Raw genomic sequence first — 42,443 nt, 5'->3', positions numbered from 1 at the left:
CCGCCTCGGCCCCCGCCCCCTCCCCGGGACCCGTCCCCGTCTCGGCCCCCGCCCCCGCTCCCGCCTCCGTCCTCCGTCCGCCGTCCGCCGTCCGCCGTCCTGACGTTGTCGTACCGCGCCGTTACGCTCGGTCCATGGCTCTGACTACGTCCGCCGAAACGCCGCTTCCCGTCGGCGAGGTCTCCCGGATGATCGGGGGCTGGATCGACCGGCTCGGGGCCGTCTGGGTTGAGGGGCAGATCACGCAGCTGTCGCGGCGCCCCGGTGCCGGGGTCGTCTTCCTGACGCTGCGGGACCCCTCGTACGACGTCTCGATCGGCGTCACCTGCTACCGGCAGGTCTTCGACGCGGTCGCGGACCTCGTGTCGGAGGGGGCCCGGGTCGTCGTGCACGCCAAGCCCGAGTGGTACGCGCCGCGCGGGCAGCTGTCGCTGAGGGCCGCCGAGATCAAGCCGGTCGGGATCGGGGAGCTGCTCGCCCGGCTCGAACAGCTGAAGCGGACCCTGGCCGCCGAGGGGCTGTTCGCGCCCGGGCGGAAGAAGCGGCTGCCGTTCCTGCCGCGCCGGATCGGCCTCGTCTGCGGCCGCGCGTCGGCGGCCGAGCGGGACGTCCTGGAGAACGCGCGCCGCCGCTGGCCCGCCGTCGCCTTCGAGGTGCGGAACGTCGCGGTGCAGGGCGTGAAGGCCGTCCCGCAGGTCGTCCGGGCGGTCCGGGAGCTGGACGCGGACGAGGACGTGGACGTGATCGTCGTGGCCCGGGGCGGCGGAAGCGTCGAGGACCTGCTGCCGTTCTCGGACGAGCAGCTCGTCCGGGCCGTGGCCGACTGCCGTACGCCGGTGGTCTCCGCGATCGGGCACGAGCCGGACTCGCCCCTGCTCGACCTGGTGGCCGACCTGCGCGCCTCGACGCCGACGGACGCGGCCAAGAAGGTCGTCCCGGACGTCGGCGAGGAGCTGGAGCGGGTGCGCGGCCTGCGCGACCGGGCGCTGCGGACCGTGCAGGGGCTCCTGGACCGGGAGGAACGCGGCCTGGCGCACGCGCTCGCGCGGCCCGTCATGGAGCAGCCGCTGCGGATGGTCGAGGTGCGCGAGGACGAGGTGTCCGCGCTGCTCGCCCGCAGCCGGCGGGTCCTCGGCCACCTGCTCGACCGGGCCAACTCGGAGCTCTCGCACACGCGGGCGCGGGTCCGCGCGCTGTCGCCCGCCGCGACCCTGGAGCGCGGGTACGCGGTGCTCCAGCGGGCCGACGGCACGGTGGTCCGCTCTCCCGGCGAGGTCGCCGGGGACGAGGAGCTGCGGGCCCGGGTCGCGGAGGGCGAGTTCGCGGTGCGGCGCGTGGCCGACTCCGGCTGAGCGGCCCGAGGGCCCAAAGGTCCAAAGGCCCGAAGACCAGAAGACCAGAAGGCCCGAGGGCTTGGGGACTTGGGGCCCCGAGGGCCCCTGCAGATCACCACATCGACGGAAGGACGGACAATGGCAGCGGGTACGGGTACGGGTACGGGCGCGGACGAGGCGGCCCTCGGGTACGAGCAGGCGCGGGACGAGCTGATCGAGGTCGTCCGGCGGCTCGAAGCGGGCGGGACCACCCTGGAGGAATCCCTCGCGCTCTGGGAGCGCGGCGAGGAGCTGGCGAAGGTCTGCCGCCTCCGCCTGGAGGGCGCCCGGGCCCGCCTGGACGCCGCGCTCGCGGCGGACGCGGACGGAGAGGGCGGGGACGAAGGTGGCGACGGGCACGACGGGGAGTGAGCCCCGGGGCACTCCCGCCCTGGCGTAGACTCACGAGTGAAGCGGATCACTATCCGGATAGGGTAGTTGAAGTTTCACCAATCACGGGCGTACTGTCGAGGACATCGCTTGAACGTCGTACGAGCAACCCCACCTTGTGCAGTTTTGTGCAGTCCGGAAGGTACGCAGCATGTCTCTCGCCCTTGACCCCGCCGCCCAGGACCTCCTCTTCCGCGAGGCCCGCACCGCCAACACGTTCACCGACGAGCCGGTGACCGACGAGCAGGTCCAGGCGATCTACGACCTGGTGAAGTACGGCCCCACCGCCTTCAACCAGACCCCGCTGCGCATCACCCTGGTCCGCTCCCCCGAGGCCCGCGAGCGCCTGGTCAAGCACATGGCCGAGGGCAACCGGCCGAAGACCGCCGCCGCCCCGCTCGTCGCGATCCTCTCCGCGGACAACGAGTTCCACGAGGAGCTGCCGGCCCTGCTCCCGCACTTCCCGCAGGCCAAGGACATGTTCTTCGCCGAGCGCCCGGTCCGCGAGCAGTCCGCCCTGCTGAACGCCGCCCTCCAGGCCGCCTACTTCATCGTCGGCGTCCGCGCCGCCGGCCTGGCCGCCGGCCCGATGACCGGCCTGGACTTCGCCGGCGTGCAGAAGGAGTTCCTCGACGCCGACCACACCCCGCTGATGGTCGTCAACATCGGCAAGCCGGGCGAGGAGGCCTGGTTCCCGCGCTCCCCGCGCCTCTCCTTCGACGAGGTCGTCACCACCGTCTGAGACGCCCGGGGCCGGTGACCACGGTCCGCACGACCACGGCAAGGGCCCCGCACTCCACGAGTGCGGGGCCCTTCCCGCGTCCGTACGCCCTCGCGTACCCCTCAGACCTTCTGCGACGACCGCAGCGAGCCCGCCATCTCCGCAAGGCGCTCGAAGGAGGCCGTACCGGTCACCACGGTCGTCGCGCCGCCCTCCGTCCGGACGAGCGCGTCGTACTTCGGGCCCTCCCAGCGCTGCCACACCAGACCGCCCACCGTCTGGGTCTTCCCGGTGGCCTTCGCGCCCTGGGACACCTTGGGGGCGAACTTGCCGGGCTCCGCCGTCGACTGGTGGACCGCCACGTACTGGGTGTCCGGGGAGAGGAAGCCGAGCTGCCAGGCGTCGGCGTTCTCGCGCTTGTACGAGACGACCGTGGCCTTCCAGCCCTCGCCGAGGTCCTGGGGGGCCAGCACCGGGTACGGCGCCGCCCGCTGGGCCGTCAGGAGCTCGACCCGGTAGTCCTTCGCCTTCACCGGGTCCGCGTGCTCGTCGTGCGGGATGAAGAGATACATCACGCCCGCGGCGACCATGATCACACCGAGGGACTGGAACATCCCGCGTACCGTCTGCCTGCCTCGCATACCTGCCACGCCCCCCATGGTCGCATCACGGTCCCGCGCTCATACGTGGGCCCCCCTGCTCAATCTGTCGACCTGACGATAGAGTCGCAGCACCCTCGTATTCTCCGGCAGTCGCCGTACAGATTTCCGGCCGTCGCCGTACAGAAAGGTGCGCAACGATGACCGAGCACACCCTCCCGCCCGAACTGGAGGTCTCTCCCGAGGCCCCCGACCGCAACCTCGCCCTCGAACTGGTGCGCGTCACCGAGGCGGCCGCCATGGCCGCGGGCCGCTGGGTCGGCCGGGGCGACAAGATCGGCGCGGACCGCGCGGCGGTCAACGCCATGCGGACCCTGATCTCCACCGTCTCGATGGACGGCGTCGTCGTCATCGGCGAGGGCGAGAAGGACGAAGCGCCGATGCTCTTCAACGGCGAGCGGGTCGGCGACGGGACCGGCGCCGAGGTCGACATCGCGGTCGACCCGATCGACGGCACCACGCTCAACGCCAAGGGCATGCCGAACGCGATCGCCGTCCTGGCCGCCGCCGACCGCGGCACCATGTTCGACCCGTCCGCGGTCTTCTACATGGACAAGCTGGTCACCGGCCCCGAGGCCGCCGACTTCGTCGACATCAACGCCCCCGTCTCGGTCAACATCCGCCGGGTCGCCAAGGCGAAGAACTCCTCGCCCGAGGACATTACGGTCGTCATCCTGGACCGCCCCCGCCACGAGGGCATCGTCAAGGAGATCCGCGAGACCGGGGCCCGGATCAAGTTCATCTCGGACGGCGACGTCGCCGGTTCGATCATGGCCGTCCGCGAGGGCACCGGCGTCGACATGCTCATGGGCATCGGCGGCACCCCCGAGGGCATCATCTCCGCCTGTGCGATCAAGTGCCTCGGCGGCGTGATCCAGGGCAAGCTGTGGCCGAAGGACGACGCCGAGCGGCAGAAGGCGATCGACGCGGGCCACGACCTGGACCGGGTGCTCTCCACGGACGACCTGGTCAGCGGCGACAACGTCTTCTTCGTCGCGACCGGCATCACCGACGGCGAGCTGCTGCGCGGGGTGCGCTACCGCGCCGAGACGGCGACCACGCAGTCCCTGGTCATGCGCTCGAAGTCCGGCACGATCCGCCAGATCGACTCCACGCACCGGCTCTCGAAGCTGCGCGCGTACAGCAAGATCGACTTCGACCGCGCCAAGTAGGACGGGGCGGGCGCCCGCCCGCCGGACGGTACGAAGAGGGGCGCCCCCATGTGCGGTGGGGGCGCCCCTTCCCGTACGGGCCGGCGGAGGTCTCCGCGCCCGGACCCGGCACCCTTCCGGCCCAGGCGTCCCGGCTCCGCTCTCCGCGTCAGCCCGCCTTGGCGATCCGGTCCGCCGCGGCCGCCTTCCTCAGCTCCACCTCGCGCCGCCGGCGCCGGGCGAGGACCACGCGGCGCTCCGCCGCCGTGAGCCCGCCCCACACCCCGTACGGCTCGGGCTGGAGCAGTGCGTGCTCGCGGCACTCGACCATCACGGGGCAGCGCGCGCAGACCCGCTTGGCGGCCTCCTCGCGGGCGAGGCGCGCGGCCGTCGGCTCCTTGGAGGGGGCGAAGAAGAGTCCTGCCTCGTCGCGGCGACACACCGCTTCCGCGTGCCACGGACCGCCCTCGTCCTCGCGGGCCGGGGTACGGGAAGGAGGGACGGCGACGGCCTGGAGGGGCTGATGCGGCAGTTGCAGCACGGTCTACTCCTGACGACTGACGACGGCTTCGCGAGCGAGAGGCGATGCCACGAGCCTTACCCGCTGTGCGCGCGCCTATGCACTGGGTGCCGCGCCGTTCCGCACTGCGGATGCCCCGCGACGCATTCCGGTCACCCGCCGACCCCCGTCGTCGGCGTGTCTCCGGCGCGTCGTCGGCGCGTCGTCAGTGGCCGAGGTGCTTGCGCATCTTGTCCTGGAGGTCCGTGATCCACTTGCCGCGCTTGGGCCGCGCCTCGACGTTGCCGAAGACCGAGTAGCCGTTGATGACGACGACCGGGGCCTGCGGGTCGACGCCCTCCAGGGTCACGACCTCGAAGTTGCCGAAGATGCCGCTGCCGTTGCCGCGCAGGCTGATGTTCTCCGGGACCCGCACCTCGACGTTGCCGAAGATGGAGGTGGCGTTGATCGTGGTCAGGCGCTGGGCGAAGATCGCCTCGGTCAGGTCGATCTCGATGTTCCCGAAGAGCGCGAAGGCGTTCGTCCTGCGGCTGACCCGCCAGCGGCCCTTGCGGGTGGTGCTGGAGAAGACCGCCACCAGGTTGTCCGGGGTCCCCTCCTGGTCGTCGGGGCCGTACGAGTAGGCCGGCTCGGGCTCCGGCCGGGAGGACCGGGCGGCCGGCAGGTCGCGGACGATCGGCTCCAGCTCCCCGACCGTCTTGGCCCGGTAGACCGCGTCGATCCGGTCCGAGTGCTCCTCGGCGTCGAGCCGCCCCTCGGCCAGGGCGTCCCTGAGGATGTCGGCGATCCGGTCCCGGTCCGCGTCCGAGGCCCGCAGCGCGCCCCGCGGATCGGCGAAGGCGGGCGCCGCGGGGGCGGGCTCGGCGGGGGCGGCCGACCGCTGCGGCTGCGGCTGCTTCTCGGGTTCGGGCTGCTTTTCGAGGTCCACGGAGCCAGCCTAGCGAAACGCGATAGATCGCGACCAGGGGGCGGGGCCGGGTCCTGTGGACGGAGCCGGACCGGATCGGTCCGCGCCCAAGTGAGCCCTACCTCACAGGATCGGCGGAACGGGGGCGTTCTACGCTGGAGGGCGCGTTGCCAACGGAGGCGGCGCCGCCGCCCGCCGAGTGAGGAATGACCGCCGTCATGCCAGAGTTTTCGTACTCCGATCTGCTCCCCCTGGGAGAGGACACCACGCCCTACCGCCTGGTGACCGCCGAAGGCGTCTCCACCTTCGAGGCCGACGGGCGTACGTTCCTCAAGGTCGAGCCCGAGGCGCTGCGGCGGCTGGCCGCCGAGGCGATCCACGACATCCAGCACTTCCTGCGCCCGGCCCACCTGGCCCAGCTGCGCCGGATCATCGACGACCCGGAGGCGTCGGGCAACGACAAGTTCGTCGCGCTCGACCTGCTCAAGAACGCGAACATCGCCGCCGCCGGCGTCCTGCCGATGTGCCAGGACACCGGCACCGCGATCGTCATGGGCAAGCGCGGCCAGAACGTGCTGACCTCCGGCCGCGACGAGGAGGCCCTGTCGAAGGGCGTCTACGACGCGTACACCAAGCTCAACCTGCGGTACTCGCAGATGGCCCCGGTCACCATGTGGGAGGAGAAGAACACCGGCTCGAACCTGCCCGCGCAGATCGAGCTGTACGCGACCGACGGCGGCGCGTACAAGTTCCTCTTCATGGCCAAGGGCGGCGGCTCCGCCAACAAGTCCTTCCTCTACCAGGAGACCAAGGCGGTCCTCAACGAGGCCTCCATGATGAAGTTCCTGGAGGAGAAGATCCGCTCGCTCGGCACGGCCGCCTGCCCGCCGTACCACCTGGCGATCGTCGTCGGCGGCACCAGCGCCGAGTTCGCCCTGAAGACCGCGAAGTACGCCTCCGCGCACTACCTGGACGAGCTGCCGACCGAGGGCTCGGCCGAGACCGGCCACGGCTTCCGCGACAAGGAGCTGGAGGAGAAGGTCTTCGAGCTGACGCAGAAGATCGGGATCGGCGCCCAGTTCGGCGGCAAGTACTTCTGCCACGACGTGCGCGTGGTGCGCCTGCCGCGCCACGGCGCCTCGCTGCCCGTCGCCATCGCCGTCTCCTGCTCGGCCGACCGCCAGGCCGTCGCGAAGATCACCGCCGAGGGCGTCTTCCTGGAGCAGCTGGAGACGGACCCGGCGCGGTTCCTGCCCGACACCACCGACGAGCACCTCGACGAGGCCTCCGACGTCGTGCGGATCGACCTCAACCGGCCGATGGACGAGATCCTCGCCGAGCTGACCAGGCACCCGGTCAAGACCCGCCTCTCGCTGACCGGTCCGCTGGTCGTGGCGCGCGACATCGCGCACGCCAAGATCAAGGAGCGCCTGGACGCGGGCGAGGAGATGCCGCAGTACCTGAAGGACCACCCGGTGTACTACGCGGGTCCGGCGAAGACCCCCGAGGGGTACGCCTCCGGCTCCTTCGGCCCGACGACGGCCGGCCGCATGGACTCGTACGTGGCGCAGTTCCAGGCGGCGGGCGGCTCGAAGGTCATGCTGGCCAAGGGCAACCGCTCCCAGCAGGTGACGGACGCGTGCGGCGCGCACGGCGGCTTCTACCTCGGCTCGATCGGCGGCCCGGCGGCGCGGCTGGCGCAGGACTGCATCAAGAAGGTCGAGGTCGTCGAGTACGAGGAGCTCGGCATGGAGGCGGTCTGGAAGATCGAGGTCGAGGACTTCCCGGCGTTCATCGTCGTGGACGACAAGGGCAACGACTTCTTCACTTCACAGGAACCCGCTCAGCCGACCTTCACCACCATCCCGGTGCGGGGTCCCGGCCTCGCCTGAGACGCCCCCTGAGCCCCACAGAGCCCCCGGCCCGCGCCGGGGGCTCTCCCCTTGCCCGCGACCGCCCGCGACGCCCGGCAGGCCCTGCCGAGGACCCCGCCGACCGGGAGCCACGGCCCTGGTCTACCCGACTACGCGAATATTCGCGTGACCGCGTAGACCCTCGGCGCGCACGTCCGTACCGTCATCCCCGAGGGCCCCAACAGGGGCCAGGCACAAGGGGGTTTCAGCATGGCGCGCGAGGAACTGACCCGGCTCACCGGCAACGGAAACGGCAACTGCGGGAAGGATGACTGCCCGAACGTCTACCGGACCGAATCCGGTTCGTTCGTCGTCCAGGGCGACGTATCCAATGCCTTCACGCCGCCGGACGGCGAAGGGCTTGTTGAGATCCCCGAGCACATTCTGAGGGAGGCCGTTCGTGCTCTTGGCTGGTGAATCATGGGCAGCCCGATTCGAGGGCTTTCAGCGGGAAGCGTGGCGCCTCGAAACCCTCCCCCAATACCTCATGCCGCAAGAGGTCGAGGAAATCGAAGCGTGGCGCAACGGCGCCCGTGTGGACCCTCACACGGTGTCGAACGAATACACCGAGAGGCTTCGCCGGCAGGCGGCCGAGGGGCGGGTGCAGGGCCGCGTACACATCGTCACGCGGCCACTCTCCGAGTATCTGCGATTCGAGTTCCACCAGTACTACGCGGCACATTCGCTGGCTGGGGAACGCATCCGAATCCTTGACGTGACCGAGCGCACGAACCCGCTGGCGGGCGTTCAAGACTTCTGGATGTTCGACCGCACCGAGGTGGTTCTCATGAACTACCAGACGGATGGGCGACAGATCAGCCGCGAGGTATACGAGGGGGACATCTACCCGTTCATCGAGTACCAGCGGATCGCCGTAGAGGAATCGGTACCCTTCGAGGAGTACGTGAAGGGCCTTGACGTTTGAGCCCGAGAGACTAGGTCAGTCCCGATCAGACCTAGCAGAAGCACTACGCAGCGCGCGGAAGCGGGCCGGGAAGACACAAACCTGGCTCGCCCACCGCTGCAACATGTCACAAACCAAGGTCAGCAACATCGAAAGCGGCAAGCTCACTCCTGCCATGGTCGATATAGAGCTGATCCTGGAGGCCCTTGAAGCAACAGGTTCTGAGGCCGAAAAGCTCCTTTCACTGGCCCGTACGGCAAATACCGAGTGGCAGGACCATTGGTCCTCCCGCCGCAAGGGCTTGGACAAGAAGCAGAATGAGCTAGCGAGACTTGAAGCTGCCTCGACCGAGTTTCGGTTCTTCCTGCTCTCCATGATTACCGGACTCTTGGCCACACCCGAATACGTGCGCGCCAGTATTGCCGACGTTCCCGGGGATCAGTCGAAGACTATTGCGAGAAAGCTAGAGCGCCAACAGGTTCTCTACAACTCTACAAAGTCGTTCACGTTCATCCTTACCGAGCAAGCGGCTAGGTGGCCACTGCTCCCACCCATGGCTATGGCCATGCAGATGGACCGACTGATCTCCGTCTCTCGACTCCCGAATGTCCGACTCGGCGTGATCCCCTTGGATGGCCACATACCAGAGCGACCGCTCAATACGTTCACTGTCTATGACAGACGACTCGCCACGGTGGAAACGGGAACGGGCGCGTTGATCCTGCGGGATCACCGTGACGTGACTGCGTATCGGGATGACTTCAGCCGGTACGAGGAATACGCACTCTTCGGAGAAGATTGCAGGGCCCTTCTCGCCGAGTGGTCGGCCGCGTTTACCCGACCACGCCAATAATCCTCGCGCTCTCCCGCCGCCCTTCGGCACCCTGACACGACAGTCATGGAGTCGAGGGGCGATCGATGCTTGAACACAAGCCGCACGCTGAATCAGGAAACGGACTGGCCACCCTCAGCGGATTGGAGCCGGTTGCAGTCGAGGGGTGCATGACGTGTGCCGCTCTTGCGCGCTCCCGTGAACTCGCCCGGGAAGCGCGCGTGTCCCAGGCCGTGGCAGGCGCGAACCGCGAGATCGGCAATCACCCTCACCAGTCCGTGAAGCCGGGAAGCGCGCTCCCCCTCGCCACCGTGTGGGGGGTGATCCGGTGAGTCAGCAGACGTTCCCGGAACCGCCGATCGATCTGCCCATAGACGGATGGCTGTACGAAGCGCACCCCGTTTCGGGGTGCCGTGAATGCGCCGCCGCCATGCGGGAGTTGAGCCAGGCGAAGCAGGCCGGCGACGCCTCACGGCGCTTTGAAGCGTCCCGCCGCGTCCGCTCCCACCCCCACCGGGGGGAGAAGTGAAAAGGGCCCCTCAGAGTCCGAAGAAGAGGGCCGGACGGACCGGTTACACCCATGACGGGCCGCCGACGATGATCGAGTTTCTGAACTCGATCTCAACCGTTTGCGGAGTGTGCTTCGGACAGCGTCAGATCTATTGCCCGGACTGCTGCGGCTTTCGAGGCTGTACCGAGTGCCGATTCACGTACATGGTTCCGTGCCCGGAGTGCGCGGGCGGAGACAAGGAACCCATCCAATGGTGACCTTAAGCAAACAAGGAAGACTCGAACCTTCTGGTCTCTCGGGACCTTCGTCTTCATCGTCCTTGCCGTCTGGGCCCTGGCGGTCGCCCTCGGCATTTCGGGGTTGGTCGAGTGACCTACCGATGCACGGAGACCACAGAGCCGACACAGGCGGTTATGTTCCTCGCCCTGGCCGTCCGGAACTATTACCCGGGCACCACCTGGGCAGCCAACGGCGGCTTTCAGTGCCTGGTCGAGGACGTCGAACACGCCTTTCATGCGGCGTTCCTGCGGTCCGGCTCCGGCGCGAACACGGACGTGTTCCTGTGCTGGGACTCCCAGGGCAGTGGCTCATGGATGTCGAATGCTGCCTGAAGACCAGGACGCCCAAGGGGTCGTCCTGCACGATCTATCGGGACCATCCGGGCCGGTGTGAGTGGGCCTACGTTGACCCCCGCAAGATCGCGGAACAGGCGATGGCCGACCAGTGGCTACGCGACCTTTACGGCCGCCACGGCGCCCCGATGCCCGAGGGGCCTTGAGACTCCCGTCCCCTGCCTGAACTCTCCTCGCGCCGATGGGGAGTTCGTCGGTGAGGCAGGGGGCGGGGCACCACCGGTGCGGGGACCGTATCCCCGATCTTCGAGAAGGGAAGTACACCGTGAGCCTCCCCGAATTCGAGTTCGTCAAGACGGCCGCGTGCCGTGACGCCCGCGTGAACAACTGCCCCGAGGTGGCCGTGAACGTGCCGGGGATCGTCGCCTTGCGCGACAGCAACCGCCCCGAGACCATCGTCACCATGACCGCCGCCGACTGGTTGGCGCTCACGGCGGCCGTGAAGGCCGGAGAGTACGACCTGAGCGTCTGAGAGAAGGTCCCGTGCCAAGTTGCCCCAGGTGCGCCGCCCAGTGCCTCACAGACCCGGAAAGCGGGTTGCCCTGGTGCCCGCGCTGCGGGACACACTCCGGCCTCACCGAGCCGAACTGTCGGGGCCTGTGGTGGTGGCGTGACGCGGCGACCAGGACGCCGCACAGGCCGCGCCAGCACTGAGCGCGGGACCTCCCCAATCGGCCCCGTCCGTCTGTCGTTCCCCCGTGGCAGATGGGCGGGGCTTCTTCGCGTCCTACCCGGAAATACGAAAAGGCCCCCGCATCCCTTTCGGGAGCGGGGGCATAAGCGCAGCCGGCCTAGCTGGACGCAGCGCGAATCACCTGCACGGAAGAAGGCTCAGCAATGGCCACACCGGCCATTCGAATGGTCAAGCAAAACCCGACTTGGTCGCTCTCGAAGCGAGCATCCTCGCTGATTCGAATAGTGGGGTTTCGGCGCACACCGACCATGACGCGTGAACCGTCGGCAACGATCGCAGTATTCGGCGGGAGGAATGCACTCGGCAGGATAGGCAGACCCCAAGCCGTCGAGGCGGCGGAATCCGTAGGCGCTCCACCCTGGTAGGTGCCGGACCCGGAACTCTTCTCCTTGCGAAGCGAGGCAGCGGCATCCACCGAAGCCCACACCACGGACGGGGTGCCGTTGATCGACTCGATCCGGGCAACGGCGTCCGCGATCGAGTCATACGTAATGGAAGTCTGTCCGGCGCCAAGAGTCGTCGAAACACCCTGAGAGAGAATGCCCTTGATCGGGTTCGTGCCCGAACCGGTGAAAGCATCCTGATCGAACTTGAGAGAGGCGGACCGAATCAGATTTCGACCCACGGTGTCACGCTGAATGATCGCGCTGTCTTCGAGCAGTTCGGAACTGACCCACTGGATGCGGCCAATCTTCTTAGCCTGCAGCTTGACCTGACCCCACACCATGTCGCCTTCAGGAATGGCCTCACCCTCGGCGGCGTGACCAGCATCCCCAGAATCGATGAGCTGAGGAATGCACAGACTCTCCGAAGTGAAGGGGATGATGTTCTCGGCGGGGAGACCTCGGAGAAGAGCAGACTTAGCGGCCATCTCATCAATGTACCGACCAGCAACCTCAACAGGCACCGTGAAACCACCCTCGGCCGGAACACCTACCGAGAGAGCCCGGTACTCACTCTTAGAGGGAACAAGAGCACCCCATGCATTCCCCTCATCCGGAGCACCCGAGAAGGGCATAAAGAGCCCGCCGCTCCGAGCGGCGAGAGAACGAACCTCGGCCTCACGCTCGCCGCGCTCAAGAGCATCGCGCGCCATGGCTTCCAGATCGCGAGCTTCAATGTCGAGCTTTTCGATGTGCTGCCGCTTCTCGGTCTCACTCATCGCATAGTTACGTTCGACCGAGCGCATCGCTTCAATGAGCCTCTTTCATCCTGAATAGCTGCAGGTCAGCAGGGTGTGGACGGCCTGGACGATGGTGCCGATGCGGCGGGTGGAGCATCTGGCTCGTCGGAGGATCCGCCAGGACTTCAGCTGCGCGAAGGCACGTTCTCCGGGAGCTCTGAGCCGGGCGTGGTCGCGGTTGAACTGCTGGTAGTGCTCAGGTTGTTCGCGGTGGTGGTAGTAGGGGGTGCGGAAGGTGGCGCCGGCGCCCTGGTAGGCGCGGTCGGCGAGGACGAGGATCTGCCGGGTGAGGCAGGCCTGGACGATGCCGTGGGCGCGGGCCGCGGTCAGGTCGTGGGTGCGGCCGGGTGTCGCACGGGAGAACCACAGCGGTGTGCCATCAGGGCGGGCGATGACCTGGACATTCATGCCGTGCTTGCGGTGTTTCATCGAGTAGTACGGCTCGTCCGCACCGATCCGGTCGATGGGGATCAGGGTTCCGTCAACGATGACGTGGTCCCCTTCACCGAGGCCGGTGAGGGCTTCATGGAGGCCGGGCGCCCAGCCGGCCAGGACGCCCAGGGTCTCGTCGACGTAGCGCCAGGCGGTGGCCTGGGATATTCCGAAACCGGCTCCGAGCCGCGAGAACGTCTCGTTCTTCCGCAGGTGGATGAGGGTGAGCAGCGCCTGCTTGAAGCAGCCGAGCTTGCGCCAGCGGGTGTTGCGGGCTTGGCGGTGTTCGTGCAGCAGCCAGGCCACGTGCTCGACGAGCTCGTGCGGGACGTTGAGCGTGGCAGGATACGGAACCAACAGGGCCCCTTCGGTCGCCGGTGTGATGAGTGGAATCACCACGCCAACGACCAGGGGCCCTGCCTCGTCACCACACCCGCCGACCAGCCCATTTCACCCTCCAGCACAGGATGAAAGAGGCTCAATGACCTTAGATCGGTCTTCAAGTGCAGCCTTTGCCTGCTGCTCAAACATGCTGACAGTCATGCATTCCTCATCGTTAGGACCGGAAGCGGTCATGAAAAAACCGCCCAAGCCCGAAGGGCAGGACGGTTGGGAGTTAGGCGGTGTTTGGTTGTTTCTCAGATGGCGCGGTCGAGCCGCTGCCTTTCCATGCTGGCTACGTAACGGTCCTTACGCGCAGCCATGCGCGCTACAGACTTACATCGAGAATCACAGTAGCGTCGAGGGCGTCCCGGGCCATAGCTTACGCTGAATTCCTTTGAACAGGACCAGCATCGAAGCGTGACAGTGTTCTTCATGTTTCCCATTCCCTTCGCTCACTGGAGAGAGGACCGATGTTGCCCTGAAGCGAGAGATGGGCCCCTGTGGCCTTTGGAGTCAAACCACAGGGGCTACCACCCTCAGCAACACCGCCCGTGCCGCTCTCCGATCCCGACCTGAAGGGAACCGAAGCTTTCTTTTCTACACCCTAGATAGACCTGTTAATTGCGCGGTTTATCGGCGTGAAACGGTGAGATGCGCGTCACAATCCGGCATCGGCCTGGGCTGAATAACGGTCCCACGGCTTTGGGCTAACCCCCGCGCGTTCGCGTAGAGGGAAGACGGCGGGTGCGGAGAAGGCGCCCGGAATCCTTTCGGATCCCCCCTCCCCGCTGGTCGGGGCATGCCTTGGCGGATCGAAAGTCTCTGTGCGGCGCCGTGAGCGCCGAACGGGAGATGCGGGGCCCTCGGGGCCCTAGGGGCTGATAGCGGCCCAGAGGGGCCGTGCTGTTGCCTTGGCGGTTCGAAAATCCGGGGTCGGCTGTCGCCGGCCTCGGATATCAGGTAGAGAGGAGAAGGGCCGCCGAAGCGGCCCTAGGCTGCTGTGTTCACTCAAGGCACCCTTACTCGGGTGCCTCCTGTCAGTCGTTCTCTCCTCGGCTCTCAGCCTCGGCCAAGGATGACTAAGAACGCTCCGGCGGTAAGGGCCGGAGCGGGCAAGGCTCTGCTACTGAGATCAATAGCCCTGGCTCGACCGCCAGGGCATGGTGTTGGTACCTCTCTGCCTGGCCTCCCGTTGTTCGGCCAGGGGATGACTAAAAGAGATAGAGAGGCAGCGAAGCTATCCGCAGGTCAGAGAAGGATCGGTAATCCCGCCAGGGGTACGCGGTGCCCCGGGCAGGGTTACGCGGCGGTGCGAAGGGAGTGCACCCGACAGGATGCGGAGCCTGCCCCGTTCTTCTGGAAGTGCTGCGGTGGCAGGACCAGGCAGCGGGCCCCGGAGTCGTCCGCGACCAGCCCCAGGGCCTTGGCAGCCGTGACGCCCTTCTGTACGGCCTGTTTGGTCAGCGGAGCACCCTCGGCGCCCAGGATGGACGCTAGGGCCCCCTCGGCGAACTCAGCGTGCCCGAGGCGGTTTCCCCACCCGAGGGCGGCGAAGTAGACCCGGAGTGCCAGGGGGCGCATCAGAGGGTTGCGGGCTTTCGCCCGGCAGTCGAGTTGAGAGACCGCCCCCCAAGGGGCGTTAGGTCCAAAGCCAATCAATCGATTTCCTTCGTTCGTCACTGGGGAAGCCTGTATAAGCCTGAGTCCCTGACGGTTTCAACATGAGCGTTTAAACGCCATGGCTGAAGCCAGCGTTTGAACGCAAGGTCTACCGGTGATCCCCTGGCGGTTTCAAGGAGACCGTTTAAACGCCACCCGAACGGCATGGCCGGAAGAAACAAAAGAGCCCCACCGCGTGGACACGCGGTGGGGCTCTCATAAGTACGCCCGACGCTACTTTCGAGCTACTTTCGCGCAGAGGCAACCCGAGCGGGGAAGGAGTACTCAGAAACGGGTTCCTTCCAGAGGTACCCTTCCGGGATCTGAAGTCCGGTTTCCTCGGCAATCTCTGCAAGCTCAGGCATCTTGCAGGTGACGCGGCGGCTTTCGTCTTCGGCAATTCCCACAGTCACGGTGATTCCGTGACGCTGCAAGAATACGCGCTTCTGCTCATCATCCTTGGCGGCCCATTCCTCGGTATAGGTTCGCCCCGTCTCCTTCCACGTAGGGGCAGCCTCGGCACTCTTAATCTCGTTCCTCAAGCGCTCCACCTTGACGGACTGGGATTCGTGCTGAGTCCAGTACCGCTCGATCTGAACGTCACTCTTGTACCGTCCAGCCCGGTAATCCGTTTCCAGCCTGTCCAGCGTGGCCTCGGATTCGGAAAGCTCGATCTTGGCTTGACTGATGGAGTTCTTCACCCGCTCCATAACCGGCAGCGGCCCGAGAGTCACGTTGACGAACTGGTCAACGGCCTGGTCGAGGTGTTCTCGACGGATACGACTGGGATAGGGGCAGGTCCCCATATTCACGTTGTTGCAACTGTAGTAATGGTGCACTCGGCCACTGGACTTGATCTTCTTGTTCGAGGACATACGGCCGCCGCAGTTCTTGCAAACCGCTACGCCCCCCAGCATCGACCGGGACGGCGTGGCCCGCCGCACTTGACGGTCACTCTTCAAGGTGGCCACAAGCTCGGACCATTCCGTGAAGTCCATCAGGGGATCATCGGTGATCCGCACGTTCTCGCCGTTCTCGTCGACGACGTTTTCACCCTTGTGCGTGTAGATGCCGGCGACCGTGGGATTCATGATGATGGCCCGAATGGCGTTCGCCGTCCAAGAGATTCCCCTCGGCTCTTCCCCCTTCGTGATCCGAAGATGATCCCGCCACGTCGGAACGCCCCGCTTGTTCAGATCATGCGCGATCTTGTAGGCCGTCCAGTCCCCCCGCAGTCGCGTGGTGATTTCCCGGAACAACTCGGCATAGGTTTCGTCCTGGACGAGCTTCTTGCCGCCGTCCTCCTGCCGGTCGAAGTGATATCCGTACGGCTCCACTCCCCCGATCCACACGCCCTTCGCCTTACGTGCGGCCGACCCGGAGAGCGCACGGGCGCGGATGGTGTCCAACTCGCCTTCCGCGAAAGCGGCGATGATCTGGGCGAACATCTTCCCCATGGGGGTGGACATGTCGATGCCCTCGGTCACGGACACGATGGCTTTGCCGTTCTTCTGGCACCACTCGAAGACCTCGGCGAAGTGCCCCGCCTTCCTGCTGAGGCGGTCGAGCTTCCAGACGGCCAATACGTCCCAGTCGTCGGCACGCTCGCTGAACCAGGGACCGAGGCCGGGGCGCTTGAAGGGGTGCATCGCTCCGGACACGTCCAGGTCCTCGGCCCACCCCACTACTCGCCCGTCGACGGCGGGCCCGGTCGCCCAGTGCTCGACGGCGTGACGCTGCTTCTCAGGGCTGGTCGTGTCGTCCTTCAGGATCGACAGTCGGACGGCGCCCAGGACCCTGGGGTTAGAGATCATGCGCAGGATCATATGAGGGTTCACGCTGAATGAACAAGCCGAATGACTTCTTCCAGAACCCGGCCCCGGAGCCGACGTTCACCCACATCCCGGTGCGGGGACGCGGGCGCGTCGCGGTGTCGTCGGGCCGGGGACGCGGGCGCGCCCCGGTGCCGCCGGGTCAGAAAGTCGCTACCGACCGGTAGCCCTCCCGTCGCCCACCCGTCAGTATGGGGCGCGAGCATGACAAGCACTGAGCAGCACCCACCGATCAGTCCGCATTGGTCGACCTCTCGGGAGCCCCCATGCCCTCCACCCCCCTCCGCGGGCGCGCCGCCGCCGGATCCGCCGCCGCGCTCGCGCTCTCCGCGTTCCTCGTCGTCGGGCCCGCGCCCGCCGCGTCCGCCGCCACCGCCTCCGACCCGGACGACCACCTGGTGTCGACCGCCGCCCTCGCCGGCATCGACTACGCCACCTGGCGCCGGGACGTCGCGGCCGTCGTCGCCGAGGCGCGCCCGTACGTCGAGGAGCGCGCGAAGGACGCCGGGCGCGAGAAGCAGGCCCTGGTCCTCGACATCGACAACAGCTCCCTGGAGACGGACTTCCACCCGTTCTGGGAGCTGCCCACGCCGGCCATCGCCGAGGTCCGCGACCTCGTCCGGGACGCCCACGCGCGCGGGGTGGACGTCTTCTTCGTCACCGCACGGCCCGGGATCATCCACTCGCTCACCGACTGGAACCTGAAGAAGGCCGGCTACCCGATCGACGGCCTGTACGTGCGCTCGCTGCCCGACCTGTTCGCCGAGGTCTCCGCGTACAAGACCGAGAAGCGCGCGGAGATCGAGGCCAAGGGCTACACGATCATCGCGAACATCGGGAACAACACCACCGACCTGGTCGGCGGCCACGCCGAGCGCACCTTCAAGCTGCCGGACTACGGCGGCAAGCTCTCCTGAGGATCCCGGGGGCCTCGCGGGGGCCGGGGGCGGCTACCCTGCCGGTCATGAGACTCCCGATACGGCTGCTGGCCCCCGTCCTCCTCGCGGCGGGGCCGCTGCTGACCGGCTGCGGGGGCCCCGAGCCGCTCCCCGAGGTCGCCCCGGCGCCGCGGCCGACGAGCGCGCAGCCGTCGGCCCTCGCGCCGTCGACGGCCCGCCCTTCGAGCGCCGGACCGTCGGGCCCCGCCGTCGCCGCCGCCTCCCTCGGCGGACGGGGGACGGCCTGCCCGCTGCCGGTCTCCTTCTCCCTCCCGAAGGACTGGAAGCCGAACGCGATCGAGAACCCCGAGGACCCGGAGTTCGCGGCACTCACGCGCCAAGGGCCGGCCTTCGCCCGCTGCGAGGTCGATGCCAAGCCCGCCGGCCACGTCGGCTTCCTACGGGTGTGGACGGCGGAGAAGGGGCCCGCGCGGGCGGCGCTCGAAGGGTTCGTGGCGGCGGACGAGAAGGCTTCGGGCGCCTCGTACCGGGAGACGACGGCGGGCGCGCTGCCCGCCGTCGAGGTGACCTACACGGTACGGAGCGAACTCCTCGACGAGGAGAAGGAGGAACGCGCCTTCGCCGTCTCCACACCGAAGGGCGCGGTCGTCGTCCACCTCGGCGGGACGGACACCGCGGAGCACCGCGAGATGCTCCCGGCGTACGAGCTGGCCCGTACGACCCTGAAGGCGCTCTGAGGCACGGCCGCGGCCCCGTCCCTCGCCGGACGGGGCCGCGGCGTTCCCGGCCGGACGCGGGCCGGGGCCTGTCGGCCCGGCCCTGATCCGCCGGACGGGCCCTACGCGAACTTCTGGTTCGCGGAGCCGTCGCAGGCCCGGAGCCTGATCTGCTCCTTCGCCGCGCCCTGGGTGAGGCACATGCCGGTCGCGGCGGCGGGCCGGAGGGTGTCGCCGTTCCGGACGAACTTCTGGTTCGCGCCGCCGTGGCAGTCCCAGAGGACCAGGCCCGTGCCGGCGCGGTACTGGAGGTCGGGCACGTCCAGGCAGCGGTCCTGGGTGAGGCCGGTGTGGACGGTCTGCCGGGCGGAGTCGTACCACCAGGTCTGGTTGCGTCCCTCGTGGCAGTCCCAGCCGAGGACCCGGGTGCCGTTGGCGCTGGTGGCCGCGTCGGCGTCGAGGCAGTCGCCGGTCGCCCCGTTCCTCAGCGGGCGGTAGGCGTCGTCCCAGGCGAGCGGGAAGAGGACGGGCTTCCCGGTCGAGTTCACGTCGGCGCAGCTCGCCTCGCGCAGGCCCGAGGCGTAGAGCTGGGTGAGGCAGGAGGCGAAGGCGGCGTGCCCGCGCGCGTTGGGGTGGAAGGACTGCCGGACCGAGTTCTCGTCCGGGAGGCCGGGCTTGGAGAGGTCGATGTAGAGGCCCCGGGCCCAGGGGTCCTCCGTGCAGACCTCGTGGCCGTGGAAGAGGCGGGAGTTGTCGAGGTAGGTGGCGCCGGTGGAGACGGCGGCCTTCCGCATGCCGCGCTCGAAGGCGGGGACGGCGGTGTTGCGGCCCCAGACGGTGTCGGAGTCGTAGCCCATGCCGCCGCAGACCAGCTTGCCGGGGAAGTTCGGGTTGTCGCGGAAGTCGGGGCCGATCGGGCTCGGGTAGCCCATGAGGACGAGCTTGTAGTCGCCGTCGGCGTATCCGGCGTCGCGCATGACGCCCTTGAGGTCGCGGACGGTCTGCTCGACCTTGGGGACGAGTCCGTCGACGCGGGCCTGCCAGCCGGGGGCGTACTTGGGCTCGCAGGCGCCCTGGCTGAGCAGGTAGCGGGTGACGCAGTCGGTCATGACCGGGCCGAACTGGAGGTCGTCGTTGGCCCCGGCGACGAGCAGGACCATCTTGATGCGGGTGTTGCGGGCCTTGATGGCGAGGCTGTCGCTCTGGACGAGTTCGTCGGCGTACTGCCGGGAGCCGCCGACCTTGATGTTCCCGGTGTGCGCGCCGGAACAGGACACGTTGAACGTGAGGTCCGCGGGGATGCCGGTGCGGTGCACGGCGGCGTCGGGCGAGCGGTGGCACCAGTTGGTGGGGCCGTTGGTGGGGGGTTCGTAGGTGCCGACGCCCTCGCCGGAGATCTCGCTGTCGCCGAGCGAGATCAGGCCGCTCCTGCGCCGGTCGAACGGGCGCTCCTCGGGGCTTCCGTAGATCCTGGTCGCCTCGGCGGCCCGGATGGCCTCCAGGGCGGGGGGCAGGGGTACGGAAGCGGTGGCGGCGGCCGTCGTACCCGTGGCCGTCACTGCCGTGTCGGCCGCACCGGCGGGAGCGGTGGCCGCGATCATCGTTCCGAGGATCGCGGCGGCCGTGGCGACGGCGGCGGCGGACCGGCGGAACCTGTACCTGGTGCGCGTCATTGCGCCTCCTGGAAGTGGGGTTACCCACGGTTTTTACTGGCCGGTACGCGCCTTGGGAATACATCGAACAAGACAAGTGCTCACCTTTTACGGGAGGTTGGAGAAGATGAACGACAGCGAGCGGGCCGGGGACTTCCGGATCGAGCACGACTCCATGGGCGAGGTGCGGGTCCCCGCGCACGCCAAGTGGCGGGCCCAGACCCAGCGGGCCGTGGAGAACTTCCCGGTCTCGGGCCAGCGCCTGGAGCGCGCCCACATCGAGGCCCTGGCCCGGATCAAGGCGGCCGCCGCCAAGGTCAACGCCGGGCTGGGGGTGATCGACGAGGACCGCGCCGAGGCGATCGTCTCGGCGGCGGAGGAGGTCGCGGAGGGGCGCTGGGACGCGCACTTCCCCGTGGACGTCTTCCAGACCGGCTCGGGCACCTCGTCCAACATGAACACCAACGAGGTGATCGCCACCCTCGCCACCGAGCGGCTGCCGGAGGGCCGGGAGGTGCACCCCAACGACCACGTGAACGCCTCGCAGTCGTCCAACGACGTCTTCCCCTCCTCCATCCACATCGCGGCGACCGGCGCCGTCACCCGCGACCTGGTCCCCGCCCTGGAGCACCTGGCCGCCGCCCTGGAGCGAAAATCGGCCGAATTCGCGAAGGTCGTGAAGTCCGGCCGCACGCACCTGATGGACGCCACCCCGGTCACCCTCGGCCAGGAGTTCGGCGGTTACGCGGCCCAGGTGCGGTACGGGATCGAGCGGCTGCGCGCCGCACTCCCCCGGCTCGCCGAACTCCCCCTCGGCGGTACGGCGGTGGGCACCGGGATCAACACCCCGGCCGGGTTCTCGGCGGCCGTCATCGAGGAGGTCGCCCGGACCACCGGACTGCCGCTGACCGAGGCCCGCGACCACTTCGAGGCGCAGGGCGCCCGCGACGGCCTGGTGGAGACGTCCGGGCAGCTCAGGACCATCGCCGTCTCCCTCACCAAGATCGCCAACGATCTGCGCTGGATGGCCAGCGGGCCGCGCACGGGCCTCGCCGAGATCAACCTGCCCGACCTCCAGCCCGGCTCCTCGATCATGCCGGGCAAGGTGAACCCGGTGATCCCCGAGGCGGTCCTGATGGTCGCCGCGCAGGTGACCGGAAACGACACCACGGTGGCGGTGGCGGGCGCGGCCGGGAACTTCGAGCTCAACGTGATGCTGCCGGTGATGGCCAAGAACCTGCTGGAATCCGTACGGCTTCTGGCCAACGCCTCGCGGCTGCTGGCGGACCGCACGGTGGACGGGATCACCGCCAACGCCGAGCGGGCCCGCGAGTACGCCGAGTCCTCGCCGTCCGTGGTCACCCCGCTGAACAGGTACATCGGCTACGAGGAGGCGGCGAAGGTCGCCAAGAAGTCCCTGGCGGAGCGGAAGACCATCCGCGAGGTGGTCCTGGAGTCCGGCTACGTCGAGCGGGGCGACCTCACGGTGGAACAGCTGGACGAGGCCCTGGACGTGCTGCGGATGACGCACCCGTAGGCGGGGCCGTCCGGTTCCGTGACCCGCGTCGCAGCGATGGCGGGAGCGCGCCCCTAAGATCTGCGCATGACAGGATCGGACGCCTCTCAGCACTGGGCGCCGGGGGACCACGTCCTCTGGCGCTACCGCGGCAACGGCACCGGGGCCGTGCACATCTGCCGGCCGGTGACGGTCGTCCAGGACACGCCCGAGCTGCTCGCGGTCTGGATGGCGCCCGGCACCGAGTGCGTCCGGCCCGTGCTCGCCGACGGCACCTCCGTCCACGACGAACCGCTCGCCACCCGCTACACCGCGCCCCGGACCACCGAGCGGGCCCGCTGGGCGGGCAGCGGGGTGCTGAAGCTGGCGCGGCCCGGCGAGCCGTGGTCGGTGTGGCTGTTCTGGGAGCGCGGCTGGCGCTTCCGCAGCTGGTACGTGAACCTGGAGGAGCCGCGGACCCGCTGGTCCGGCGGCGTCGACTCCGAGGACCACTTCCTCGACATCTCCGTCTACCCGGACCGCAGCTGGCTGTGGCGGGACGAGGACGAGTTCGCGCAGGCCCAGCGGTCCGGCCTGATGGGCCCGGAGCAGGCGGCCGGGGTGCGGGAGGCCGGGCGGCGCGCGGTGGAGCGGATCCAGGAGTGGGGGGCGCCGTTCTCGGACGGCTGGGAGCACTGGCGGCCCGATCCGGCCTGGCGGGTCCCGGAACTGCCGGCGGACTGGGATCGCACCCCGGCGCACACCGGTCCGTGAGACCCTTGATGCACCCCCGGGGTTCAAACGTAGGATCGTCCTCCGCACGTCGGAGACGGATCGGACAGCACGTCGGACCTACCGAACAGTACGTCAGCGACCGAACAGCACACTGGACCTGACCGCCAGTCACCCACGAGGGGGAGAGCAGTGCCGGACGTCTGCCCGGGTGTTCCGACCCCCGTCGTCGCCGCGACTCGCGGAGCGTCCGCATCCGCTGCATACGAGGGGTTTATCCCCGCCGAAGGCGCGGCATCGGCGAGAAGAGCGAGTGCATCGCACCACCGGCCCGGACGGACGGAATCCCACGCGTGACGGAGCATCCCACCTCCCACGAAGGCCGGCAGCCCCTGGCTGCCCGGCCGCAGGAACGCGCGCGCCCCCGCCAGGCGGCGGCGGCCGGCCTGCCCGACGTGCCCGCCCAGCCGGGCGGAGCGGCGGTCTCCGGTACGGAGTCCCCGGCGGCTCCCGGCGTGCCCCCGGCGCCCGCCGCGCCCCTCGGGGCCGGCGCCCCGGGCGCCTCCGGCGCCGTGGCCGTCGCCGTCTCCCCGCAGCCGTCCGGCGGCGGGGGCCCCTCGGTGCGGCGGGAGGGCGAGCGGCTGCGGTTCGTCGGGGCGGCGACCCGCCGCATCGCCCGCGGCATCGACCTGGACGAGATCGTGCTCGGCCTGTGCCGGGCGACCGTGCCGACCTTCTCCGACGAGATCCTGGTCTACCTGCGCGATCCGCTGCCGGTGGGCGACGAGCGCCCGGTGGCGCCGTTCGTGCTGCGGCTGCGCCGGACGGACCGGCTGCGGTTAACGGACCCGGAGTCCGAGGAGCTGGTGCTCGTACCGGAGCCTGATCCGACCCCCGCGGCCGAACTCTGCGAGGTGCGGTCCGGAGGAGCGCTGGCCGAGGTGCTGCGCGGGGTGCGGCCGGTCTTCGGCGACTCCGCCGCCGCCCGGGAGGCGCTGACCGAGCTGCTCGGCACCGACCGTCCGCTGCCCGGCGGGCTGCGGGCGATACTGGCTCCGCTGCGCGGCCGGCGCCGGGTGATCGGCGCGGCCGTGTTCCTGCGCCGCCCGGAGCGGGCCGGGTTCGAGCCGAACGACCTGCTCGTGGCGGCGCAGCTGGCCACGCACACGGCGCTCGGCATCGACAAGGCCGTCCTGTACGGCCGGGAGGCGTACATCGCGGACGAGCTCCAGCGGACGATGCTGCCGGACTCGCTGCCGCAGCCGACCGGGGTGCGGCTCGCCTCGCGCTACCTGCCGGCGGCCGAGACGGCCCGGGTGGGCGGCGACTGGTACGACGCGATCCCGCTGCCCGGCAGCCGGGTCGCCCTGGTCGTGGGCGACGTCATGGGCCACTCCATGACCTCGGCGGCGATCATGGGCCAGTTGCGCACCACCGCGCAGACCCTGGCCGGGCTCGACCTGCCGCCGCAGGAGGTCCTGCACCACCTGGACGAGCAGGCGCAGCGGCTCGGCGAGAACCGGATGGCGACCTGCCTGTACGCGGTGTACGACCCGGTCTCGCACCGGATCACGGTGGCGAACGCCGGCCATCCGCCGCCGATACTGCTCCACCTGGGCGGGCGCGCGGAGGTGCTGCGGGTGCCGCCGGGCGCGCCGATCGGGGTGGGCGGGGTGGACTTCGAGGCGGTCGAGCTGGACGCCCCGGCCGGTGCCACGCTGCTGCTGTACACCGACGGTCTGGTGGAGTCGCGGCTGCGGGACGTGTGGACGGGGATCGAGCAGTTGCGGGAGCGCCTGGCGGCGACCGCGCAGCTGACCGGGCCCGACCACTCGCCCCCGCTGGAGGCGCTCTGCGACGACGTCCTGGACATGCTGGGTCCGGGTGACCGGGACGACGACATCGCGCTGCTCGCGGCCCGGTTCGACGGGATCGCGCCGAGCGACGTGGCGTACTGGTTCCTGGATCCGGAGGACGCGGCTCCGGGCCGTGCCCGGCGGCTCGCCCGGCGGGCGCTGGCCCGCTGGGACCTGGAGGAGCTGACGGACTCGGTGGAGCTGCTGATCAGCGAGGTCGTGACGAACGCCGTGCGGTACGCGGAGCGGCCCGTGACGCTGCGGCTGCTCCGTACGGACGTGCTGCGCTGCGAGGTCGGCGACGACTCGCCGCAGCTGCCCCGGCAGCGGCGGGCGCGGGACACGGACGAGGGCGGACGCGGCCTGTTCCTGGTGAACCGGCTGGCCCGGCGCTGGGGGGCGACCCGGCTCTCGGGCGGCAAGGTGGTCTGGTTCGAGCTGGCGACCCGCACCTGAGCGGGGCACGTGCCCGGACGCGCGGAAGGCCGGACCCTCTGAGGGGTCCGGCCTTCCACATGTCTCCGTGCGGCTAGCGCGGTGCCGTCGGGCGGACGGGCCTGCCGGTTCCGTCGCCGCTCGGCTCCGGGTCGGTGCCGCCGCCGTCGGGCGGCTCGATGGAGGGCGGCGGGGACGGCTCGTCGGTCGTCGGCTCCTGGGTGGGCGTCGGCGGGGTGGTGGCCGGGTCGCTCGTCCGGGTCGGCGGGGTGGTGGCGGGCTCGGTCGCCGGCGGGGTCGTGGTGCCCGGCGAGGCCGTGGTCGGCTCGTCCGTGGGCTCCTCGGGGGCCCCGGTGGTGCGGCTGGGGTCCGGCTCGACCGCGTCCGCGCCGTCGGTCTCCAGGTCGAACCGGGCGTCGGAGCCGCCGTTCAGGGCGCGGGTCGTGTAGTCGCCCCAGATCTGGGCGGGGACGCCGCCGCCGTTGGCGCGCCCCTCGTTGATGGTGTTGGTCAGGGTGACCTGGTTGCCCTTGGTGTCCTCGCCGAAGAGGCCGACGGCGGTGACGAGTTCGGGGGTGTAGCCGACGAACCAGGCGGAGCGGTTGTTCTCCGAGGTGCCGGTCTTGCCGGCGGCCGCGTAGTCGCCGGCGGCGCGGGTGCCGGAGCCGCTGCGCACGACGCCGGTCATGGCCTTGGTGACGGTGTCGGCGCTCTCGCGGGAGACGACCTGGCCGCCGATCGCGTTCGCGCCGCGGACCGTGCGGTCCTTGTGCCCGGCGGACTTCACCAGGGTCGGGGTGACCAGCTTGCCGTGGTTGTCGAGGGTGGCGTAGACGCCGGCCATGTCCAGGGTCGAGGCGTTCATGACGCCGAGGGAGATCGCGGGGGCCTCGGGGAAGTCCTCGCCGTCCTTCATGCCGAGGGCGAGGGCGGTCTTCTTCACCTTGGCGGGGCCGACGTCGACGATCATCTGGGCGTAGACCGAGTTGACCGAGCTGTTGGTGGCCTTCTGGACCGTGATGGGACCGTAGTTCCGGTCGTTCTCGTTCTGCGGCTTGAAGGGGATGTCGCTGCCCTCGACGGGGCGCCTGCTGGTGCCGTCGTAGACCGTGCCGAGGCCGATCCGGCGTCCGTCCTGGGTCTCCGAGCGGTTCTCCAGGGCGGAGGCGAGGACGATCGGCTTGAAGGTGGAGGCGGGCTGGTAGTCGCGGCGGGTCGCGTTGGAGATCCAGTGCTCGGTGGCGCCGACGCCGCCGTACATGGCGACGACCGCGCCCGTCTTCGGGTCGACGGAGGTGGCGCCGGCCTGGACGACGGCGTGCTTCTCGTTGCCCTTGCGGTCGAGCTTGGCCTCCAGCTTCCTGTCGACGGCCTTGACGAGGGCCTTCTGCTTCTTCTCGTCGATGTTGAGGGTGACCGTCCAGCCGCCGGCCTTGATGTCCTCCTCGCTGACGCCCCGGCGCATCAGCTCCTGGTTGGCGGCCTCGACGAGGTAGCCGGTCTGGCCCTCCATGCCGGGGAGCGGCTTGGGCTTCTGCGGCACGGGGAACTTCATGCCGGCGCGCTCGGACGGCTGCAGCCAGCCCTCCTCGACCATGTTGTCGAGGACGTAGTTCCAGCGCTGCTCGACGAGCTTGCGGCCGGTGTCGTTCGCGGAGGTCCAGTCGTACTGGTTGGGGGCCTGGAGCAGGGCGGCGAGGTAGGCGCCCTGGGCGGTGGTGAGCCGGGAGGCGTCGACGCCGTAGTACGAGCGGGCGGCGGCCTGGACGCCGTAGGCGCTGCGCCCGTAGTAGCTGGTGTTCATGTACCCGGCGAGGATCTCGTTCTTGCTCATGTTCTGGTCGACCTTGAGGGCGATGACCATTTCCTTGAGCTTGCGGGTCGCCGTCTGGTCCTGGCTCAGGTAGTAGTTCTTGACGTACTGCTGGGTGATGGTCGAGCCGCCCTGCTTGCCCTTGCCGGTGACGGTGGACCAGGCGGCGCGGGTGGTGCCCTTGATGTCGACGCCGTTGTCCTTGTAGAAGGTCTTGTTCTCGGCGGCGACGAACGCCTTCTGGACCTGCTCGGGGATCTTGTCGAGGCCGACGATCTCGCGGTTGATCTCGCCGGTGCGGGCGAGGATCTTGCCGTTGGCGTACTTGTAGATGTTGCTCTGCATCGTCGCCTCGGCGTTGGCCGTCGGCACCGGGACCATGAGGTAGACGACGTACAGGGCGCCCATGCCGAGCAGGCAGCACACGAAGAAGGTGCCCAGGAGCTTCTTCCAGGAGAAGAGGCGGCGTATGCCGCTCTTCCTCGCCTTGCCCGTGTCAGGTCCGCCCATGTGTCCCGTCGCTCCGCTCGTCGTGTGTCCCGGCCCCCGGCGCTCCGGCGCGTGCCGTGCGTGCCGGATCAGCTCAGCAAGCTAACACCGACAGGACGGACATAGGAGACCGATCACGTCTTTTCAGGACGTGAGAATCAGCACCCACGCCCAGAGGAACCGACGCCCGTACGCGGCGAACGGTTGCGCGAAGGGATCATTCCGCTTGTCGGCGACCGCCCGGCCGATCGCTATACATCGCAGGTATACACACCATGTACAGTGACCGGCATGTCCATCGGTCACACCCTTCTCGGGCTCCTGGAGTCCGGTCCGCGCCACGGCTACGACCTCAAGCGCGCCTTCGACGACAGATTCGGCCACGACCGGCCGCTCCACTACGGCCAGGTCTACTCGACCATGTCCCGGCTCCTGAGGAACGGCCTCGTGGTCGTCGACGGCGTCGAGGCGGGCGGCGGCCCCGAGCGGAAGCGGTACGCCATCACCGAGGCCGGCATCACCGATGTCGCCCAGTGGCTCGCCACCCCCGAGAAGCCGGAGCCGTACCTCCAGTCCACCCTCTACACCAAGGTCGTCCTCGCGCTCCTGACCGGACGCGGGGCCGACGGCATCCTCGACGCCCAGCGCTCCGAGCACCTGCGCCTGATGCGCGAGCTCACCCGGCGCAAGAAGGACGGCGACCTCGCCGACCAGCTCATCTGCGACCACGCCCTCTTCCACCTGGAGGCGGACCTGCGCTGGCTGGAACTGACCGCCGCCCGGCTCGACCGGCTCGCCGAGGAGGTCCGCCGGTGACCGCGCGCACCCCGGGGCACCCGGAAGGGACGGCCCGCCGATGACCTCCGCACCGCTCCTGAGGGCCACCGGCCTCGACAAGGCCTACGGGCCGACCCCGGCGCTCGCGGGCGCCGACTTCTCCCTGCGGGCCGGCGAGGTCGTCGCCGTCATGGGCCCCTCCGGCTCCGGCAAGTCCACGCTGCTGCACTGCCTGGCCGGGATCGTCCGCCCCGACGCCGGCACCATCGCCTACGACGGGCGCGACCTCACCGCCCTCTCCGACCGCGAGCGCAGCTCCCTGCGCCGCACCGACTTCGGCTTCGTCTTCCAGTTCGGCCAGCTCGTCCCCGAGCTGACCTGCGCGGAGAACGTGGCCCTCCCGCTGCGCCTCAACGGCGAGAAGCGCAGGGCCGCCGAGGCCAGGGCCGTCGCATGGCTCGCCCGCCTGGAGGTCGACGGCGTCGCGGCCAAGCGCCCCGGGGAGATCTCCGGCGGCCAGGGCCAGCGCGTCGCCGTCGCCCGCGCGCTCGTCACCGCCCCGCGGGTGATCTTCGCCGACGAGCCGACCGGCGCCCTCGACTCCCTCAACGGCGAGCGGGTCATGAGCCTGCTCACTGAGGCCTCCCGGGACACCGGCGCCGCCGTCGTCCTCGTCACCCACGAGGCCAGGGTCGCCGCCTACTCGGACCGCGAGATCGTCGTGCGCGACGGGCGCGTACGGGACGCGGAGTGGGCGGCATGAAGCTCCGCGTCTGGGCCCGCGACCTGGCCCTCGGCGCCCGGTTCGCCGTCTCCGGAGGGCGCCCCGGCCTGCTGCGCACCCTGCTGACCGCGACCGGGGTCGGCTTCGGCGTGGCGCTGCTGCTGCTCGCCGCCTCCCTGCCCCACATGCTCTTTCAGCGGGAGGTGCGGGAGTCGGTCCGCGCCGTCGACGCGAGCCGGGAGGTCACCGGCCCCCGGCCCGACACCTTTCGCTACTTCGACCGGGCCACCACCTACCGGGACAACGTCGTCTCCGCGCTGCTGCTGCAGCCCGACGGCGACGCGCCCCCGCTCCCCCCGGGCGCGACCGCGTTCCCCCGGCCCGGCGAGATGCTGCTCTCCCCCGCGCTCCGCGACCTGCTCGACTCCCCCGAGGGCGCCCTGCTCAGGGAACGGCTCCCCTACGAGGTGGCCGGAACCCTCGGCAAGGACGGGCTCATCGGCCCGGCCGAGCTGCGGTACGTCGCCCACGTCGACTTCCTCGACACCGGCAACCCCGACGGGCGCGGCGAGCGCTTCGGCTGGTCGGTGCCCGAGGAGCCGATGAACGCCTTCCTGATCCTGCTCGTGGTCGTCGCCTGCGTCGTCCTGCTCCTGCCCGTGCTCGTCTTCGTCGCGACCGCCGTCCGCTTCGGCGGCGAGCAGCGCGACCGGCGGCTCGCGGCGCTGCGGCTGGTCGGCGCGGACGCCCCCATGACCCGGCGGATCGCGGCCGGCGAGTCCCTGGCGGGCGCGCTCCTCGGCCTCCTGGTCGGCGCCGGACTCTTCGCGGTGGCCCGGCAGTTCGCCGGCTCCTTCACCATCTGGGACGTCAACGCCTTCCCCTCCGACGTCGTACCGCTGCCCGCCCTCGCCGCCCTCGCCCTCGTGACCGTCCCGGTCGCCTCGGTCGTGGTCACCCTCGTCGCGCTGCGCGGGGTGGCGATCGAACCGCTCGGCGTCGTCCGGGCCTCCGCGCCGCGCCGCCGCCGGCTGTGGTGGCGGCTGCTGCTCCTGGCGGCCGGCGCCGCCCTGCTCGTCCCGCTCATGGGCCGGGTCTCGGTGACCGAGACCAGCATCGACACCGTGCCCGTCGTGACCGGCACCGTCCTCTTCCTGATCGGTCTGACCACGCTGCTCCCGTGGCTGGTCGAGGCCGGGGTGAAACGGCTGCACACGGGCCCGGTGGCCTGGCAGCTGGCCGTCCGCAGGCTCCAGCTGAGCAGCGGCACGGCGGCCCGCGCGGTCAGCGGCATCGTCGTCGCGGCCACCGGCGCCATCGCGCTCCAGATGCTCTTCCAGGCGATGGAGAAGGACTTCACGCTGCCGACCGGCGGGGATTCGTCCCGCGCCCAGATCGCCTTCGGCGTCCACGGGAAGACCTTCGACGAGGCCCGCGCCATCAACGCCCGCTTCGCGCGGACCGAGGGCGTCGCCGAGGCGATGTCCGTCGTCGAGGCGCACGCCTGGCGGCCCGGTCCCCTGGAGAAGGGCAGGGACTCCGCCCCGGCGACGCCGCTCCGGGTCGGCGACTGCGCCTCCCTCCGGGAGTTCGCCGCCCTGCCCGCCTGCCGGGACGGCGACGTCTTCGTCGTCCTCGCGCACGGCGCGCAGGGCGGCCCGGACGACGAGCGGATCACCGCGGTCGCCCGGGCGGGCGCCACGGTCGCCCTGCGCGACCCGCACCCGCCGGAGGACGGGCCGGAGGGGCGGCCCGCGGACGCCCCGCCGCCGCTGTGGAAGCTCCCCGCCGGCACGAAGACCGTGGACTCCCGCCCCGACCCGACGGGCATGTACCAGTACGGCGTCCTCGCCACCCCGTCGGCGGTCGACACGGGCCTGCTCGGCGAGTCCTACGCGCAGAGCGTGATCCGGCTCGACCCGGCCGTGCCCGACGCCGCCGACCGCGCGCGGAACACGGCGGCGGCGATCGACCCGACCGCCTGGGTGAAGGACCTGAAGGACACCGAGGTCGACGCGGCCTTCTCCAGCGTCCGCACCGGCATCCTCGTCGGCTCCACCCTGACGATGCTCCTGGTGGCGGCCTCGCTCCTGGTCACCACCCTGGAACAGCTCAGGGACCGCAAGCGGCTGCTCTCCTCGCTCGTCGCCTTCGGCACCCGCCGCTCGACCCTGAGCTGGTCGGTGCTGTGGCAGACGGCGGTGCCGATCGCCCTCGGCCTCGCGCTCGCCGTGGCGGGCGGGCTCGGCCTCGGGGTCGTCCTGCTGAAGGCGGGCGGGCAACAGGTCCAGGACTGGTGGGTGTTCCTGCCCGTGGTCGGCATCGGCGCCGCCCTGATCGCGCTGGTGACGCTGCTGAGCCTGCCGGCCCTGTGGCGGCTGATGCGCGCGGACGGGCTGCGCACGGAGTAACCCGTCGACCGCACGTACGAAGCCGGTCGCGCGTACGGGTACGGGCGGCGGTTCCTGATGCCGGGGGGTCTCAGGAACCGCCGCCCACCACGCGTACCGGCAGCTCCTCCATCGCTCCCCGCAGCGCCCGCGCCAGCTCCTCGAACTCGGCCTGCCGGGCCGCGCCCGTCCGCATCGCGAGGGCGATCCGGCGCGAGGGGGCCGGTTCGGCGAAGCGGCCCGTCCCCAGGGCGGTGTTGCGGACGGTCTCGACCGTGACGGCGGTGCGCGGCAGCAGGGTCACTCCGAGGCCGCCGGCGACGAGCTGGACCAGGGTGGCGAGGCCGGCCGCGGTGGTGGTGACCTCGGCGCCGTCCGCGCGCCCGGCCTCGCGGCAGATGTCGAGGGCCTGGTCGCGCAGGCAGTGCCCCTCGTCCAGGAGCAGCAGCCGCAGCTCCTTCAGGGCCTCGCGCGGGATGTCGTCCCGTCCGGCCAGCGGGTGCCCGGCCGGGGCGACCAGGACGAAGTCCTCGTCGAAGAGGGGCACTTCGGTGACGCCGGGCACCCCGAGCGGCACGGCGAGCAGGAGCAGGTCGAGCCGTCCGGCGGCGAGCCCTTCCAGGAGCGAGGAGGTCTGCTCCTCGTGGACCTGGAGGTCGAGCTCCGGGTAGCGCCGGTGGACCAGGCGCAGGACGGTCGGCAGCAGATAGGGGGCGACGGTCGGGATCACCCCGAGCCGCAGCGCCCCGGTGAACGGGGCCCGGGCCGCCTCCGCCTCCTCCATCAGCCCGGCCACCGCGTCCAGGACCGTCCGCGCCCGCACCGCGAGCCGCTCCCCGGCGGGCGAGAGCAGCACCTTCCGCGTCGTACGCTCCAGGAGCTGGACACCGAGTGCCTCTTCGAGTGCCGAAACCGCGCCCGAGAGCGCGGGCTGGCTCATGCCGATGGCGGCCGCCGCGTCACGGAAGTGCAGATGCTCGGCGACCGCCGCGAACGCTCTGAGCTGGGAGAGGCTGGGCTGCTTGGTGCGGTGCGGGACGTGCGGAGGGCTGTACGGGGATGCCACTGATAACCACCTTCGATCAACACGACCCACTCTAGCTATTTCACTGATCAATGCACTCCGTGCCATGCTGTGGATCCGTCCAACCCTCATGGAAACCCCTCAAAAAGGGTGTTTCCCTGCTGCAAGGAGAGCGCGTGCTCACTGTCGGTGACCAGTTCCCCACCTACGACCTGACCGCCTGCGTGTCGCTGGAGAGCGGCAAGGAGTTCGAGCAGATCGACCACAAGTCCTACGAGGGCAAGTGGCGCGTGGTGTTCTTCTGGCCGAAGGACTTCACCTTCGTCTGTCCGACCGAGATCGCCGCGTTCGGCAAGCTGAACGACGAGTTCGCGGACCGCGACGCCCAGATCCTCGGCGTCTCCGGCGACTCCGAGTTCGTGCACCACGCCTGGCGCAAGGACCACGACGACCTGCGCGACCTGCCCTTCCCGATGCTCGCGGACTCCAAGCACGAGCTGATGCGGGACTGCGGCGTCGAGGGCGAGGACGGCTTCGCCCAGCGCGCCGTCTTCATCGTGGACCCGAACAACGAGATCCAGTTCACTATGGTGACCGCCGGCTCCGTCGGCCGTAACCCCAAGGAGGTCCTGCGGGTCCTGGACGCCCTGCAGACCGACGAGCTGTGCCCGTGCAACTGGAACAAGGGCGAGACCACGCTCGACCCCGTCAAGCTCCTCTCGGGCGAGTGATCCGACATGGCTCTCGATGAACTCAAGGCCGCCATACCGGACTTCGCCAAGGACCTGAAGCTCAACCTGGGCTCGGTCATCGGCAACAGCGACCTCCCGCAGCAGCAGCTGTGGGGCACCGTCCTCGCCTGCGCGATCGCCTCGCGCTCGCCGAAGGTGCTCAGGGAACTGGAGCCGGAGGCCCGGGAGAACCTGAAGCCCGAGGCGTACCAGGCCGCCAAGTCCGCCGCCGCGATCATGGCGATGAACAACGTCTTCTACCGGACCCGGCACCTCCTGTCGGACCCCGAGTACGGGACGCTGCGCGCCGGTCTGCGGATGAACGTCATCGGCAACCCGGGCGTGGAGAAGGTCGACTTCGAGCTGTGGTCGCTGGCCGTCTCCGCGATCAACGGCTGCGGCCAGTGCCTGGACTCGCACGAGCAGGTCCTGCGCCAGTCCGGTCTCGACCGCGCCACCATCCAGGAGGCCGTCAAGATCGCCGCCGTGATCCAGGCGGTCGGCGTCACCCTCGACGCGGAAGCGGTCCTCGCCGAGCAGGCCTGACCGCGCACCGTACGAGAAGGGCCCCGGGGCTTTCCGCCCCGGGGCCCTTCCGTCACTTCTTGAGCCCGGCCATCAGGGCGAGCAGGTCCTGCGTCATCGGGACCTCGATCCCGGAGAGGTCGATCAGCGGTCCGGACGGGACCGGCTCCCCGTTCGGCCCGTGGCTCTGCCGGTGGATGCCGATCTGGAACTCGGCCTGTCCGTCGAGGACCCGGAGCCGGCCGCCCTCCTCCTCCATGTCGTCGAAGAAGGCCTGCTCACCGATGCCGTCGACCTCCGCGAGGAAGCCGGACTGCCGCGCCCGCGCCTCGAACTCCGGCCCCGGGTCGACCACCTTGTGCAGGGTGTACGTGATGCCGACGGTCTGTTCGGCCTCCGGCGGACCGAAGCCGGCCTCGCACCCCGTCTCGCTGATCGCCGGTTCGTTCACCACGGGCGGGGTGCGGTCCTCCCGCCGCTCGCCCAGGACGCCGGCGAGCGCCGCGAGGCGCGCCGCCCCGCAGAGGTCCTCCACGTGCCGGTACCCGGCGAGGTCCGGCCCCGCCGGCTTCCCCCGCTCGTACGCGTAGAGCCCGGCGCCCCAGACCGCCGAGGCGAGCACCGCGCCGCCGAGCGCCCACGGCCAGGGCCGGCGGGCCCGGGGCGGCCGGGCCTCGGTGAGCACCTCGGGCGGTTCGAAGCCCGTGCCGCCCACCAGCTCCGGTTCCGAGATCACGCGTCCTCCCGCTCGCCCCGCGCCGCGCCCGGGGCCGGCGTCGGGGCCACTTCGTACGCGGTCGCCCCGCGCGGCTCCGGCGTGCTGCGCAGGGCCTGCTCGGTGCTGTACGCGCGCAGGTAGCCGACCGCCGTGTTGGCGACGGCGACCAGCGGGACGGCGACGACGGCGCCGCCGATGCCGGCGGTCAGGCCGCCGGCGGCGACCGCGAGGACGACGGCCAGCGGGTGGACCCGCACCGCGCGGCCGAGGATGAACGGCTGGAGGACGTGGCCCTCGATCTGCTGCACGGCGAGGACGACGACGAGCACCATCAGGGCGGTGAACACCCCGTTGGTGACGAGGGCGACGACGACGGCGAGGGCGCCGGAGACCACGGCGCCGACCAGCGGGATGAAGGCGAAGAGGAAGATGAAGACGGCGAGCGGCACGGCCATCGGCACGTCGAGGAAGTAGAGGCCGATGCCGATGAAGACGGCGTCGATGAGGGCGACGAGGACCGTGCCCCGCACGTAGGCGGTGAGGGTGCGCCAGGCGCGCGGCCCGGCGCCCGCGACGCCCGGCCGGGCCTGGGCGGGCACCAGCCTGAGCGTCCACTCCCAGACCTTCTTCCCGTCGTACAGCAGGAAGAGCGTCGAGAACATGGCGAGGAGGATGCCGGTCATCGTCTCGACGACGACCGTGACGCCCTGGAGGCCGACCTGGGTGATCTGCTCGGCGTTGGCGCCGACGGAGTCGCTGAGGTTCTTGGCGATGCCGTTGATCTGCTGCTCGGTCACGTGGAAGGGGCTGTTGAGGAGCCAGCGCTTGAGCTCCTCGATGCCGTCCTTGACCTGGTCGGACAGGTTGTCGATGTTGTCCATGACCTGCCAGACCACGAACCAGCCGACCAGGCCCATCACGACGAAGCCGGAGACGGCGGTGACGGCGGTGGCGAGGCCGCGGGGCAGGCCCTTGCGGCGCAGCATGGCCACGGTGGGCTGGAGCAGGGCGGTGACGAGGAGCGCGGCGACGAACGCGAGGACGACCAGCTGTACGGAGCTGATCACCTTCATCAGGACCCAGACCGTCCCGGCGAGGACGAGCAGGCGCCAGCCCGCCTCGGCGGCCACGCGCATGCCCCAGGGGATCGCGGCGGCGGGATCGGGGCGGGCGGCGACGGCCGGCGCGTACGAGGGGGGCGCGGGGACGGAGAGGCCGGGTTCCGCGGGCGCGTTCCGCGGCTCGGGAGGGAGGGGTGCGAGGGTGTCCGGGGCGGTCTCGGGCCGTGCGGGGGCGGCCCCGCCGGTTCTCCCGTACGGCTGGTCGGGTTCGTCGTCCCGTTCCGCCTCGGCCCTGCGCTCGTCGAGTCGTCGGCCGACGCGGCTCAGGCCCTCGCCCAGCCGGTTCAGCCACCCTGGCACTCTCGACATGTTCTTCCCTCTTCCCCCGCCCGCTCTTCCCGGTAGCTCCCCGGGTGCCCGTGGATCCCCGAACCTACACGCCCGCGCGCGAAGAGCCCCTCACCGTGGGACGGCGAGGGGCTCCGCGGGGTCGGGAACCGGTACTAGTACCAGTGGTTGTTCTCCCAGAAGGCCCAGGCGTCGCACGGGCTGCCGTAGCGGTCGTTCATGTAGTTGAGGCCCCACTTGATCTGGGTGGCGGGGTTGGTCCGCCAGTCGGCGCCGGCCGAGCTCATCTTGGTGCCGGGCAGGGCCTGGACGAGGCCGTAGGCGCCGGAGGAGGGGTTCGTGGCGCGGTAGTTCCAGCTGGACTCGTGGTCCACGATGGTGCTGAAGCACTGGAACTGGGAGGCCGGGACCATCTGGCGGGCGATCGCCTTGACCTCGGCGATGGTGTAGGAGGCCTGGGCGGTGAAGGACGAGACGTCGCGGGTCGCGGAGCGGCTGGCGCGCTCGGCCTCCTCCTTCGCCTTGCGCTCCTTCTCGGCCTGGGCCTTGGCCTTGGCCTCCGCCTCGGCCTTGACGGCCGCTTCCTTCTTGGCCTCGGCGTCCTTGGCGGCGCGGATGCGGGCCGCTTCCTCCGCGGACTTCTTCGCGGCCGTGTCGGCCGCGGCGGCCTGGACGGAGGCCTGCTCCGCGAGGGACGAGACCTGCACCTGCGCCTGCTCGCCCGCGGGGATGTCCGCGAGCAGCGTGGTGTCGGCGGCGGCGGCCTCGAAGTTGTCGTCGGCGGGCTGCGCGGCGTTGCCCGAGGCGACGCCGACGACGGCGCCGACGGTGGTGACCGCAGTGGCCGAAGCCACCGCGAATCCCCGGACCGAGATCCGGCTCACACGGTTTCCTTCCAGCATCGCCCGCACAGGTGACCACACGGGCGAAATCTTGCCCCTGGCACTGGTCTCCGACGTACGGGGTCACAGGAGACACGGGCCCGTGGTGCTGTGGGCGGCGTACGGCGGCGTCTGTTGAGTTGTGCGGTGCGCTCCCCTGGGGGTGCACGGGTGCCGTACGCGGGGCCTGACGGAAGCAAGACTTTGCCGGACGGCGATGCCGCAAGGCAATTCTGTGTTGCGTGTGAAAGCTCACATCGCGAATGGAGCAGGTGTTTTGGCGGATGTGGCGGACACGGCGGCGCCGCCCGGCTAAGCTCCTGCGCTCTGCCGGGCGGCGCCAACTGCCGTACGCGTACACAAAGGTACGAAACGGTCAGATCTGAACGTCCTCCAGCATCTCCGTCACGAGCGCGGCGATCGGGGAGCGCTCGGAGCGGGTGAGGGTGACGTGGGCGAAGAGCGGATGCCCCTTCAGTTTCTCGACCACGGCGACGACTCCGTCGTACCGGCCCACCCGGAGGTTGTCGCGCTGGGCGACGTCATGGGTGAGCACGACCCGCGAATTCGCCCCGATCCGGGACAGAACGGTCAACAGGACGTTCCGCTCCAGGGACTGGGCCTCGTCCACGATGACGAAGGCGTCGTGGAGGGAGCGGCCCCGGATGTGGGTGAGCGGCAGGACCTCCAGCATCCCCCGGCCGAGCACCTCCTCGACGACCTCGCGGCTCGCGACCGAGGACAGCGTGTCGAAGACGGCTTGTGCCCACGGGCTCATCTTCTCGGCCTCGCTGCCCGGCAGGTAGCCCAGCTCCTGGCCGCCGACCGCGTACAGCGGGCGGAAGACCATCACCTTCTGGTGCTGCCGGCGCTCCAGGACCGCCTCCAGGCCCGCGCAGAGCGCGAGCGCGGACTTGCCGGTGCCGGCCCGGCCGCCCATGGAGATGATGCCGACGTCCGGGTCGAGGAGCAGGTCGAGCGCGATCCGCTGCTCGGCGCTGCGGCCGCGCAGCCCGAAGGCCTCCCGGTCGCCCCGGACGAGCCGCACGTTCCCCTCGGCGGTGACCCGGCCGAGCGCCTTGCCGCGCTCGGACTGGAGCACCAGGCCGGTGTGGACCGGGAGCTCGGCGGCCTCCGGCACGTACAGCGTCTCCTGGTCGTAGAGCAGGTCCACCTGGTCGGCGGAGAGGGCGAGGTCGGACATGCCGGTCCAGCCGTTGGCGTCCGTGATGGCGAGCTCGGCCCGGTACTCCTCGGCGAGGAGCCCGACCGAGGAGGCCTTGATGCGCAGCGGCAGGTCCTTGGAGACGACCGTGACGTCGTACCCCTCGGCCTGGAGGTTCCGCGCGACCGCGAGGATCCGTGAGTCGTTGTCCCCCAACCGGTAGCCGGCGGGCAGCACGCCGGGGTCGGAGTGGTTGAGTTCGACACGCAGGGTGCCGCCCAGGTCCCCGATGGGGAGGGGGGCGTCGAGGCGTCCGTACCGGACCCGGAAGTCGTCGAGCAGGCGCAGGGCCTGCCGGGCGAAGTAGCCGAGCTCCGGATGGTGCCGCTTGGCCTCCAGCTCCGTGACCACGACGATCGGGAGCACCACCTCGTGCTCCTCGAAACGGGACACGGCGTTGGGGTCGGCCAGCAGGACGCTGGTGTCGAGAACATAGGTGCGCCGGTCGGAAAGGCGGCGCTTCGTGCTGGTCACCACGGAAGGACAGACCCCCTCTGAAGACCCTTGCGAGGTCGGGGCGCGACGGAACCGGTGTCGCTGCGGGATGGGACCGGGTTCGGGCCACGGTGCGCGGGCCGAACCACGGCCCTCCACGTCTCCCGTGCGTGTCCCGCACGGTCGTCCTGGTGCAAGGGGCCTCCCGGGTGGCGGTCTCCGTGCCGCTCACTTCACCAGGGATATGCCCTCGAACGAGCTCTGCCATGCCATGGCATATGACGACGTGTTCGTGAACACGAGGTGATCGGTTCCGACCGGGGTGGCGGGAGTGCGTCAGGTCCCGTAGCGCCGGTGCCGGGCGGCGTAGTCGCGCAGCGCCCGCAGGAAGTCGACCTTGCGGAAGGCCGGCCAGTGGACCTCGCAGAAGTAGTACTCGGAGTGGGCGCTCTGCCAGAGCATGAAACCGGAGAGCCGCTGCTCGCCGCTGGTGCGGATCACCAGGTCCGGGTCGGGCTGGCCGCGCGTGTAGAGGTGCTCGGAGATGTGCTCGACGTCGACGATCTCGGCGAGCTCCTCGAAGCTCGTGCCCCGCTCGGCGTGCTCCAGGAGCAGGGAGCGGACCGCGTCGGCGATCTCCTGGCGGCCGCCGTAGCCGACGGCGACGTTCACGAGTATCCCCGTGTTCTCCTGGGTGGCCTCCTGGGCCTCCTTCAGGACGGACTGGGTGCGGGCGGGCAGCAGGTCCATCGTGCCGACGTGGTGGACCCGCCAGCGGCCGTCGGCGGCGAGCGCGCGCACGGCGTTCTCGATGATGCCGAGCAGCGGGACGAGCTGCTCCTCGGGCCGGTTCAGGTTGTCCGTGGAGAGCATCCAGAGCGTGACGACCTCGACGTCGGTCTCGGCGCACCAGCCGAGCAGCTCCTGGATCTTGTCCGCGCCGGCCTTGTGTCCCTGCTCGGGGGTCCCGCCGGACGCCTTGGCCCAGCGCCGGTTCCCGTCGAGGATGACCCCGATGTGCTTGGGCACCTGGGCGTGGTCGAGACGGCCCTCCACCCGGCGTGCGTAGAGCCCGTACACCAGGTCGCGCAGGTTCACCGTTCTTTACCCCTCTGTGCAGCGACGGACCCCAGGCATCGGCGGTCCGCAGGCGGCCACACTACTGCGCGGGGGCTGCGGGCTCCCAGTCCGGGACGGTCACAAGTCCGTGATAAGCAGAGATACGTGACTGATTCCTCCCCGTACCGCGCTTCCGCGGACCGCTACGACACCATGGAGTACCGCCGCACGGGCCGCAGCGGACTCAAGCTCCCGGCGGTCTCCCTCGGCCTCTGGCACAACTTCGGCGACGACCGCGCGCTCGACTCGCAGCGCGCGATCCTGCGCCGCGCCTTCGACCTGGGCGTCACCCACTTCGACCTGGCGAACAACTACGGGCCGCCGCCCGGCTCGGCCGAGCTGAACTTCGGCAAGCTCTTCGCCCAGGACTTCGCCCCCTACCGGGACGAGCTGGTCATCTCGACCAAGGCCGGTTATCTGATGCACCCCGGCCCGTACGGCGAGTGGGGTTCCCGCAAGTACCTGCTGTCCTCGCTCGACGCCTCCCTGAGCCGGATGGGCCTCGACCACGTCGACATCTTCTACTCGCACCGCTTCGACCCGGAGACCCCGCTGGAGGAGACGATGGGGGCCCTGGCCTCCGCCGTCCAGCAGGGCAAGGCGCTGTACGTCGGCGTCTCCTCCTACAACAGCGAGCAGACCGCCGAGGCCGCGCGGCTCCTGAAGGAGATGGGCGTCCCGGCCCTGATCCACCAGCCCTCGTACTCGATGATCAACCGCTGGACCGAGGAGGACGGGCTGCTCGACACCCTGGAGGCGGCCGGCATGGGCTGCATCTCCTTCGTGCCGCTGGCGCAGGGCCTGCTCACCAACAAGTACCTGAAGGGCATCCCGGAGGGCTCGCGGGCCACCCAGGGCAAGTCCCTCGACCCGAACCTGCTCTCCGACGAGGTGCTGCGGCGCCTGCGCGGCCTCGCGGACATCGCGGAGCGGCGCGGGCAGTCCCTGGCGCAGCTGGCGCTGGCGTGGGTGCTGCGGGACCCGCGGATGACCTCGGCGCTGATCGGCGCGTCCAGCGTCGCCCAGCTGGAGGAGAACGTGGCCGCGCTCGGCGGCGCTCCCCTGACGGACGGGGAGCTGGCGGAGATCGACTCGTTCGCGGTGGACACGGCGGGCACGAACATCTGGGCCGGCCGGGGCTGACGTCGCCCGGCTGACGTCCCCCGGCTGACGTCACCTGGCCGGGGACGAAAGACGTCACCTGGCCGGAGACGAAAAACGGGCCGGTCCGTGGGGGGGATACGGACCGGCCCGAGGGGGGGTTTCCACCATAACCCTTCATTAGTCGTCCCGCGCGCCACGCGCGCCCGAAGTCCCGCCCGCACATCCCCGGATCCCGGGCGGGACAAGGGCTGTGGGGCTCCGTGGCGGGTTTACGCCCCGGCGTGGCGGCGGGGTTCCGTCCCTCCCAGGGGGGACCGGGCGGCGGGGGCGCGACGTTGACGCGGGGACGGTCCCTCACGGGACGGCGGTGAACGCGCCGAGGAGGAGGCCGAGCAGTCCGCCCGCGAGCATGGAGGGGCCGAAGGGGATCGCGGAGGAGCGGTCGGCCCGCCGGAGCAGGACCAGACCGAGGCCGTACACCGCGCCGGCGAGGAAGCCGGCGAACGCCCCGGCGAAGAGGACCCCCCAGCCGTACCAGCCCAGGGCCGCGCCCAGCGGGAGCGCCAGCTTCACGTCCCCGAAGCCGAGGCCGCTCGGGTTGACCAGGAAGAGCACCAGGTAGCCGCCGCCGAGGGCGAGCGCGCCGAGCAGCGCGTGGAGCCAGGACCCGGCGTCGTGCGGGAGGAGCTCGGCGGCCCCGAGGAGCAGCGGCAGGGCGGCGGCGAGCGGCAGGGTCAGTCCGTCCGGGAGCCGGTGGACGCGGGCGTCGACCCGGGCGAGGAGGACGGCGAAGGGGGCGGCGAGCAGCCAGACCGCCAGTTCGGGCCGGGGCGTGCCGGTGGCGGCGGCGAGCGCGGCGCAGACCAGGGCGGTGAGCAGCGGGGTCGCGAGCGGGGCGGCGGTCGCGCACTCCCCCCGGCCGGGCCCGCCGAGCCAGCCGCCCGCGGGGCCCGCGAACACGTGCCCGGCGGGGCAGCGGTCCCGCCACGGCTCCTCCGGCTCCACGGAGAGCCGGTGGGCGGCCCGCGGGACGAGCAGCCCGGTGGCGGCGCCCCACAGGGCGGCGAAGGCGATCAGCAGCGAGACGTCCACGGGCAGACCCTAGAGAGAGGAAGGGACTACGGTCTGGCGCATGGGGAAATGGACGGACGGGGCGGGGTCGCTGGTGGTGCCGGGGGGACCAGCGGAGGTTCCCCTGGAGGTGGCGGCGTCGTACCGGGCGCGGCGGCGGGGGCTGCTCGGCCGTGACGGGGTGGCGGGGGCGCTGCTGATCGTCCGGACGAACAGCGTGCACACCTTCGGGATGCGGTTCGCGATCGACGTGGCGTACCTGGACCGCTCGTTCCGTGTCCTGTCCGTGGTCACGATGCGGCCGGGCCGGCTGGGCATGGTCCGGCCGCGCGCCCGGCACGTCCTGGAGGCGGAGGCGGGCGCGCTGGCGGGGTGGGGGGTGGGGGCGGGGGTACGCGTGCGCGTGGACCTCACGGAGGGTCCGGGGCGGGGAGGTCCTACGGAGGCCCCGACCCCAGGAGGGTGAAGGCGCCGTACGCGGCGGAGGCGAGGGCGAGGCCGGCGAGGACCGGGACGGCGGTGCGGGGCCGGAGGCGCGCGAGGGCCGCGGCGGGCGGGAGCAACAGGCCGAACGCGGGCATCATCAGGCGCGGCCGGGAGCCGAAGTAGGCGGCGCCGACGAGGGAGACGAGGACGACGCCGATCGTGTACACGAGCAGGGGCAGGGGCTGCCGCTGCCGTACGCAGAGGGCGACGAGCCCGCCGAGCAGGGCGAGGGCCGCGGTCAGGCCGAGGGCGGCGGGCCAGGGCAGGCCCGCGACGAACCGGGCGAGCGCGAGGCCGCCGTCGATGGAGTTGCCCCAGGCGGCCTGGACCTCGAAGTAGGCGGTGGGGCTGTCCTCCCGTACCCCCACGTACACGATGTACCCGAGCCAGCCCAGGGGCGCGAGCAGCACGCCGGCCAGCGTCCGCGCGGGCAGCCGGCGGTCCCGTACGAGGGCGGCGAGGGCGGCGGTCCCGAGGGCGGCGATCAGGGCGGCGGCGGTGGGGCGGGTGAGCCCGGCGGCGGCGCAGAGGAGGCCGGCGAGAATCCAGCGGTCGCGCAGGACCGCGTACAGGGACCAGGCGGCGAGGGCGGTGAAGAGGGTCTCCGTGTACGCCATGGACTGCACGAACGCGGTCGGGTACACGCCCCACAGGACGGCGAGCAGGACGCCGGTCCGCGGCCCGAAGGCGTGGGCGCCGCACGTGAAGATCCCCCAGGCGGCGACGAGACCGGCGGTCCAGGAGACGAGGAGCCCGGCGCCGGCCGCGTCGAGGGGCAGTAGGGCGGACAGGCCGCGCTCCAGGAGCGGGAGGAGCGGGAAGAAGGCCAGGTCGGAGTGGACGTCACCGTTAGGGAGGACGGTCTCGTACCCGTAGCCGTGCTCGGCGATCCGCACGTACCAGACGGAGTCCCAGCGGCCCTTGAGCCGGTGCAGCCCGTCCTCGCCGGTCGCGGCGGCGGCGGTCGCGAGGACGACGAGACCGATCACGCGGGTGGCGGCGTAGCCGCCGAGGGCGAGGAGGAGGGGGCGGGTGGAGCG

Annotated in this window: 39 protein-coding genes; 22 read left to right on the top strand and 17 right to left on the bottom strand. The window is 70.5% G+C overall.

Annotation, left to right across the window (positions count from 1 at the left end; translation table 11 throughout):
* Window positions 1-134 precede the first annotated feature (134 nt).
* From xseA to OO47_RS28940, 3 genes are all read left to right on the top strand, one after another.
* A complete protein-coding gene (gene xseA, locus OO47_RS28950; RefSeq protein WP_030217323.1) occupies window positions 135-1,352 on the top strand; it encodes an exodeoxyribonuclease VII large subunit in 1,218 nt (405 codons plus the stop codon).
* Window positions 1,353-1,472: 120 nt separating this feature from the next.
* Window positions 1,473-1,745: an exodeoxyribonuclease VII small subunit gene (locus OO47_RS28945; protein WP_030217321.1), complete on the top strand. Its 273-nt coding sequence runs from the start codon at window positions 1,473-1,475 to the stop codon at window positions 1,743-1,745.
* 169 nt (window positions 1,746-1,914) lie between these two features.
* Window positions 1,915-2,505, top strand: coding sequence for a malonic semialdehyde reductase (locus OO47_RS28940; RefSeq protein WP_030217318.1), 591 nt, complete (start codon window positions 1,915-1,917; stop codon window positions 2,503-2,505).
* Window positions 2,506-2,606: 101 nt separating this feature from the next.
* Here OO47_RS28940 and OO47_RS28935 read toward each other — a convergent pair whose 3' ends face one another.
* Window positions 2,607-3,143 (bottom strand): DUF4245 domain-containing protein, encoded by a 537-nt coding sequence (locus OO47_RS28935; RefSeq protein ID WP_199812354.1) that lies wholly within the window; start codon window positions 3,141-3,143, stop codon window positions 2,607-2,609.
* Between the two features lie 140 nt (window positions 3,144-3,283).
* On the opposite strand from OO47_RS28935, the gene glpX reads away from it, so the two are divergent.
* Window positions 3,284-4,315, top strand: a complete 1,032-nt coding sequence (gene glpX, locus OO47_RS28930; RefSeq protein WP_030217312.1) for a class II fructose-bisphosphatase — start codon at window positions 3,284-3,286, stop codon at window positions 4,313-4,315.
* A 148-nt stretch (window positions 4,316-4,463) separates the two neighbouring features.
* On the opposite strand, the gene OO47_RS28925 is transcribed toward glpX, so the two are convergent.
* Complete coding sequence (locus OO47_RS28925; RefSeq protein ID WP_030217310.1) at window positions 4,464-4,835, bottom strand: WhiB family transcriptional regulator; 372 nt, start codon at window positions 4,833-4,835, stop codon at window positions 4,464-4,466.
* A gap of 184 nt (window positions 4,836-5,019) precedes the next feature.
* Complete coding sequence (locus OO47_RS28920; RefSeq protein ID WP_030217307.1) at window positions 5,020-5,742, bottom strand: DUF1707 SHOCT-like domain-containing protein; 723 nt, start codon at window positions 5,740-5,742, stop codon at window positions 5,020-5,022.
* A 197-nt stretch (window positions 5,743-5,939) separates the two neighbouring features.
* On the opposite strand from OO47_RS28920, the gene OO47_RS28915 reads away from it, so the two are divergent.
* The 6 genes from OO47_RS28915 (at window position 5,940) to OO47_RS28895 (ending at window position 10,985) form a co-directional block, all read left to right on the top strand.
* Window positions 5,940-7,613 carry a fumarate hydratase gene (locus OO47_RS28915; RefSeq protein ID WP_030217303.1) on the top strand — a complete coding sequence of 558 codons (1,674 nt, stop codon included), beginning with the start codon at window positions 5,940-5,942 and terminating at the stop codon, window positions 7,611-7,613.
* A 231-nt stretch (window positions 7,614-7,844) separates the two neighbouring features.
* Complete coding sequence (locus tag OO47_RS35615) at window positions 7,845-8,051, top strand: hypothetical protein (RefSeq protein ID WP_078490010.1); 207 nt, start codon at window positions 7,845-7,847, stop codon at window positions 8,049-8,051.
* Window positions 8,035-8,559 (top strand): DUF6879 family protein, encoded by a 525-nt coding sequence (locus tag OO47_RS28910; RefSeq protein ID WP_030217301.1) that lies wholly within the window; start codon window positions 8,035-8,037, stop codon window positions 8,557-8,559. Before OO47_RS35615 ends, OO47_RS28910 begins: the two co-directional genes overlap by 17 nt.
* The gene (locus OO47_RS28905; RefSeq protein ID WP_030217297.1) at window positions 8,549-9,391 is read left to right on the top strand and encodes a helix-turn-helix domain-containing protein; all 843 of its coding nucleotides are present in this window, start codon (window positions 8,549-8,551) and stop codon (window positions 9,389-9,391) included. The genes OO47_RS28910 and OO47_RS28905 overlap by 11 nt, the downstream gene beginning before the upstream one ends.
* Window positions 9,392-10,294: 903 nt before the next feature.
* The gene (locus tag OO47_RS28900; protein ID WP_030217294.1) at window positions 10,295-10,492 is read left to right on the top strand and encodes a hypothetical protein; all 198 of its coding nucleotides are present in this window, start codon (window positions 10,295-10,297) and stop codon (window positions 10,490-10,492) included.
* A 286-nt stretch (window positions 10,493-10,778) separates the two neighbouring features.
* Window positions 10,779-10,985: a DUF397 domain-containing protein gene (locus OO47_RS28895; RefSeq protein ID WP_030217292.1), complete on the top strand. Its 207-nt coding sequence runs from the start codon at window positions 10,779-10,781 to the stop codon at window positions 10,983-10,985.
* Window positions 10,986-11,304: 319 nt separating this feature from the next.
* Here OO47_RS28895 and OO47_RS28890 read toward each other — a convergent pair whose 3' ends face one another.
* The 4 genes from OO47_RS28890 to OO47_RS34215 form a co-directional block, all read right to left on the bottom strand.
* Entirely contained in the window at window positions 11,305-12,396 is a 1,092-nt protein-coding gene (locus tag OO47_RS28890) for a phage major capsid protein (RefSeq protein WP_030217291.1), read from the bottom strand.
* Between the two features lie 18 nt (window positions 12,397-12,414).
* A complete protein-coding gene (locus OO47_RS28885) occupies window positions 12,415-13,221 on the bottom strand; it encodes an IS5/IS1182 family transposase (RefSeq protein WP_051716170.1) in 807 nt (268 codons plus the stop codon).
* 1,284 nt (window positions 13,222-14,505) lie between these two features.
* The gene (locus OO47_RS37435; protein WP_063831945.1) at window positions 14,506-14,787 is read right to left on the bottom strand and encodes a hypothetical protein; all 282 of its coding nucleotides are present in this window, start codon (window positions 14,785-14,787) and stop codon (window positions 14,506-14,508) included.
* 323 nt (window positions 14,788-15,110) lie between these two features.
* Window positions 15,111-16,679, bottom strand: coding sequence for a recombinase family protein (locus tag OO47_RS34215; RefSeq protein ID WP_158708714.1), 1,569 nt, complete (start codon window positions 16,677-16,679; stop codon window positions 15,111-15,113).
* 284 nt (window positions 16,680-16,963) lie between these two features.
* Here OO47_RS34215 and OO47_RS28870 point away from each other — a divergent pair, with 284 nt between their 5' ends.
* Window positions 16,964-17,614, top strand: coding sequence for an HAD family acid phosphatase (locus tag OO47_RS28870; protein WP_030217281.1), 651 nt, complete (start codon window positions 16,964-16,966; stop codon window positions 17,612-17,614).
* Between the two features lie 47 nt (window positions 17,615-17,661).
* Window positions 17,662-18,333 carry a lipoprotein gene (locus OO47_RS28865; protein WP_030217278.1) on the top strand — a complete coding sequence of 224 codons (672 nt, stop codon included), beginning with the start codon at window positions 17,662-17,664 and terminating at the stop codon, window positions 18,331-18,333.
* Between the two features lie 101 nt (window positions 18,334-18,434).
* Here OO47_RS28865 and OO47_RS28860 read toward each other — a convergent pair whose 3' ends face one another.
* On the bottom strand, window positions 18,435-19,985 hold the full coding sequence (locus OO47_RS28860) for a ricin-type beta-trefoil lectin domain protein (protein ID WP_030217275.1): 1,551 nt from the start codon (window positions 19,983-19,985) through the stop codon (window positions 18,435-18,437).
* A gap of 106 nt (window positions 19,986-20,091) precedes the next feature.
* Here OO47_RS28860 and OO47_RS28855 point away from each other — a divergent pair, with 106 nt between their 5' ends.
* The 3 genes from OO47_RS28855 to OO47_RS28845 all read left to right on the top strand — a co-directional run bounded on the left by OO47_RS28855 (window position 20,092) and on the right by OO47_RS28845 (window position 24,503).
* The gene (locus tag OO47_RS28855; protein WP_030217273.1) at window positions 20,092-21,501 is read left to right on the top strand and encodes a class II fumarate hydratase; all 1,410 of its coding nucleotides are present in this window, start codon (window positions 20,092-20,094) and stop codon (window positions 21,499-21,501) included.
* A gap of 66 nt (window positions 21,502-21,567) precedes the next feature.
* A complete protein-coding gene (fomD, locus tag OO47_RS28850) occupies window positions 21,568-22,233 on the top strand; it encodes a cytidylyl-2-hydroxypropylphosphonate hydrolase (protein ID WP_030217271.1) in 666 nt (221 codons plus the stop codon).
* Between the two features lie 311 nt (window positions 22,234-22,544).
* Window positions 22,545-24,503, top strand: a complete 1,959-nt coding sequence (locus tag OO47_RS28845) for an ATP-binding SpoIIE family protein phosphatase (RefSeq protein ID WP_030217270.1) — start codon at window positions 22,545-22,547, stop codon at window positions 24,501-24,503.
* Between the two features lie 73 nt (window positions 24,504-24,576).
* Here OO47_RS28845 and OO47_RS28840 read toward each other — a convergent pair whose 3' ends face one another.
* Window positions 24,577-26,805 carry a transglycosylase domain-containing protein gene (locus OO47_RS28840; RefSeq protein WP_030217268.1) on the bottom strand — a complete coding sequence of 743 codons (2,229 nt, stop codon included), beginning with the start codon at window positions 26,803-26,805 and terminating at the stop codon, window positions 24,577-24,579.
* 270 nt (window positions 26,806-27,075) lie between these two features.
* Here OO47_RS28840 and OO47_RS28835 point away from each other — a divergent pair, with 270 nt between their 5' ends.
* Genes OO47_RS28835 through OO47_RS28825 form a run of 3 tightly spaced genes read left to right on the top strand, consistent with a single transcriptional unit; the run spans window position 27,076 to window position 30,696 of the window.
* Complete coding sequence (locus tag OO47_RS28835) at window positions 27,076-27,600, top strand: PadR family transcriptional regulator (protein ID WP_030217266.1); 525 nt, start codon at window positions 27,076-27,078, stop codon at window positions 27,598-27,600.
* Between the two features lie 40 nt (window positions 27,601-27,640).
* On the top strand, window positions 27,641-28,324 hold the full coding sequence (locus OO47_RS28830) for an ABC transporter ATP-binding protein (protein ID WP_030217263.1): 684 nt from the start codon (window positions 27,641-27,643) through the stop codon (window positions 28,322-28,324).
* Window positions 28,321-30,696, top strand: a complete 2,376-nt coding sequence (locus OO47_RS28825) for an FtsX-like permease family protein (RefSeq protein WP_030217260.1) — start codon at window positions 28,321-28,323, stop codon at window positions 30,694-30,696. Before OO47_RS28830 ends, OO47_RS28825 begins: the two co-directional genes overlap by 4 nt.
* Window positions 30,697-30,766: 70 nt before the next feature.
* On the opposite strand, the gene OO47_RS28820 is transcribed toward OO47_RS28825, so the two are convergent.
* Window positions 30,767-31,741, bottom strand: coding sequence for a LysR substrate-binding domain-containing protein (locus OO47_RS28820; RefSeq protein ID WP_051716168.1), 975 nt, complete (start codon window positions 31,739-31,741; stop codon window positions 30,767-30,769).
* A 134-nt stretch (window positions 31,742-31,875) separates the two neighbouring features.
* Here OO47_RS28820 and OO47_RS28815 point away from each other — a divergent pair, with 134 nt between their 5' ends.
* Together OO47_RS28815 and OO47_RS28810 are read left to right on the top strand one after the other, a co-directional pair.
* Window positions 31,876-32,430 (top strand): peroxiredoxin, encoded by a 555-nt coding sequence (locus tag OO47_RS28815; protein WP_030217254.1) that lies wholly within the window; start codon window positions 31,876-31,878, stop codon window positions 32,428-32,430.
* Between the two features lie 6 nt (window positions 32,431-32,436).
* A complete protein-coding gene (locus OO47_RS28810) occupies window positions 32,437-32,976 on the top strand; it encodes an alkyl hydroperoxide reductase (protein WP_030217252.1) in 540 nt (179 codons plus the stop codon).
* A 52-nt stretch (window positions 32,977-33,028) separates the two neighbouring features.
* On the opposite strand, the gene OO47_RS28805 is transcribed toward OO47_RS28810, so the two are convergent.
* The 5 genes from OO47_RS28805 to OO47_RS28785 form a co-directional block, all read right to left on the bottom strand.
* Window positions 33,029-33,691, bottom strand: coding sequence for a hypothetical protein (locus OO47_RS28805; RefSeq protein ID WP_030217250.1), 663 nt, complete (start codon window positions 33,689-33,691; stop codon window positions 33,029-33,031).
* A complete protein-coding gene (locus OO47_RS28800) occupies window positions 33,688-35,103 on the bottom strand; it encodes an AI-2E family transporter (protein ID WP_030217247.1) in 1,416 nt (471 codons plus the stop codon). Before OO47_RS28800 ends, OO47_RS28805 begins: the two co-directional genes overlap by 4 nt.
* Window positions 35,104-35,237: 134 nt before the next feature.
* Window positions 35,238-35,966 carry an aggregation-promoting factor C-terminal-like domain-containing protein gene (locus OO47_RS28795; protein ID WP_030217244.1) on the bottom strand — a complete coding sequence of 243 codons (729 nt, stop codon included), beginning with the start codon at window positions 35,964-35,966 and terminating at the stop codon, window positions 35,238-35,240.
* A gap of 373 nt (window positions 35,967-36,339) precedes the next feature.
* Window positions 36,340-37,665, bottom strand: a complete 1,326-nt coding sequence (locus tag OO47_RS28790) for a PhoH family protein (protein WP_030217242.1) — start codon at window positions 37,663-37,665, stop codon at window positions 36,340-36,342.
* 294 nt (window positions 37,666-37,959) lie between these two features.
* A complete protein-coding gene (locus OO47_RS28785; RefSeq protein ID WP_030217240.1) occupies window positions 37,960-38,721 on the bottom strand; it encodes an isoprenyl transferase in 762 nt (253 codons plus the stop codon).
* Between the two features lie 126 nt (window positions 38,722-38,847).
* Between OO47_RS28785 and mgrA the strand changes: the two genes are divergently transcribed.
* Window positions 38,848-39,885, top strand: coding sequence for an L-glyceraldehyde 3-phosphate reductase (gene mgrA / locus OO47_RS28780; RefSeq protein WP_030217238.1), 1,038 nt, complete (start codon window positions 38,848-38,850; stop codon window positions 39,883-39,885).
* A 315-nt stretch (window positions 39,886-40,200) separates the two neighbouring features.
* Here mgrA and OO47_RS28775 read toward each other — a convergent pair whose 3' ends face one another.
* Window positions 40,201-40,938, bottom strand: coding sequence for a prepilin peptidase (locus tag OO47_RS28775; RefSeq protein ID WP_030217235.1), 738 nt, complete (start codon window positions 40,936-40,938; stop codon window positions 40,201-40,203).
* A 40-nt stretch (window positions 40,939-40,978) separates the two neighbouring features.
* Between OO47_RS28775 and OO47_RS28770 the strand changes: the two genes are divergently transcribed.
* The gene (locus tag OO47_RS28770) at window positions 40,979-41,383 is read left to right on the top strand and encodes a DUF192 domain-containing protein (RefSeq protein ID WP_051716166.1); all 405 of its coding nucleotides are present in this window, start codon (window positions 40,979-40,981) and stop codon (window positions 41,381-41,383) included.
* Here OO47_RS28770 and OO47_RS28765 read toward each other — a convergent pair.
* Window positions 41,355-42,443 (bottom strand): membrane protein (locus OO47_RS28765; RefSeq protein ID WP_033210643.1); only part of this gene is annotated, 1,089 nt, incomplete at its 5' end. The genes OO47_RS28770 and OO47_RS28765 overlap by 29 nt on opposite strands.

Source organism: Streptomyces bikiniensis (assembly GCF_000716625.1).
GTDB classification, from domain to species: Bacteria; Actinomycetota; Actinomycetes; order Streptomycetales; family Streptomycetaceae; genus Streptomyces; species Streptomyces bikiniensis.
Note: the sequence above shows the minus strand (reverse complement) of the source record. Positions and strands in the feature narration are given on the sequence as shown.

Excerpts from the sequence above, each read along its gene's own strand:
- glpX (WP_030217312.1), top strand. The coding sequence starts at position 3,284 with ATGACCGAGCACACCCTCCCGCCCGAACTGGAGGTCTCTCCCGAGGCC.
- OO47_RS28940 (WP_030217318.1), top strand. The coding sequence starts at position 1,915 with ATGTCTCTCGCCCTTGACCCCGCCGCCCAGGACCTCCTCTTCCGCGAG.
- xseA (WP_030217323.1), top strand. The coding sequence starts at position 135 with ATGGCTCTGACTACGTCCGCCGAAACGCCGCTTCCCGTCGGCGAGGTC.
- OO47_RS28890 (WP_030217291.1), bottom strand. The coding sequence starts at position 12,396 with ATGCGCTCGGTCGAACGTAACTATGCGATGAGTGAGACCGAGAAGCGG.
- OO47_RS28835 (WP_030217266.1), top strand. The coding sequence starts at position 27,076 with ATGTCCATCGGTCACACCCTTCTCGGGCTCCTGGAGTCCGGTCCGCGC.
- OO47_RS28860 (WP_030217275.1), bottom strand. The coding sequence starts at position 19,985 with ATGACGCGCACCAGGTACAGGTTCCGCCGGTCCGCCGCCGCCGTCGCC.
- OO47_RS28830 (WP_030217263.1), top strand. The coding sequence starts at position 27,641 with ATGACCTCCGCACCGCTCCTGAGGGCCACCGGCCTCGACAAGGCCTAC.
- fomD (WP_030217271.1), top strand. The coding sequence starts at position 21,568 with ATGACAGGATCGGACGCCTCTCAGCACTGGGCGCCGGGGGACCACGTC.
- OO47_RS28825 (WP_030217260.1), top strand. The coding sequence starts at position 28,321 with ATGAAGCTCCGCGTCTGGGCCCGCGACCTGGCCCTCGGCGCCCGGTTC.
- OO47_RS28770 (WP_051716166.1), top strand. The coding sequence starts at position 40,979 with ATGGGGAAATGGACGGACGGGGCGGGGTCGCTGGTGGTGCCGGGGGGA.
- OO47_RS28935 (WP_199812354.1), bottom strand. The coding sequence starts at position 3,143 with ATGGGGGGCGTGGCAGGTATGCGAGGCAGGCAGACGGTACGCGGGATG.
- OO47_RS28900 (WP_030217294.1), top strand. The coding sequence starts at position 10,295 with ATGTTCCTCGCCCTGGCCGTCCGGAACTATTACCCGGGCACCACCTGG.
- OO47_RS35615 (WP_078490010.1), top strand. The coding sequence starts at position 7,845 with ATGGCGCGCGAGGAACTGACCCGGCTCACCGGCAACGGAAACGGCAAC.
- OO47_RS37435 (WP_063831945.1), bottom strand. The coding sequence starts at position 14,787 with ATGCGCCCCCTGGCACTCCGGGTCTACTTCGCCGCCCTCGGGTGGGGA.
- OO47_RS28870 (WP_030217281.1), top strand. The coding sequence starts at position 16,964 with ATGCCCTCCACCCCCCTCCGCGGGCGCGCCGCCGCCGGATCCGCCGCC.
- OO47_RS28800 (WP_030217247.1), bottom strand. The coding sequence starts at position 35,103 with ATGTCGAGAGTGCCAGGGTGGCTGAACCGGCTGGGCGAGGGCCTGAGC.
- OO47_RS28915 (WP_030217303.1), top strand. The coding sequence starts at position 5,940 with ATGCCAGAGTTTTCGTACTCCGATCTGCTCCCCCTGGGAGAGGACACC.
- OO47_RS28810 (WP_030217252.1), top strand. The coding sequence starts at position 32,437 with ATGGCTCTCGATGAACTCAAGGCCGCCATACCGGACTTCGCCAAGGAC.
- OO47_RS28945 (WP_030217321.1), top strand. The coding sequence starts at position 1,473 with ATGGCAGCGGGTACGGGTACGGGTACGGGCGCGGACGAGGCGGCCCTC.
- OO47_RS28865 (WP_030217278.1), top strand. The coding sequence starts at position 17,662 with ATGAGACTCCCGATACGGCTGCTGGCCCCCGTCCTCCTCGCGGCGGGG.
- OO47_RS28840 (WP_030217268.1), bottom strand. The coding sequence starts at position 26,805 with ATGGGCGGACCTGACACGGGCAAGGCGAGGAAGAGCGGCATACGCCGC.
- OO47_RS28855 (WP_030217273.1), top strand. The coding sequence starts at position 20,092 with ATGAACGACAGCGAGCGGGCCGGGGACTTCCGGATCGAGCACGACTCC.
- OO47_RS34215 (WP_158708714.1), bottom strand. The coding sequence starts at position 16,679 with ATGATCTCTAACCCCAGGGTCCTGGGCGCCGTCCGACTGTCGATCCTG.